66 protein-coding genes (1 of these 66 cut by a window edge) are annotated in these 53,758 nt (G+C 65.0%); 53 read left to right on the top strand and 13 right to left on the bottom strand.

Features of this window, described 5'->3' with window-relative positions; translation table 11 throughout:
• Positions 1-880: 880 nt before the first annotated feature.
• The 32 genes from rpsL (at position 881) to HNR60_RS17035 (ending at position 20,883) form a co-directional block, all read left to right on the top strand.
• A complete protein-coding gene (rpsL, locus tag HNR60_RS16880; RefSeq protein WP_011473880.1) occupies positions 881-1,252 on the top strand; it encodes a 30S ribosomal protein S12 in 372 nt (123 codons plus the stop codon).
• Between the two features lie 15 nt (positions 1,253-1,267).
• Positions 1,268-1,738 (top strand): 30S ribosomal protein S7, encoded by a 471-nt coding sequence (gene rpsG / locus HNR60_RS16885; RefSeq protein WP_184259575.1) that lies wholly within the window; start codon positions 1,268-1,270, stop codon positions 1,736-1,738.
• 30 nt (positions 1,739-1,768) lie between these two features.
• Positions 1,769-3,841, top strand: coding sequence for an elongation factor G (gene fusA, locus HNR60_RS16890; RefSeq protein WP_184259577.1), 2,073 nt, complete (start codon positions 1,769-1,771; stop codon positions 3,839-3,841).
• 40 nt (positions 3,842-3,881) lie between these two features.
• The gene (tuf, locus tag HNR60_RS16895; RefSeq protein WP_184259579.1) at positions 3,882-5,072 is read left to right on the top strand and encodes an elongation factor Tu; all 1,191 of its coding nucleotides are present in this window, start codon (positions 3,882-3,884) and stop codon (positions 5,070-5,072) included.
• A 95-nt stretch (positions 5,073-5,167) separates the two neighbouring features.
• A complete protein-coding gene (gene rpsJ, locus HNR60_RS16900; protein WP_011473876.1) occupies positions 5,168-5,476 on the top strand; it encodes a 30S ribosomal protein S10 in 309 nt (102 codons plus the stop codon).
• Between the two features lie 55 nt (positions 5,477-5,531).
• Positions 5,532-6,260 carry a 50S ribosomal protein L3 gene (gene rplC, locus HNR60_RS16905; protein ID WP_184259581.1) on the top strand — a complete coding sequence of 243 codons (729 nt, stop codon included), beginning with the start codon at positions 5,532-5,534 and terminating at the stop codon, positions 6,258-6,260.
• Between the two features lies 1 nt (position 6,261).
• The gene (gene rplD, locus HNR60_RS16910) at positions 6,262-6,882 is read left to right on the top strand and encodes a 50S ribosomal protein L4 (protein WP_011473874.1); all 621 of its coding nucleotides are present in this window, start codon (positions 6,262-6,264) and stop codon (positions 6,880-6,882) included.
• Positions 6,879-7,178: a 50S ribosomal protein L23 gene (locus HNR60_RS16915; protein WP_184259583.1), complete on the top strand. Its 300-nt coding sequence runs from the start codon at positions 6,879-6,881 to the stop codon at positions 7,176-7,178. Before rplD ends, HNR60_RS16915 begins: the two co-directional genes overlap by 4 nt.
• A gap of 13 nt (positions 7,179-7,191) precedes the next feature.
• Positions 7,192-8,025: a 50S ribosomal protein L2 gene (rplB, locus tag HNR60_RS16920; protein ID WP_011473872.1), complete on the top strand. Its 834-nt coding sequence runs from the start codon at positions 7,192-7,194 to the stop codon at positions 8,023-8,025.
• Between the two features lie 12 nt (positions 8,026-8,037).
• On the top strand, positions 8,038-8,316 hold the full coding sequence (gene rpsS / locus HNR60_RS16925) for a 30S ribosomal protein S19 (protein ID WP_011473871.1): 279 nt from the start codon (positions 8,038-8,040) through the stop codon (positions 8,314-8,316).
• Between the two features lie 10 nt (positions 8,317-8,326).
• Entirely contained in the window at positions 8,327-8,713 is a 387-nt protein-coding gene (gene rplV, locus HNR60_RS16930) for a 50S ribosomal protein L22 (protein WP_011473870.1), read from the top strand.
• Positions 8,714-8,736: 23 nt separating this feature from the next.
• Positions 8,737-9,435 carry a 30S ribosomal protein S3 gene (gene rpsC / locus HNR60_RS16935; protein WP_011473869.1) on the top strand — a complete coding sequence of 233 codons (699 nt, stop codon included), beginning with the start codon at positions 8,737-8,739 and terminating at the stop codon, positions 9,433-9,435.
• Positions 9,436-9,467: 32 nt separating this feature from the next.
• Positions 9,468-9,881 carry a 50S ribosomal protein L16 gene (rplP, locus tag HNR60_RS16940; RefSeq protein ID WP_011473868.1) on the top strand — a complete coding sequence of 138 codons (414 nt, stop codon included), beginning with the start codon at positions 9,468-9,470 and terminating at the stop codon, positions 9,879-9,881.
• A 10-nt stretch (positions 9,882-9,891) separates the two neighbouring features.
• Complete coding sequence (gene rpmC, locus HNR60_RS16945) at positions 9,892-10,098, top strand: 50S ribosomal protein L29 (protein WP_011473867.1); 207 nt, start codon at positions 9,892-9,894, stop codon at positions 10,096-10,098.
• A 9-nt stretch (positions 10,099-10,107) separates the two neighbouring features.
• Positions 10,108-10,356: a 30S ribosomal protein S17 gene (rpsQ, locus tag HNR60_RS16950; protein WP_011473866.1), complete on the top strand. Its 249-nt coding sequence runs from the start codon at positions 10,108-10,110 to the stop codon at positions 10,354-10,356.
• A gap of 39 nt (positions 10,357-10,395) precedes the next feature.
• Positions 10,396-10,764, top strand: a complete 369-nt coding sequence (gene rplN, locus HNR60_RS16955) for a 50S ribosomal protein L14 (protein ID WP_011473865.1) — start codon at positions 10,396-10,398, stop codon at positions 10,762-10,764.
• Positions 10,764-11,078: a 50S ribosomal protein L24 gene (gene rplX / locus HNR60_RS16960; RefSeq protein WP_011473864.1), complete on the top strand. Its 315-nt coding sequence runs from the start codon at positions 10,764-10,766 to the stop codon at positions 11,076-11,078. Before rplN ends, rplX begins: the two co-directional genes overlap by 1 nt.
• On the top strand, positions 11,071-11,628 hold the full coding sequence (gene rplE, locus HNR60_RS16965; protein WP_011473863.1) for a 50S ribosomal protein L5: 558 nt from the start codon (positions 11,071-11,073) through the stop codon (positions 11,626-11,628). Before rplX ends, rplE begins: the two co-directional genes overlap by 8 nt.
• A gap of 42 nt (positions 11,629-11,670) precedes the next feature.
• Entirely contained in the window at positions 11,671-11,976 is a 306-nt protein-coding gene (gene rpsN, locus HNR60_RS16970; RefSeq protein WP_184259585.1) for a 30S ribosomal protein S14, read from the top strand.
• Positions 11,977-11,986: 10 nt separating this feature from the next.
• Positions 11,987-12,385 carry a 30S ribosomal protein S8 gene (gene rpsH, locus HNR60_RS16975; RefSeq protein ID WP_011473861.1) on the top strand — a complete coding sequence of 133 codons (399 nt, stop codon included), beginning with the start codon at positions 11,987-11,989 and terminating at the stop codon, positions 12,383-12,385.
• 13 nt (positions 12,386-12,398) lie between these two features.
• A complete protein-coding gene (gene rplF, locus HNR60_RS16980; RefSeq protein ID WP_184259587.1) occupies positions 12,399-12,932 on the top strand; it encodes a 50S ribosomal protein L6 in 534 nt (177 codons plus the stop codon).
• Between the two features lie 11 nt (positions 12,933-12,943).
• The gene (gene rplR / locus HNR60_RS16985; protein WP_184259589.1) at positions 12,944-13,306 is read left to right on the top strand and encodes a 50S ribosomal protein L18; all 363 of its coding nucleotides are present in this window, start codon (positions 12,944-12,946) and stop codon (positions 13,304-13,306) included.
• Between the two features lie 58 nt (positions 13,307-13,364).
• The gene (gene rpsE, locus HNR60_RS16990) at positions 13,365-13,937 is read left to right on the top strand and encodes a 30S ribosomal protein S5 (protein ID WP_011473858.1); all 573 of its coding nucleotides are present in this window, start codon (positions 13,365-13,367) and stop codon (positions 13,935-13,937) included.
• Between the two features lie 87 nt (positions 13,938-14,024).
• Positions 14,025-14,219 carry a 50S ribosomal protein L30 gene (rpmD, locus tag HNR60_RS16995; RefSeq protein WP_011473857.1) on the top strand — a complete coding sequence of 65 codons (195 nt, stop codon included), beginning with the start codon at positions 14,025-14,027 and terminating at the stop codon, positions 14,217-14,219.
• 12 nt (positions 14,220-14,231) lie between these two features.
• On the top strand, positions 14,232-14,720 hold the full coding sequence (rplO, locus tag HNR60_RS17000; RefSeq protein ID WP_011473856.1) for a 50S ribosomal protein L15: 489 nt from the start codon (positions 14,232-14,234) through the stop codon (positions 14,718-14,720).
• Between the two features lie 144 nt (positions 14,721-14,864).
• Positions 14,865-16,196: a preprotein translocase subunit SecY gene (secY, locus tag HNR60_RS17005; RefSeq protein WP_184259591.1), complete on the top strand. Its 1,332-nt coding sequence runs from the start codon at positions 14,865-14,867 to the stop codon at positions 16,194-16,196.
• Positions 16,193-17,200, top strand: coding sequence for an adenylate kinase (locus HNR60_RS17010; RefSeq protein WP_184259593.1), 1,008 nt, complete (start codon positions 16,193-16,195; stop codon positions 17,198-17,200). The genes secY and HNR60_RS17010 overlap by 4 nt, the downstream gene beginning before the upstream one ends.
• A 176-nt stretch (positions 17,201-17,376) precedes the next feature.
• On the top strand, positions 17,377-17,745 hold the full coding sequence (rpsM, locus tag HNR60_RS17015) for a 30S ribosomal protein S13 (RefSeq protein ID WP_184259595.1): 369 nt from the start codon (positions 17,377-17,379) through the stop codon (positions 17,743-17,745).
• Between the two features lie 130 nt (positions 17,746-17,875).
• Positions 17,876-18,265 carry a 30S ribosomal protein S11 gene (gene rpsK / locus HNR60_RS17020; RefSeq protein ID WP_002715392.1) on the top strand — a complete coding sequence of 130 codons (390 nt, stop codon included), beginning with the start codon at positions 17,876-17,878 and terminating at the stop codon, positions 18,263-18,265.
• Positions 18,266-18,360: 95 nt separating this feature from the next.
• A complete protein-coding gene (locus HNR60_RS17025) occupies positions 18,361-19,392 on the top strand; it encodes a DNA-directed RNA polymerase subunit alpha (protein WP_184259597.1) in 1,032 nt (343 codons plus the stop codon).
• A gap of 148 nt (positions 19,393-19,540) precedes the next feature.
• A complete protein-coding gene (gene rplQ, locus HNR60_RS17030; RefSeq protein WP_184259599.1) occupies positions 19,541-19,948 on the top strand; it encodes a 50S ribosomal protein L17 in 408 nt (135 codons plus the stop codon).
• Between the two features lie 140 nt (positions 19,949-20,088).
• On the top strand, positions 20,089-20,883 hold the full coding sequence (locus HNR60_RS17035; RefSeq protein WP_184259601.1) for an SDR family NAD(P)-dependent oxidoreductase: 795 nt from the start codon (positions 20,089-20,091) through the stop codon (positions 20,881-20,883).
• A gap of 157 nt (positions 20,884-21,040) precedes the next feature.
• On the opposite strand, the gene HNR60_RS17040 is transcribed toward HNR60_RS17035, so the two are convergent.
• Positions 21,041-22,054 (bottom strand): zinc-binding alcohol dehydrogenase family protein, encoded by a 1,014-nt coding sequence (locus HNR60_RS17040; RefSeq protein WP_184259603.1) that lies wholly within the window; start codon positions 22,052-22,054, stop codon positions 21,041-21,043.
• 109 nt (positions 22,055-22,163) lie between these two features.
• Here HNR60_RS17040 and HNR60_RS17045 point away from each other — a divergent pair, with 109 nt between their 5' ends.
• The 4 genes from HNR60_RS17045 to HNR60_RS17060 all read left to right on the top strand — a co-directional run bounded on the left by HNR60_RS17045 (position 22,164) and on the right by HNR60_RS17060 (position 26,360).
• Positions 22,164-22,568 (top strand): winged helix-turn-helix transcriptional regulator, encoded by a 405-nt coding sequence (locus HNR60_RS17045; RefSeq protein ID WP_184259605.1) that lies wholly within the window; start codon positions 22,164-22,166, stop codon positions 22,566-22,568.
• Positions 22,569-22,641: 73 nt separating this feature from the next.
• Positions 22,642-24,045 (top strand): DegQ family serine endoprotease, encoded by a 1,404-nt coding sequence (locus HNR60_RS17050; RefSeq protein ID WP_184259607.1) that lies wholly within the window; start codon positions 22,642-22,644, stop codon positions 24,043-24,045.
• 181 nt (positions 24,046-24,226) lie between these two features.
• A complete protein-coding gene (locus HNR60_RS17055) occupies positions 24,227-25,555 on the top strand; it encodes a replication-associated recombination protein A (RefSeq protein ID WP_184259609.1) in 1,329 nt (442 codons plus the stop codon).
• A gap of 166 nt (positions 25,556-25,721) precedes the next feature.
• Entirely contained in the window at positions 25,722-26,360 is a 639-nt protein-coding gene (locus HNR60_RS17060; protein ID WP_347339353.1) for a hypothetical protein, read from the top strand.
• Positions 26,361-26,557: 197 nt separating this feature from the next.
• Here HNR60_RS17060 and HNR60_RS17065 read toward each other — a convergent pair whose 3' ends face one another.
• Positions 26,558-27,541, bottom strand: coding sequence for a zinc-dependent alcohol dehydrogenase family protein (locus HNR60_RS17065; RefSeq protein WP_184259611.1), 984 nt, complete (start codon positions 27,539-27,541; stop codon positions 26,558-26,560).
• A gap of 279 nt (positions 27,542-27,820) precedes the next feature.
• Here HNR60_RS17065 and HNR60_RS17070 point away from each other — a divergent pair, with 279 nt between their 5' ends.
• From HNR60_RS17070 to HNR60_RS17080, 3 genes are all read left to right on the top strand, one after another.
• A complete protein-coding gene (locus HNR60_RS17070) occupies positions 27,821-27,964 on the top strand; it encodes a hypothetical protein (protein ID WP_184259613.1) in 144 nt (47 codons plus the stop codon).
• Positions 27,965-27,973: 9 nt separating this feature from the next.
• Complete coding sequence (locus HNR60_RS17075) at positions 27,974-28,138, top strand: hypothetical protein (RefSeq protein ID WP_184259615.1); 165 nt, start codon at positions 27,974-27,976, stop codon at positions 28,136-28,138.
• A 167-nt stretch (positions 28,139-28,305) separates the two neighbouring features.
• Positions 28,306-28,725 (top strand): secondary thiamine-phosphate synthase enzyme YjbQ, encoded by a 420-nt coding sequence (locus tag HNR60_RS17080; protein WP_184259617.1) that lies wholly within the window; start codon positions 28,306-28,308, stop codon positions 28,723-28,725.
• Positions 28,726-28,922: 197 nt separating this feature from the next.
• Here HNR60_RS17080 and HNR60_RS17085 read toward each other — a convergent pair whose 3' ends face one another.
• Positions 28,923-30,401 carry a L,D-transpeptidase gene (locus HNR60_RS17085; protein WP_184259619.1) on the bottom strand — a complete coding sequence of 493 codons (1,479 nt, stop codon included), beginning with the start codon at positions 30,399-30,401 and terminating at the stop codon, positions 28,923-28,925.
• Positions 30,402-30,668: 267 nt separating this feature from the next.
• Between HNR60_RS17085 and HNR60_RS17090 the strand changes: the two genes are divergently transcribed.
• From HNR60_RS17090 to blaOXA, 8 genes are all read left to right on the top strand, one after another.
• Positions 30,669-31,319, top strand: coding sequence for a class I SAM-dependent methyltransferase (locus tag HNR60_RS17090; protein WP_184259621.1), 651 nt, complete (start codon positions 30,669-30,671; stop codon positions 31,317-31,319).
• A 172-nt stretch (positions 31,320-31,491) separates the two neighbouring features.
• Entirely contained in the window at positions 31,492-32,100 is a 609-nt protein-coding gene (locus tag HNR60_RS17095; RefSeq protein ID WP_184259623.1) for a BLUF domain-containing protein, read from the top strand.
• 1,976 nt (positions 32,101-34,076) lie between these two features.
• Positions 34,077-35,588 (top strand): RluA family pseudouridine synthase, encoded by a 1,512-nt coding sequence (locus tag HNR60_RS17100; protein ID WP_184259741.1) that lies wholly within the window; start codon positions 34,077-34,079, stop codon positions 35,586-35,588.
• A gap of 31 nt (positions 35,589-35,619) precedes the next feature.
• Positions 35,620-35,931 (top strand): hypothetical protein, encoded by a 312-nt coding sequence (locus HNR60_RS17105; protein ID WP_184259625.1) that lies wholly within the window; start codon positions 35,620-35,622, stop codon positions 35,929-35,931.
• Positions 35,932-35,945: 14 nt separating this feature from the next.
• On the top strand, positions 35,946-36,731 hold the full coding sequence (locus HNR60_RS17110; protein ID WP_184259627.1) for an ATP12 family chaperone protein: 786 nt from the start codon (positions 35,946-35,948) through the stop codon (positions 36,729-36,731).
• A 61-nt stretch (positions 36,732-36,792) separates the two neighbouring features.
• Positions 36,793-38,523 (top strand): flagellar hook-length control protein FliK, encoded by a 1,731-nt coding sequence (gene fliK / locus HNR60_RS17115; RefSeq protein WP_184259629.1) that lies wholly within the window; start codon positions 36,793-36,795, stop codon positions 38,521-38,523.
• A complete protein-coding gene (locus HNR60_RS17120; protein ID WP_184259631.1) occupies positions 38,520-38,786 on the top strand; it encodes an EscU/YscU/HrcU family type III secretion system export apparatus switch protein in 267 nt (88 codons plus the stop codon). The genes fliK and HNR60_RS17120 overlap by 4 nt, the downstream gene beginning before the upstream one ends.
• Before the next feature lie 301 nt (positions 38,787-39,087).
• Positions 39,088-39,903 carry a class D beta-lactamase gene (blaOXA, locus tag HNR60_RS17125; RefSeq protein WP_184259633.1) on the top strand — a complete coding sequence of 272 codons (816 nt, stop codon included), beginning with the start codon at positions 39,088-39,090 and terminating at the stop codon, positions 39,901-39,903.
• 4 nt (positions 39,904-39,907) lie between these two features.
• On the opposite strand, the gene HNR60_RS17130 is transcribed toward blaOXA, so the two are convergent.
• The gene (locus tag HNR60_RS17130; protein ID WP_184259635.1) at positions 39,908-40,366 is read right to left on the bottom strand and encodes a DUF4260 domain-containing protein; all 459 of its coding nucleotides are present in this window, start codon (positions 40,364-40,366) and stop codon (positions 39,908-39,910) included.
• A 248-nt stretch (positions 40,367-40,614) separates the two neighbouring features.
• Between HNR60_RS17130 and HNR60_RS17135 the strand changes: the two genes are divergently transcribed.
• Positions 40,615-42,147 (top strand): acyl-CoA carboxylase subunit beta, encoded by a 1,533-nt coding sequence (locus HNR60_RS17135; protein WP_184259637.1) that lies wholly within the window; start codon positions 40,615-40,617, stop codon positions 42,145-42,147.
• Positions 42,148-42,294: 147 nt separating this feature from the next.
• Here HNR60_RS17135 and HNR60_RS17140 read toward each other — a convergent pair whose 3' ends face one another.
• The 5 genes from HNR60_RS17140 to HNR60_RS17160 form a co-directional block, all read right to left on the bottom strand.
• Positions 42,295-42,597, bottom strand: a complete 303-nt coding sequence (locus HNR60_RS17140; RefSeq protein WP_184259639.1) for a HigA family addiction module antitoxin — start codon at positions 42,595-42,597, stop codon at positions 42,295-42,297.
• Positions 42,598-42,607: 10 nt separating this feature from the next.
• Positions 42,608-42,892 (bottom strand): type II toxin-antitoxin system RelE/ParE family toxin, encoded by a 285-nt coding sequence (locus HNR60_RS17145; protein ID WP_184259641.1) that lies wholly within the window; start codon positions 42,890-42,892, stop codon positions 42,608-42,610.
• Positions 42,893-43,087: 195 nt separating this feature from the next.
• Positions 43,088-43,426, bottom strand: a complete 339-nt coding sequence (locus HNR60_RS17150; protein ID WP_184259643.1) for a hypothetical protein — start codon at positions 43,424-43,426, stop codon at positions 43,088-43,090.
• Positions 43,419-43,649: a colicin E3/pyocin S6 family cytotoxin gene (locus HNR60_RS24410; RefSeq protein WP_184259645.1), complete on the bottom strand. Its 231-nt coding sequence runs from the start codon at positions 43,647-43,649 to the stop codon at positions 43,419-43,421. Before HNR60_RS24410 ends, HNR60_RS17150 begins: the two co-directional genes overlap by 8 nt.
• Before the next feature lie 165 nt (positions 43,650-43,814).
• Positions 43,815-44,480, bottom strand: coding sequence for an O-methyltransferase (locus HNR60_RS17160; protein ID WP_184259661.1), 666 nt, complete (start codon positions 44,478-44,480; stop codon positions 43,815-43,817).
• 97 nt (positions 44,481-44,577) lie between these two features.
• Between HNR60_RS17160 and HNR60_RS17165 the strand changes: the two genes are divergently transcribed.
• Positions 44,578-45,267 carry a TetR/AcrR family transcriptional regulator gene (locus HNR60_RS17165; RefSeq protein ID WP_184259663.1) on the top strand — a complete coding sequence of 230 codons (690 nt, stop codon included), beginning with the start codon at positions 44,578-44,580 and terminating at the stop codon, positions 45,265-45,267.
• Between the two features lie 69 nt (positions 45,268-45,336).
• Here HNR60_RS17165 and HNR60_RS17170 read toward each other — a convergent pair whose 3' ends face one another.
• A complete protein-coding gene (locus HNR60_RS17170) occupies positions 45,337-45,615 on the bottom strand; it encodes a GCG_CRPN prefix-to-repeats domain-containing protein (RefSeq protein WP_184259665.1) in 279 nt (92 codons plus the stop codon).
• Positions 45,616-45,877: 262 nt separating this feature from the next.
• The gene (locus HNR60_RS17175; RefSeq protein ID WP_184259667.1) at positions 45,878-46,900 is read right to left on the bottom strand and encodes an alpha/beta fold hydrolase; all 1,023 of its coding nucleotides are present in this window, start codon (positions 46,898-46,900) and stop codon (positions 45,878-45,880) included.
• An 89-nt stretch (positions 46,901-46,989) separates the two neighbouring features.
• On the opposite strand from HNR60_RS17175, the gene HNR60_RS17180 reads away from it, so the two are divergent.
• A complete protein-coding gene (locus tag HNR60_RS17180) occupies positions 46,990-47,277 on the top strand; it encodes a hypothetical protein (RefSeq protein WP_246432982.1) in 288 nt (95 codons plus the stop codon).
• Positions 47,278-47,397: 120 nt separating this feature from the next.
• Complete coding sequence (locus HNR60_RS17185; protein ID WP_184259669.1) at positions 47,398-48,207, top strand: DUF1295 domain-containing protein; 810 nt, start codon at positions 47,398-47,400, stop codon at positions 48,205-48,207.
• A gap of 65 nt (positions 48,208-48,272) precedes the next feature.
• Here HNR60_RS17185 and HNR60_RS17190 read toward each other — a convergent pair whose 3' ends face one another.
• Both HNR60_RS17190 and HNR60_RS17195 read right to left on the bottom strand, forming a co-directional pair.
• The gene (locus HNR60_RS17190) at positions 48,273-48,545 is read right to left on the bottom strand and encodes a hypothetical protein (protein WP_184259671.1); all 273 of its coding nucleotides are present in this window, start codon (positions 48,543-48,545) and stop codon (positions 48,273-48,275) included.
• A gap of 185 nt (positions 48,546-48,730) precedes the next feature.
• Positions 48,731-49,048 (bottom strand): hypothetical protein, encoded by a 318-nt coding sequence (locus HNR60_RS17195; RefSeq protein WP_184259673.1) that lies wholly within the window; start codon positions 49,046-49,048, stop codon positions 48,731-48,733.
• 343 nt (positions 49,049-49,391) lie between these two features.
• Between HNR60_RS17195 and HNR60_RS17200 the strand changes: the two genes are divergently transcribed.
• Entirely contained in the window at positions 49,392-52,883 is a 3,492-nt protein-coding gene (locus HNR60_RS17200) for an indolepyruvate ferredoxin oxidoreductase family protein (protein ID WP_184259675.1), read from the top strand.
• A 211-nt stretch (positions 52,884-53,094) separates the two neighbouring features.
• A protein-coding gene (locus tag HNR60_RS17205) for a MaoC/PaaZ C-terminal domain-containing protein (RefSeq protein WP_184259677.1) crosses the window boundary here: on the top strand, positions 53,095-53,758 show its 5' portion. 197 nt of this gene lie beyond the right edge of the window; only the first 664 of its 861 coding nucleotides appear in the window; it begins with the start codon at positions 53,095-53,097; its stop codon lies off the right edge, out of view.

A 53,758-nucleotide genomic window follows, 5' to 3' on the forward strand; every position in this document is an offset into this window, starting at 1 on the left:
TTCGCCCTCGCCAACAACATCCTGCAAGGCCATCGCCTCACCCACAGCGCCGCGGCGTAGCCGATCAGCCACCGACCGCACCCCACCAACCGCACCCCACCAACCGCACTCCTGCGCAGCGATCGCGACACATCATATCGCCGAGAGCCGCCAATCGAATAGCTTCACAGGCTCTCGGGATGAGGGCGCGATTCGCCTGACGCGGCCAACCACCCGGGCGATTCGTGAATTTTCAGTGTGCGAGTCGGCTTGGAACCGGCGCCGGATTGGACGATTCTCTCCTCCCGGGGTATTTACTGGACTGCAAGGTGCGGCGCGGCGTGCATTCGCGTGCCGAACCGACCATCGCGGCGCCGAGCGACGTCGCCGCCAGGCCCTATTTTGCCAGGGTTTGCGGCGGTTTTGCCGGATCGGTCAGAAGTGGTTCTGCCACACCGCTTTAGCCTTGACTTGGCTAGGCCACGCCGATAAAACCCGCGCACTCAACGACAGGCGGTGAGCTTCGCCAACGTCGGAACGGATCACCCACTTGCTCCTCTGGACACGTCCTCCGGATCAAGTCGGGCACCAACCTCGACGCATGTTGCTCAAACGCTGTCGCTTATAGCTAGGCAATGCCAGGACGATAGTCCTCCTCCAGAGCGAACCTCTCGAGATTGATTTCGGATGCATGACCTCGGTGGAGGCCAATCGGTGTAAACCGGGCGGTCAGGATCGCGGTCCTCTGTGGCGTCGAAGCGCTTTCCGCTCAGCAATGAGTGGTCGGCGTGATTTTCGCTTTGCGCGGTGAATGCCGTGTAATGCGGCTCATGGGGCGAGTGGCTCCGAACGAATTTGCGAAGCCGATTAGGGTTTCGCGCGAACAAGGGTGAAGGCGAAGATGCCGACGATCAACCAGCTGATCGCAAGTCCGCGCGTCGTACAGAAGTCGCGCAAGAAGGTTCCGGCGCTGCAGCAGTCGCCGCAGAAGCGGGGCGTTTGCACGCGCGTCTACACGACGACCCCGAAGAAGCCGAACTCGGCGCTTCGTAAGGTTGCCAAGGTTCGTCTGACCAATGGCTTCGAAGTCATTGGCTACATTCCTGGCGAAGGCCACAACCTTCAAGAGCACTCCGTGGTCATGATCCGCGGCGGCCGCGTCAAGGATTTGCCCGGCGTGCGCTACCACATTCTCCGCGGCGTCCTCGATACCCAGGGCGTCAAGAACCGTAAGCAGCGTCGTTCGAAGTACGGCGCGAAGCGTCCGAAATAAGCGGGAAATTGAACGATGTCTCGTCGCCATTCTGCTGAAAAGCGCGAAGTCAATCCGGATCCGAAGTTCGGAAACATTATCCTGACCAAGTTCATGAACTCGGTAATGTACGCCGGGAAGAAGTCGGTCGCCGAGGGCATCGTTTACGGTGCGCTCGAGATCATCGAAGCCAAGACCAAGCAGGGTCCGCTGCCGGTGTTCGAGCAGGCGTTGGAAAACGTCATGCCGACCATCGAAGTGCGCTCGCGCCGCGTCGGCGGCGCGACCTACCAGGTGCCGGTGGAAGTGCGCAGCACCCGCCGCCAGGCGCTCGGCATTCGCTGGCTGATCACCGCGGCGCGCGACCGCAACGAAAAGACCATGACCGAGCGGCTCTCTGCCGAGCTGCTCGATGCTTCGAACGGCCGCGGCAACGCGGTCAAGAAGCGCGAAGACGTGCACCGGATGGCGGAAGCCAACCGCGCCTTCTCGCACTATCGCTGGTAACGGCGAAACACCGGATTCAAGGATAACCCTATGCCCCGCGTTCATGCCATTGAGGACTACCGCAACTTCGGTATCATGGCGCATATCGATGCCGGCAAGACGACAACGACCGAGCGCATCCTGTACTACACCGGCAAGAGCCACAAAATCGGCGAAGTGCACGAAGGTGCCGCGACGATGGACTGGATGGAGCAGGAGCAGGAACGCGGCATCACCATCACTTCGGCCGCGACCACCGCGTTCTGGAACGGCAAGCGCCTGAACATCATCGACACCCCCGGCCACGTCGACTTCACCATCGAAGTCGAGCGTTCGCTGCGCGTGCTCGACGGCGCGGTCGTCGTTCTCGACGGCAACCAGGGCGTCGAGCCGCAGACCGAAACCGTCTGGCGTCAGGGCGACAAGTATCGCGTGCCGCGCATCGTGTTCGCCAACAAGATGGATAAGACCGGCGCTGACTTCTACAAGTGCCTGCAGGACATCATCGACCGTCTCGGCGCCAAGCCGATCGCGATCCAGCTGCCGATCGGCGAGGAGAGCAACTTCAAGGGTCTGGTCGATCTGGTCCGCATGAAGGGCGTGATCTGGGAAGACGAAGCCCTCGGTGCGAACTTCAAGGACATCGACATCCCGGCCGACCTGGTCGAGAAGGCCAAGGAATATCGCGAGAAGATGGTGGAAGCCGCCGTCGAACTCGACGACGATGCGATGGCCGCCTATCTCGACGGCGTTGAGCCGGACGAAGCCACCCTCAAGCGCCTGATCCGCAAGGCCGTGCTGACCAGCGCGTTCTATCCGGTGCTGTGCGGTTCGGCCTTCAAGAACAAGGGCGTGCAGCCGCTGCTCGACGCGGTCGTGGACTATCTGCCGTCGCCGGTCGACGTTCCCGCCATCAAGGGCGTGGACGACGACGGCAACGAGATCATCCGGCTGCCGAACGATAGCGAGCCGCTGGCGCTGCTCGCCTTCAAGATCATGGACGATCCGTTCGTCGGCACCATCACGTTCTGCCGCATCTATTCCGGCACGCTGATTTCCGGCACCGGCGTCGTCAACTCGACGCGCGACCGTAAGGAGCGTATCGGCCGCATGTTGCTGATGCATGCCAACAACCGCGAAGACATCAAGGAAGCCTATGCCGGCGACATCGTCGCTTTGGCCGGTCTGAAGGAAGCCCGCACCGGTGACACCCTGTGCGACGCCAACAAGCCGGTGATCCTCGAGAAGATGGAATTCCCCGAGCCGGTGATCGAGATCGCGATCGAGCCGAAGACCAAGGCCGACCAGGAAAAGCTGGGCGTCGCTTTGGCCAAGCTCGCGGCGGAAGATCCGTCGTTCCGCGTTTCCACCGACCTGGAGTCCGGCCAGACCATTCTCAAGGGCATGGGCGAACTGCATCTCGACATCAAGGTCGACATCCTGCGCCGTACCTACAAGGTCGACGCCAACATCGGCGCGCCGCAGGTGGCGTTCCGTGAACGCGTCACCAAGCGCGCGGAAGTCGACTACACCCACAAGAAGCAGACCGGCGGTACCGGCCAGTTCGCGCGGGTCAAGTTCATCGTCGAGCCGAACGAGCCGGGCAAGGGTTTCGAGTTCGAATCCAAGGTTGTCGGCGGTGCGGTGCCGAAGGAATACATCCCCGGCGTCGAAAAGGGCCTCAACAGCGTGCTCTCCTCGGGCGTGGTCGCCGGCTTCCCGGTGGTCGACGTCAAGGTGACGCTGATCGACGGTGCCTACCACGACGTCGACTCTTCGGCGCTGGCCTTCGAAATCGCCTCGCGGGCTGCTTTCCGCGACGCGCTGCAGAAGGGCAAGTCGGTTCTGCTCGAGCCGATCATGAAGGTCGAATGCGTGACCCCGGAAGACTACACCGGCTCGGTCATCGGCGACTTGAATTCTCGGCGCGGCCAGATCCAGGGCCAGGACATGCGCGGCAATGCCAACGTCATCAACGCGATGGTGCCGCTCATGAATATGTTTGGGTACGTGAACAACCTGCGCTCGATGAGCCAGGGCCGCGCGACCTTTACGATGCAATTCGATCACTACGCGGAAGCGCCGGCCAATGTGTCGGCAGAAGTCCAAAAGAAGTTTGCCTGATTGTCGTTGATGACAGTCAACGACTGAACGGAGAAGTCTCATGGCCAAAGCTAAGTTTGAACGAAACAAGCCGCATTGCAACATCGGTACCATCGGTCACGTCGACCATGGCAAGACGTCGCTGACCGCGGCGATTACCAAGGTGTTGGCGGAAACGGGCGGTGCGACGTTCACGGCCTATGACCAGATCGACAAGGCCCCTGAAGAGAAGGCCCGCGGCATCACCATCTCGACCGCGCACGTCGAATACGAGACCGCGAACCGGCACTACGCCCACGTCGACTGCCCGGGCCACGCCGACTACGTCAAGAACATGATCACCGGCGCGGCGCAGATGGACGGCGGCATTCTCGTCGTCTCCGCGGCCGACGGCCCGATGCCGCAGACCCGCGAGCACATCCTGCTCGCCCGTCAGGTCGGCGTGCCGGCGCTGGTGGTGTTCCTGAACAAGTGCGACATGGTCGACGATCCGGAACTGCTCGAACTGGTCGAGATGGAAGTTCGCGAACTTCTCTCCAAGTACGACTTCCCGGGCGACGACATTCCGATCATCAAGGGTTCGGCGCTGGCCGCCCTCGAGAACAAGGATCCGAAGCTCGGTCATGACGCGATCCTGGAGCTGATGAAGGCGGTCGACGCCTACATCCCGCAGCCGGAACGCCCGATCGACCAGCCGTTCCTGATGCCGGTGGAAGACGTGTTCTCGATCTCCGGTCGCGGCACCGTGGTGACCGGCCGCGTCGAGCGCGGCATCATCAAGGTCGGCGAGGAAATCGAAATCGTCGGTCTGAAGGCGACCCAGAAGACCATCGTCACCGGCGTGGAAATGTTCCGCAAGCTGCTCGATCAGGGCCAGGCTGGCGACAACATCGGCGCGCTGCTGCGCGGCACCAAGCGCGAGGAAGTCGAGCGCGGTCAGGTGCTGTGCAAGCCGGGTTCGGTCAAGCCGCACACCAAGTTCAAGGCCGAGGCCTACATCTTGACGAAGGAAGAGGGCGGTCGTCACACCCCGTTCTTCACCAACTATCGTCCGCAGTTCTACTTCCGCACCACCGACGTCACCGGCGTCGTGCATCTGCCGGAAGGCACCGAGATGGTGATGCCGGGCGACAACATCGCCATGGAAGTTCACCTGATCGTGCCGATCGCGATGGAAGAAAAGCTGCGCTTCGCGATCCGCGAAGGCGGCCGCACCGTCGGCGCCGGCGTGGTGGCCTCGATCATCGAGTAAGGGCGAATAGCGAATAGGGAGTAGCGAATGGGTTCGTCTCATTCGCTACTCACCACTCGCTACTCACCATTCGCTCTGCAAAGAAAGACACGGCAATGAACGGCCAGAATATTCGCATCCGCCTCAAGGCGTTCGATCATCGGATCCTCGATTCGTCGACGCGTGAGATCGTGAACACCGCGAAGCGAACCGGCGCGCAGGTCCGTGGACCGATCCCGCTGCCGACGCGCATCGAGAAGTTCACCGTCAACCGTTCGCCGCACGTCGACAAGAAGAGCCGCGAGCAGTTCGAGATGCGCACCCACAAGCGCCTTCTCGATATCGTCGATCCGACCCCGCAGACCGTCGATGCTTTGATGAAGCTCGACCTGGCCGCCGGTGTCGACGTCGAGATCAAGCTTTAAGATTTTTTGGATTCCCGTCCGGATTTAGCGGACAGAAAGAACAGGAAGCACGCCGATGCGCTCCGGAGTGATCGCACAAAAGGTCGGGATGACGCGGGTCTTTACAGAGACCGGCGAACACATCCCAGTGACCGTGCTCAAGCTGGGCAATTGCCAGGTATTGGGTCATCGCACCACCGAGAAGAACGGCTACGTCGCTATGCAGCTCGGTTCGGGCACGCGGAAGACCGTTTATCTGCCGAAGGCGGAACGCGGCCAGTTCGCGGTCGCCAAGGTCGAGCCGAAGCGTAAGGTCGCGGAATTCCGCGTGTCGGAAGACGCGCTGATCCCGGTCGGCGCCGAGATCCAGGCCGACCATTTCGTGGTCGGTCAGTTCGTCGACGTCACCGGCACCTCGGTCGGTAAGGGCTTCGCGGGCGGCATCAAGCGCTGGAATTTCGGCGGCTTGCGCGCCACCCACGGCGTCTCGGTCTCGCATCGTTCGATCGGTTCGACCGGCGGCCGGCAAGATCCCGGCAAGACCTTCAAGAACAAGAAGATGCCCGGTCACATGGGTGTCGATCGTATCACCACGCTGAATTTGCGCGTGGTCCAGACCGACGTCGAGCGCGGCCTGATCCTCGTCGAAGGTGCCGTTCCCGGCTCCAAGGGCGGCTGGATCGCGGTGCGCGACGCGGTGAAAAAGGTGTTGCCGGCGGAAGCGCCGAAGCCGGGCAAGTTCCGCCTGGCCGATGGCGGCGACCAGGCCGCCGCAGCGCCTGCCGCCGAGCAGGAGGGCGTGTGAGATGGAATTGAAAGTCACCACGCTTGAGGGCAAGGAAGCTGGATCCGTTCAGCTCTCCGACGAGATCTTCGGTCTCGATCCGCGCGTCGACATCATTCAGCGTTGCGTCAACTGGCAGCTCGCAAAGCGCCAGGCCGGCACCCACAAGGCCAAGGGCCGTGCGGAAGTCTGGCGCACCGGCAAGAAGATGTACAAGCAGAAGGGCACCGGCGGTGCGCGTCACGGTTCGCAGCGGGTGCCGCAGTTCCGCGGCGGCGGCCGGGCCTTCGGTCCGGTGGTTCGTTCGCACGCCTTCGATCTGCCGAAGAAGGTTCGCGCGCTCGCTTTGAAGCACGCGCTGTCGGCCAAGGCCAAGGACGGCGGGCTGATCGTGATCGAATCCGCGACGCTGGAAGCCGCCAAGACCAAGGCTTTGGTCGGGCACTTCTCGGGTCTCGGGCTGACCAGCGCGCTGATCATCGACGGGGCCGAGCTCAACAACGGTTTCGCGGTTGCGGCTCGCAACATTCCGAACATCGACGTGCTGCCGATCCAGGGCATCAACGTCTATGACATTCTTCGTCGTCAGAAGCTGGTTTTGACCAAGGCGGCGGTCGATGCGTTGGAGGCGCGCTTCAAATGAAGACTATTGATCCGCGCCACTACGACGTCATCGTCGCTCCAGTGGTGACCGAAAAGGCCACCGTCGCGTCCGAACACAACAAGGTGGTGTTCAAGGTCGCGAGCAAGGCCACCAAGCCGCAGATCAAGGAAGCGGTTGAGAAGTTGTTCGACGTCAAGGTGAAGAGCGTGAACACGCTGGTTCGCAAAGGCAAGACCAAGGTCTTCCGCGGCCAGTTCGGTTCGCAGTCCGACGTCAAGCGTGCGATCGTGACCCTCGAAGAGGGCCACCGCATCGACGTCACCACCGGGCTATGAGGCGGATACGACGATGGCACTGAAAAAATTCAATCCGACGACGCCGGGCCAGCGCCAGCTGGTGATGGTCGATCGTTCGGCGCTCTACAAGGGCAAGCCGGTCAAGTCGCTGACCGAGGGCAAGCATTCGGCGGGCGGTCGCAACAACACCGGTCGCATCGTGGTGCGGTTCCGCGGCGGCGGTCACAAGCAGACCTACCGGATCGTCGACTTCAAGCGCACCAAGGTCGACATGCCGGCCGTGGTCGAGCGGCTGGAATACGATCCGAACCGCACCGCGTTCATCGCGCTGATCAAGTACACCGACGGCACCCAGGCCTATATCCTGGCGCCGCAGCGCTTGGCGGTCGGCGATACCGTGCTGGCCGGCGCCTATGTCGACGTCAAGCCGGGCAACGTGATGCCGCTCGGCAACATGCCGATCGGCACCATCGTCCACAACGTCGAATTGAAGATCGGCAAGGGCGGTCAGATCGCGCGCTCGGCGGGCACCTACGCCCAGCTGGTCGGCCGCGACCACGACTACGTCATCGTCCGGTTGAACTCGGGCGAACAGCGCCTGGTTCACGGCCGCTGCACCGCGACGATCGGTGCGGTGTCGAACCCGGACCACATGAACATCTCGATCGGCAAGGCCGGTCGGTCGCGCTGGCTCGGCCGCAAGCCGCATAACCGCGGCGTCACCATGAACCCGGTCGACCATCCGCACGGCGGCGGCGAAGGCCGCACCTCGGGCGGTCGCCATCCGGTGACCCCGTGGGGCAAGCCGACCAAGGGCAAGAAGACGCGGTCGAACAAGTCGACCAACAAGTTCATTCTCATCAGCCGCCACAAGCGGAAGAAGTAAGGATAGCCGGACATGGTTCGCTCAGTCTGGAAAGGCCCGTTCGTCGAGGGCTCGCTTTTGAAGAAGGCGGATGTCGCTCGTTCCTCGGGCCGGCACGACGTCATCAAGATCTGGAGCCGTCGGTCGACGATCCTTCCGCAATTCGTCGGCCTGGTGTTCGGGGTCTATAACGGCCAGAAGCACGTTCCGGTGTCGGTCAACGAGGAAATGGTCGGACACAAGTTCGGCGAGTTCTCGCCGACCCGGACCTTCCACGGCCATTCGGGCGACAAGAAAGCCAAGAAGGCTTGAGGATCTAGTTATGAGCAAACCAAAGCGCGAACGGAGCCTCCCCGATAACGAGGCCAAGGCGATTGCCCGGATGCTTCGGGTGAGCCCGCAGAAGTTGAACCTCGTCGCGCAGCTGATTCGCGGCCGAAAGGCTTCGGCTGCGCTCGCCGACCTGCAATTTTCGCGCAAGCGGATCGCGGTCGATGTTAAGAAGTGCCTCGAATCGGCGATCGCGAATGCCGAGAACAATCACGACCTCGACGTCGACGCGCTGATCGTGTCCGAAGCGCATGTCGGCAAGGGCATCGTGATGAAGCGTTTCGCACCGCGCGGCCGTGGCCGTTCGGGCCGTATTTTTAAACCGTTCGCGCAGCTGACGATTGTCGTTCGTCAGGTCGAAGCCGAAGCAAGCGCTTAAAGCCAGGGCGCGGGAGACTTTCGATGGGTCAGAAGATCAATCCAATCGGGCTGCGCCTCGGCATCAACCGGACGTGGGATTCCCGTTGGTACGCCGGCAAGAACGAATACGGCAAGCTGTTGCACGAGGACGTCAAGATCCGCGAGATCCTGCACAAGGAGCTGAAGCAGGCTGCCGTGGCGCGGATCGTGATCGAGCGCCCGCACAAGAAGTGCCGCGTCACCATCCACTCGGCGCGTCCGGGCGTGGTGATCGGCAAGAAGGGCGCCGACATCGACAAGCTTCGCAAGAAGGTTGCCGACATCACCGCCTCCGACGTCGTGATCAACATCGTCGAAATCCGCAAGCCGGAGCTCGACGCCACGCTGGTCGCCGAATCGATCGCGCAGCAGCTGGAGCGCCGCGTCGCGTTCCGTCGCGCCATGAAGCGCGCGGTGCAGTCGGCGATGCGTCTCGGCGCCGAGGGCATTCGTATCAATTGTTCGGGCCGTCTCGGCGGCGCGGAAATCGCCCGCATGGAGTGGTACCGTGAAGGTCGCGTGCCGCTGCACACGCTGCGCGCCGACATCGACTACGGTGTCGCCACCGCGTTCACCACGTTCGGCACCTGCGGCGTCAAGGTCTGGATCTTCAAGGGCGAGATCCTCGAGCACGACCCGATGGCGCAGGACAAGCGGATGGCCGAAGGCGACAATTCCCGGCCGCGCCGCGACGCCGCTTGATCGGTCTGACAGAAGGTTTGAGGGCGTAAGCCATGATGCAACCAAAGAAGACGAAGTTCCGCAAGGCGCATAAGGGCCGCATTCACGGCGTGGCGACCTCGGGTGCGACGTTGTCGTTCGGCCAGTTCGGCCTGAAGGCGATGGCGCCCGAGCGGATCACCGCCCGGCAGATCGAAGCCGCGCGTCGTGCGCTGACCCGTCACATGAAGCGCGCCGGCCGCGTCTGGATCCGCATCTTCCCGGATCTGCCGGTGTCGAAGAAGCCCGCCGAAGTGCGAATGGGCTCCGGCAAGGGCACCCCGGAATTGTGGGTGGCCCGCGTCAAGCCCGGCCGCGTGATCTTCGAAATCGACGGCGTCAACGTTCAGGTCGCCAAGGAGGCGCTGACGCTCGCCGCCGCCAAGTTGCCGATCAAGACGCGCTTCGTTGCGCGCATCGCGGAGTAAGGATTAGGTGATGGCCGAGATGAAAACCGCCGATATCCGTGCGATGAGTCCTGATCAGAAAGACGACGCCGTCGCCGAGCTGAAGAAGGAACGTTTCAATCTGCGCTTCCAGCGCGCCACCGGGCAGCTCGAGAACACCTCGCGGCTGCGCGAGGCCCGCCGCGACATCGCACGCATCAAGACCATCGCCGCGCAGCAGCGCGACGCGAAGAAGTAAGGGGCCGACATGCCAAAACGTACGCTGCAGGGCGTGGTCGTCAGCGACAAGCAAGCCAAGACGGTTGTGGTGCGCGTCGACCGCCGCTTCACCCACCCGATCTACAAGAAGACCATCCGCCGCTCCAAGAACTATCACGCCCATGACGAGAACAACGAGTTCAAGCCGGGCGATGTGGTGTGGATCGAGGAAAGCAAGCCGATCTCGAAGCTGAAGCGCTGGACCGTGGTCCGGGGCGAACAGAAAAAAACCGCCTAAGCGCGACTTTGCGCATCAGAAAGAGGACGAGGTGCATCAATGATTCAGATGCAGACCAACCTCGACGTGGCCGATAATTCCGGCGCACGCCGTGTCATGTGCATCAAGGTGCTTGGGGGTTCCAAGCGCCGTTATGCCACCGTTGGCGATGTCATTGTCGTGTCGATCAAGGAAGCCATCCCGCGTGGGAAGGTGAAGAAGGGCGACGTGATGAAGGCCGTGGTGGTGCGGGTCCGCAAGGACATCCGCCGCGCCGATGGTTCAGTCATCCGGTTCGACCGTAACGCTGCCGTGCTGATCAACAATCAGTCGGAGCCGGTCGGCACCCGTATTTTCGGGCCGGTGCCGCGCGAACTGCGCGCCAAAAACCACATGAAGATCATTTCGCTCGCGCCGGAGGTGCTGTGATGGCTGCCAAGATCCGGAAGGGTGACAAGGTTATCGTGCTGAACGGTCGCGACAAGGGTCGCACCGGCGAAGTGTTCGAGGTGCGTCCCACCGAGAACAAGGCGCTGGTTCGTGGCGTCAATCTGGTGAAGCGTCACCAGAAGCAGACCCAGGCCCAGGAAGGTGGCATCATCTCGAAAGAGGCGGCGATCCACCTGTCCAACATCGCAATCGTCGGCAAGGACGGCAAGCCGACCCGCGTTGGCTTCAAGATTCAGGCGGATGGCAAGAAGGTACGCATCGCCAAACGCTCGGGAGCAGAGATCGATGGCTGAGACCGCATACGTTCCGCGTTTACGCGAGCAGTTCGACCGGGAAATCCGCGGCAAGCTGACCGAGCAGTTCGGTTATGCCAATGTGATGCAGGTTCCGCGGCTCGACAAGGTGGTGCTCAACATGGGCATCGGCGAGGCCGTCAACGACCGCAAGAAGGCCGAGACGGCGGCTGCCGACCTCGCGCTGATCGCCGGCCAGAAGCCGATCGTGACCTATTCGCGCGTCGCCATCGCGACCTTCAAGCTGCGTGAAAACCAGCCGATCGGCGCCAAGGTGACGCTGCGCAAGGCCAAGATGTACGAGTTCATCGACCGGCTGATCAACGTCGCGCTGCCGCGCGTCCGAGATTTCCGCGGCCTGAATCCGAAGAGCTTCGACGGCCGCGGCAACTACTCGCTCGGCATCAAAGAGCACATCATTTTCCCCGAAATCGACTTCGACAAGATGGGGGAGACGTGGGGTATGGACGTCACGGTGTGCACTACCGCGCGCACCGACGACGAAGCCCGCGCGTTGTTGACAGCTTTCAATTTCCCGTTCCGGCAGTGAGACGCTGAAAAGCTCTCAAACGCGGTAACTCAGGAGCCAAGCATGGCGAAGAAAAGTTCGATCGAGAAGAATAACCGGCGCAAGCGGTTGACCAAGAATGCGGCGCCGAAGCGGGCGAAGCTGAAGGCGATCATCGCCGACAAGTCGAAGCCGATGGAAGAGCGGTTCGCCGCGACGCTGAAATTGTCCGAGATGCCCCGCAACTCGTCGGCGACCAGGATCCGCAACCGTTGCGAGATCACCGGCCGCGCGCGTTCGGTGTACCGCAAGAGCAAGCTCAGCCGTATCGCGATCCGCGATCTCGGGTCCCGGGGCCTGATCCCGGGTCTCGTGAAGTCCAGTTGGTAAGGGGGCGGGCATGTCAACGCACGATCCAATCAGCGATCTGATCACCCGTATCCGCAACGCGCAGATGCGCGCCAAGTCCAAGGTCTCGACCCCGGGCTCGAAGATGCGCGCCAACGTTCTCGAAGTGCTCAAGAACGAAGGCTACATCCGCGGCTACGCCAGCGTCGATCACGCCTCCGGCCGCAGCGAGCTTGAGATCGAACTCAAGTATTTCGACGGCGAGCCGGTGATCCGCGAGATCGAACGGGTGTCGAAGCCGGGCCGTCGGGTCTACGCGTCGGTGAAGAACCTGCCGCGCGTGAACAACGGCCTCGGAATTTCGGTTTTGTCGACGCCCAAGGGAATCATGGCCGACCACGAAGCGCGTGACGCGAACGTGGGCGGCGAAGTTCTCTTCACGGTGTTCTGAGGAAGGATTATCCATGTCACGTGTTGGCAAAAAGCCCGTCGTGGTCCCCTCGGGAGTCACCGCGAGCGTTCAGGGACAGACCGTCACGATGAAGGGACCGAAGGGTCAGCTTCAGTTCATCGTGCACGACGACGTCGAAGTGAAGTTCGAGGACGGCGCGGTCACGGTGAAGCCGCGGGTCGAGACCAATCGCGCGCGGGCGCTGTACGGCACCGCGCGGGCCCAGGTCGCGAACCTGCTCGAAGGCGTCACCAAGGGCTTCGACAAGAAGCTCGACATCACCGGCGTCGGCTATCGCGCCGCATTGCAGGGTAAGAAGCTGCAGCTCGCGCTCGGCTACAGCCACGATGTGGTTTACGACATTCCGGACGGCATCACCATCACGGTGCCGAAGCCGACCGAGATCTTCATCTCGGGCAACGATTCGCAGCGCGTCGGTCAGGTGGCGGCAGAGATCCGCAGCTATCGCCCGCCGGAGCCCTATAAGGGCAAGGGCGTGCGTTATTCCGACGAGTTTATCTTCCGCAAGGAAGGCAAGAAGAAGTAACGGAGCCGGTCATGTCGAAACTCAAGATTACGAATGCCCGGCGCAAGCAACGCGTGAGGCTGTCGTTGCGCCGGACCGCCAACGGCCGGCCGCGGCTCTCGGTGTTCCGCTCGTCGAAGCACATCTACGCGCAGGTGATCGACGACCTCAAGGGCGAGACCCTGGCGTCGGCGTCGTCGCTGGAGAAGGCGATGCGCGACACCGGCAACACCGGCGCCAATATCGACGCCGCCAAGGCCGTCGGCAAGCTGCTGGCGGAACGCGCGGTGAAGAACGGCGTCACCGAAGTGGTGTTCGATCGCGGCGGCTATCTGTATCACGGGCGCATCAAGGCGCTCGCCGATGCGGCGCGCGAGAGCGGACTGAGCTTCTAAGTTTTGGATAACGGACACAAGGTCGGGGGCGCAAGCCTCTCAAGGATTGGAAAACACCATGGCAGGTGAACGCGAACGCGGTGGAGGCCACCGGGGCCCCCGGGAAGAGCGCGACAGCGAATTCGTCGACAAGCTCGTCCACATCAACCGGGTTGCGAAGGTCGTCAAGGGCGGCAAGCGCTTCGGCTTCGCCGCGCTGGTCGTGATCGGCGATCAGAAGGGCAGGGTCGGTTTCGGTCACGGCAAGGCGCGCGAAGTGCCGGAAGCGATCCGCAAGGCGACCGAGTCCGCGAAGCGCAATCTGACCCGCGTGCCGTTGCGCGAAGGTCGGACGCTGCATCACGATATCGCCGGCCGCCACGGTGCGGGCCGGGTCTATCTGCGTGCGGCCCCGGCCGGTACCGGCATCATCGCCGGCGGCCCGATGCGTGCGGTGTTCGAAACCCTCGGCATCCAGGACGTGGTGGCGAAGTCGATCGGCTCTTCGAACCCTTACAACATGGTTCGCGCCACCTTCGACGCGCTGAAGCATCAGGATTCGCCGCGCTCGGTTGCGGCGCGCCGTAACCTCAAGGTTTCCACCCTGCAGTCGCGCCGTGTCGGTGGCGACGCCGAAGTGGTCGCCGAATAACAACCTGGCACGATCCGGAGAAACCGCTACGGTTGCTCCGGGCCGCTCGTGCCGAGCTCGACAAGATGCGATCTGGAGTTGATGACGATGGCCAACGCCGCAAAGACAATCACGGTCGAACAGATCGGCAGCGCTATTCGCCGCCATCATTCGCAGCGCGCGACGCTGATCGGCCTCAATCTCAATAAGATCGGTCGTACCGCCGAACTGCAGGACACCCCTGAGGTTCGCGGCATGATCACCAAGGTTCAGCACCTCGTTCGCATCGTCGACGAGAAATAAGGAGACAGGGCGATGAAGCTCAGCGATATCGCCGACAACGCCGGCTCGCGCAAGAAGCGTATGCGCGTCGGCCGTGGCATCGGTTCCGGCAAGGGCAAGACCGCCGGCCGTGGCGGCAAGGGCCAGACCGCGCGCTCCGGCGTGCGCATCAAGGGCTTCGAAGGCGGCCAGATGCCGCTGCATCGGCGTCTGCCGAAGCGCGGCTTCAACAACATCTTCCGGCTCGACTTCGCCGAGATCAACCTCGACCGGCTGCAGGAAGCCGTCGACGCCAAAACCATCGACGGGTCGGGCGTGATCAACGCCGAGACGCTGGTGGCCTCCGGCGTGCTGCGTCGCGCCAAGGACGGCGTGCGGCTGCTCGGTCGCGGTGAACTCAAGGCCAAGCTGACCATCGAAGTGCACGGCGCCACCAAGACGGCGATCGAAGCAGTCGAGAAGGCCGGCGGGACCGTGAAGATCCTGGCGCCGGCGAAGAAGGACGAAGGCGAGGCTGCGTAACATCCGCGTCATCCGCTTGGTATAGCGGCGGCGGTAACGCCGGGACGGTGGATTTTTCGCAACTCGAGCCCCAATTTGATGTCCGGCGTCAACCTCATGTCCGGACGGGCATGACGGTGCGAGCGGCGCAGGAGAAAGCCGAACATGGTCTCTGCAGCGGAACAACTTGCGGCCAATCTCAACTTCTCGGCGCTCGGTAAAGCCGAGGAGTTGAAGAAGCGCATCTGGTTTACCCTGGGTGCGCTCCTGGTCTATCGGCTGGGGACCTACATTCCGCTGCCGGGCATCGACCCGCACATCTGGGACCAGGTGTTCAAGTCGCAGGCCGGCGGCATCCTCGGCATGTTCAACATGTTCGCGGGCGGCGGCATCAATCGCATGGCGATTTTTGCCCTCAACATCATGCCCTACATCTCCGCCTCGATCATCATTCAGCTCTTGACCACGGTGTCGCCGCAGCTCGAAGCGCTGAAGAAAGAGGGCGAGTCGGGCCGCAAGACCATCAACCAGTACACCCGCTATCTCACCGTGGTGCTCGCCGCGTTCCAGTCCTACGGCATCGCCGTCGGCCTGCAGGGCGCCGGCAACGTGGTCAGCGAGCCGGGCATGTTCTTTCTGGTGTCGACCGCGGTGACGCTGACCGGCGGCACCATGTTCTTGATGTGGCTCGGCGAGCAGATCACCGCGCGCGGCATCGGCAACGGCATTTCGCTGATCATTCTCGCCGGCATCGTCGCCGAATTGCCTTCGGCGCTGGCCGGGATGCTGGAATTGGGCCGCCAGGGCGCGCTGTCCACCGGCATCATCCTGGTCGTGCTGGTGATGGCCGTCGTCGTCATCGCCTTCATCGTGTTCATGGAGCGGGCGCAGCGCCGGCTGTTGATCCAGTATCCGAAGCGCCAGGTCGGCAACAAGATGTTCGAGGGCCAGTCCTCGCATCTGCCCTTGAAGCTCAACACCGCGGGCGTGATCCCGCCGATCTTCGCCTCGTCGCTGCTGCTGCTGCCCGCCACCGTGGCGAACTTCAACGCCGGCAGCGGGCCGGAATGGTTCCAGTGGATCGTCACCCAGTTCGGCCACGGCCGGCCGCTGTTCCTGGTGTTCTATATCGGAATGATCGTGTTCTTCGCGTTCTTCTACACCGCGATCGTGTTCAACCCGACCGAGACCGCCGACAATCTGAAGAAGCACGGCGGCTTCATCCCCGGCATTCGCCCCGGCGAACGGACCGCGGAATACATCGATTTCGTGCTGTCGCGCATCACCGTGCTCGGCGCGGCCTACCTCGCGGTGGTCTGCCTCATTCCTGAGGTCCTGATCTCCTACGCCGCGGTGCCGTTCTACTTCGGCGGCACCTCGCTGCTGATCGTGGTCAGCGTCACCATGGATACGGTCGCCCAGGTGCAGGGCTATCTGCTGGCGCATCAGTACGAAGGGTTGATCCGGAAGTCGAAACTAAGGGGCCGCCGCAAATGAGACTGATCCTTCTCGGGCCGCCGGGGGCGGGCAAGGGAACGCAGGCACTTCGGCTGGTTCAGCGTCACGGCATCGTTCAACTCTCCACCGGCGACATGCTGCGCGCCGCGGTTAAGGCCGAGACCCCGATCGGGTTGAAGGCCAAGGACCTCATGGCGAGCGGGGCCCTGGTGCCCGACGAGGTCGTGGTCGGCATCATCTCGGATCGGCTCGACGAGCCGGACGCCGCCAACGGCTTCATCCTCGACGGCTTTCCGCGCACCGTGCCGCAGGCCGAGGCGCTCGACGCGCTGCTCAAGGCCAAGCAGTTGAAACTCGACGCCGTGGTGGAATTGCGCGTCAACGAAGGCGCGCTGCTGGCGCGGGTCGAGACCCGCGTCGCCGAAATGCGGGCGAGGGGCGAGGAGCCGCGCGCCGACGACAACGCCGAGGCATTGGCGAAGCGTCTGGCCGCGTACCGCGCCCAGACCGAGCCGCTGGTCCACTACTACTCGGACAAGCGCAAGCTGTTGACCGTCGACGGCATGATGACCATCGAAGAGGTCACCAAGGAAATCGACCGGGTGCTGGAGGCGATTCGCAGCGCCGACGCCAAGAAGACGGTCGCCAAGGCGGCCGCGGCGAAGTCCGCGCGGCGGACCTCGAAGCCCGTCGGCAAGGCCTCGCGCAAGTCGGGCGAATCGGCGAAGAGCGCAAAGACCGCCAAGGCCGGCAAGACCGTTGCCAAGGCCGCGAAGTCCAAGACGACGTCGGCCAAGGCTGCCGCGACGTCCAAGGCGCCGAAGCCGGCCGCCAAGAACACCACGAAGTCCGCCAAGACCGCTGCAAAGAGCAAGGCTGCGACGGCCAAGAAGCCGGCCGGCAAGGCGAAAAAGCCCGCCGCGAAGGCGAAAACGCCGGTTTCCAAGTCCAAGAAGCCGGCTGCTAAGGCGGCCAAGGTAGCGTCGCGCAAGACCGCCGGTAAAACGGCCAAAAAGGTCACGAAACGGCGAGCTAAGGGCTAGACGAGGTTGACGAAACCGAGTCGAGTCCGTTAATAAGGCCCTATTCCGTCGGATTTTCGGACGATGCCGGGCCCCAAGAGAGCGAAGGGGAGGGTGTCGTGTTCGCCGTTGGCGAGCAACCGCCCGAGTTAGCGAAGAACAGCCGGTCCACATGGCCGGCGACAGGAGAGAAGTCTGTGGCCCGTATAGCCGGCGTGAACATTCCGACCAACAAGCGCGTCCTGATCGCGCTGCAGTACATCCATGGCATCGGCCAGAAGAACGCGGCCGACATCCTGGACAAGGTCAAGATCGCGGTTGACAAGCGCGTCAACCAGCTGAGCGACCAGGAAGTTTTGCAGATCCGCGAAGTCATCGACCGCGACTACATGGTCGAGGGCGATCTTCGTCGCGAGACCGGCATGAACATCAAGCGGCTGATGGACCTCGGCTGCTATCGCGGCCTGCGGCATCGTCGCGGTCTGCCGGTGCGCGGTCAGCGCACCCATACCAACGCGCGCACCCGCAAGGGTCCGGCGAAGTCGATCGCCGGCAAGAAGAAGTAATTTGCGCGATTAGCGAATGGCGAATGGCGAATAGGGGCTTGCCTCTATTCGCTATTCGCTACTCGCCATTCGCTTTTTCGGTGTAGCCGCTGGCACTACGGCGGCGTTGAGATCTGTAGAAAGGTAGAGAATGGCCAAGGAAGCCACCCGCGTTCGCCGTCGTGAACGCAAGAACATCGCGTCCGGCATCGCGCACGTGAATTCGTCGTTCAACAACACCACCATCACCATCACCGACGCGCAGGGCAACACCATTGCCTGGTCGTCGGCCGGCACGATGGGCTTCAAGGGTTCGCGCAAGTCGACCCCCTATGCCGCGCAGGTTGCGGCTGAAGACGTCTCCAAGAAGGCGCAGGAACACGGCATGCGCACGCTGGAAGTCGAAGTCGCGGGTCCGGGTTCGGGTCGTGAATCGGCGCTGCGCGCGTTGCAGGCCGCGGGCTTCACCGTCACCTCGATCCGCGACGTGACCACGATCCCGCACAATGGTTGCCGCCCGCGCAAGCGTCGGCGGGTCTGATATTTCAACCGCTGGCGGCCCGGCCGCCGGCGTTTCGTTTTGATGATATCGCGCGGACTGCTCCGCGATCTCCAACGCCAGAGATTTTCATTGGCATGGGTGAAACAGTGACGATCCAGAAAAATTGGCAAGAACTGATTCGGCCGAACAAGCTCGTGGTCACGCCGGGCTCCGACCCGACGCGGTTTGCGACGCTGGTGGCCGAACCGCTCGAGCGCGGCTTCGGTCAGACGCTCGGCAACGCGCTGCGGCGCGTGCTGCTGTCATCGCTGCAGGGTGCCGCGGTGCAGTCGGTTCACATCGACGGCGTGCTGCACGAGTTTTCCTCGATCGCCGGCGTGCGTGAAGACGTCACCGACATCGTGCTGAACATCAAGGACATCTCGATCAAGATGCAGGGCGAAGGCCCGAAGCGCATGGTCGTGAAGAAGCAGGGTCCCGGCACCGTCACCGCCGGCGACATCCAGACCGTCGGCGACGTCGTGGTGCTGAACCCCGACCTGCAGATCTGCACGCTGGACGAGGGCGCCGAGATCCGCATGGAATTCACCGTGTCGGGCGGCAAGGGTTACGTCGCCGCCGAGCGCAACCGTCCCGAGGACGCGCCGATCGGCCTGATCCCGGTCGACAGCCTGTTCTCCCCGGTGCGCAAGGTCTCCTACAAGGTCGAGAACACCCGCGAGGGCCAGATCCTCGACTACGACAAGCTGACCATGACGATCGAGACCAACGGCGCGATCTCGCCGGACGACGCGGTGGCCTATGCCGCCCGCATCCTGCAGGATCAGCTCAACGTGTTCGTCAACTTCGAAGAGCCGCGCAAGGAAGTCACCCAGGAGATCATCCCGGATCTGGCGTTCAACCCGGCGTTCCTCAAGAAGGTCGACGAGTTGGAGTTGTCGGTGCGTTCGGCGAACTGCCTGAAGAACGACAACATCGTCTATATCGGCGACCTGGTGCAGAAGTCGGAAGCGGAAATGCTGCGCACCCCGAACTTCGGCCGCAAGTCGCTCAACGAGATCAAGGAAGTGCTGGCCCAGATGGGGCTGCATCTCGGCATGGAAGTGCCGGGCTGGCCGCCGGAAAACATCGACGAACTGGCCAAGCGCTTCGAGGATCACTACTAAGCGAATAGGGAGTAGCGAATAGCGAATAGATTCGTACTACTCGCCATTCGCTATTCGCCATTCGCTGACTTGGGCGAACGCAGGCAGCCCACCTGAGCAAAAAGTCCGACGAACCGTCGCGACAGTTTGAAATTTTGAGGAATAGACAATGCGTCACGGCAAGGTTCATCGGAAGCTCAACCGCACCGCCGAGCATCGCAAGGCGATGTTCGCCAACATGTGCGCGTCGCTGATCAAGCACGAGCAGATCGTCACCACGCTGCCGAAGGCCAAGGAGCTCCGCCCGATCGTGGAGAAGCTGGTCACGCTCGGCAAGAAGGGCGGTCTCGCGCTGCGCCGCCAGGCGATCAGCGAGATGAAGGATCAGGATCAGGTCCGCAAGTTGTTCGACGTGCTGGCCAAGCGCTACGCCGACCGCCAGGGCGGCTACACCCGCATCATCAAGGCCGGCTTCCGCTACGGCGACAACGCGCCGATGGCGGTGATCGAATTCGTCGACCGCGACGAGAACGCCAAGGGCCTCGACTCCGGCCAGGCCGACGACAAGGCCGCGTAAGCGATCCTTCGTTCGATTTTGAAAGAGCGGCGCCCGGTGCGCCGCTTTTTTATTGGGCGCAGGCCGCGCTATTGTTTTCCTGCGATTGCAGGTGCACGCCGCACACCCGATATCTCCGGCATCAACCACGGAGATAGCAGATGAAGATCGATCTTTCCGGCAAGACCGCGCTGGTCACGGGCTCCACCGCCGGCATCGGCCACGCCATCGCCAAGGGCCTCGCCGCGGCCGGCGCCAATGTGGTGGTCAACGGCCGCAGCCAGGCCAAGGTCGACGCCGCGGTCGCGGCGATCGGCAAGCTCGCCGCCGGCGGCAAGATCATCGGGGTGGCCGCCGACGTCTCCACCGCGGACGGCTGCGACGCGCTGGTCACCGCCTATCCGGACGTCGACATCCTGATCAACAATGCCGGCATCTTCGAGCCGAAGGGTTTCTTCGACATTCCCGACGAAGACTGGGTGCGGTTCTTCGACGTCAACGTGATGAGCGGGATCCGGCTGTCGCGCGCCTATATGCCGGCGATGCTGAGCCGCAACTGGGGCCGCATCGTCTTCATCGCTTCGGAATCCGCGATCATGATTCCGAAGGAGATGATCCACTACGGCATGACCAAGACCGCGCAGCTGTCGGTGTCGCGCGGGCTCGCCGAGATGACCCGCGGCACCGCGGTCACCGTCAACGCGGTAATGCCGGGGCCGACGATGTCGGAGGGCGTGCAGACCTTCGTCGCCGATCTCGCCAAGCAGAACGGCCAATCCGAGGCGGACGCCGCGGCAAACTTCGTCAAACAGCACCGCCCAGGCTCGCTGATCCAGCGCTTCGCCAGCGTCGAGGAGGTCGCCAACATGGTGGTCTATGTCAGCTCGAAAGAAGCCTCCGCCACCAACGGCGCGGCGCTGCGCGTCGAGGGCGGGCTGATCCAGACGATTGCGTAGCAAGGGCCGTCATTCCGGGGCGCGAGGCCGCAGGCCGAGCGAACCCGGAATCTTGCAGCGCGACGCAGCGCTGCTGCTGACCGCGAGTTTCCGGGTTCGCTCGCAGCTGTCGCTGCTCGCGCCCCGGAATGACGGCGGTGTTCGTGTCGACTCCGAACTACCACCCCTCGAGCACGATCTTGCCGACCGAGCTGCCGGATTCGATCTGCGCGTGCGCCTTTTTCAGATTGGCGGCGTTGATCGGGCCGAAAGAGCGGTCCAGCGTGGTGCGCAGCACGCCCTTGTCGATCAGGTCGGCGACGTCGTTCAACAGATCATGCTGCGCGATCATGTCGGCGGTCTGATAGGTCGAGCGGGCGAACATCGCCTCCCAATTTAGCGACGCCGATTTGGCCTTCAGCGGCATGGCGTCGAGCGTCGCCGGATCGTCGATCAGCGCGATCTTGCCCTGCGGCGCCAGGATCTCGATCAGCGCGGCGAAGTGCTGCTCGGTGCCGGTGAGGCTGGCGATCAGCGAAACCGGCGGCAGCTTCAACGCGGCGATCTGCGCCGGCAGCGGCTTGGAATGATCGACCACATGATGCGCGCCGAGCTCCAGGCACCATTTGGTGGTCTGCGGCCGCGACGCGGTCGCCACCACGGTGAGGCCGGTCAGCCGTCGCGCCAGCTGGATCAGGATCGAGCCGACGCCGCCGGCGCCGCCGACGATCAGCAGCGTGCGCGGATCGAAGCTTTTGCCGGGCGCCACGCCGAGCCGCTCGAACAGCAGCTCCCAGGCGGTGATCGAAGTCAGCGGCAAGGCCGCGGCCTGCGCGAACGACAGCGACTTCGGCTTGTGGCCCACGATGCGCTCGTCGACCAGATGGAATTCCGAATTGGTGCCGGGCCGCACGATCGAGCCGGCGTACCACACCTCGTCGCCGGGCTTGAACAGAGTGACCTCCGGGCCGACCGCGTCGACCACGCCGGCGGCGTCATAGCCGAGGATCTTGTGCTCGCCGGCCGGGGGTGCTGCGCGCTTGCGCACCTTGGTGTCGACCGGATTGACCGACACCGCGCGCACCGCGACCCGCAGGTCGCGTCCGGTCGGGGCGGGGTTCGGGATCTCGACGTCGAGCAGGGCGTCGCTGTGGTCGATGGGGAGGGATTGTGTGTAGCCGACGGCTTTCATCGAACGCTCCATATGCTGCGGCCGGCAACTTGTCCGTAAGCTCCCCTGTTTGCAAGTACTGTCCGATCGGGGATATAGTCACCGATCGGATACTATTGGACCAAACGGCATGAAACGGCGCGATTTCAATTGCGGCCCCGGCTGCCCGGTCGAGGTCACGCTCGACCTGATCGACGGCAAATGGAAGGGCGTGATCCTGTATCATCTGCAAGAGGGCCGGCTGCGGTTCGGCGAATTGCGCAAGAAGATGCCGGGCATCACCCAGCGGATGCTGACCAAGCAGTTGCGGGCGCTGGAGGACGATGGCCTGATCACCCGCCAAGTGTTCGCCGAGGTGCCGCCGCGGGTGGAATATGCGCTATCGGAGACCGGGCTGCGGCTGCGGCCGGTGATCGACGCGTTGAAACGCTGGGGCGAGGACCACCAGGCCCGGCAACTTGCCGCGGCGCCCCGCGTTGGGGACGACGCCGAAAGCGCGCCGGCCGCGCCGGCCGCGCCGGACCGCGGGCTGTGAGCGGCGCGCAGCGCTCGCTTCTCTTGCGCCACCGGGGCGCCTATATCTCAGCGCTCAACAGCGGGATTCTCTCATGATGTCGACACGTGCGCTCACCGCCCTGGTGCTGGCCTTCGTTCTTTCCGTTCCGGCGCAGGCGCAGCCGCAGGAGCGCCGGGTGCCGTCCTCGCCCGCCGAGTTGAAGCTCAGCTACGCGCCGATCGTGCAGCGGGTGCAGCCGGCCGTGGTCAACGTCTACGCCGCAAAGATCGTCCAGAACCGCAATCCGCTGCTGGAAGACCCGATCTTCCGCCGTTTCTTCGGCGTGCCGGGCCAGCAGCCGGAGCAGATGCAGCGCTCGCTCGGTTCGGGCGTGATGGTCGATCCGTCCGGCCTCGTCGTCACCAACAACCACGTCATCGAGGGCGCCGACCAGGTCAAGATCTCGCTGTCCGACAAGCGCGAATTCGAGGCCGAGATCGTGCTGAAGGACAGCCGCACCGATCTGGCGGTGCTGCGATTGAAAGACGTCGCCGGCGAGAAATTCCCGACGCTGGATTTCTCCAATTCCGACGAGCTCTTGGTCGGCGACGTGGTGCTGGCGATCGGCAATCCGTTCGGCGTCGGCCAGACCGTCACCCACGGCATCATCTCGGCGCTGGCACGCACCCAGGTCGGCATCACCGACTACCAATTCTTCATCCAGACTGACGCGGCGATCAACCCCGGCAATTCCGGCGGCGCGCTGGTCGACGTCAACGGCCGGCTGGTCGGCATCAACACCGCGATCTTCTCGCGCTCCGGCGGCTCGCAGGGCATCGGCTTTGCGATTCCTGCCAACATGGTGCGGGTGGTGGTCGGCTCGGCAAAGAGCGGCGGCAAGGAGGTCAAGCGGCCGTGGCTCGGCGCGCGGCTGCAGGCGGTGACGCCGGAGATCGCCGAGACGCTCGGCTTGAAACTGCCGAGCGGCGCGCTGGTGGCGAGCGTCACCGCGGGCAGCCCCTCGGCCCGCGCCGGCTTGAAACTCTCCGACCTGATCGTCGCGATCGACGGCTTCACCGTCGATGATCCCAACGCCTTCGATTATCGCTTCGCCACGCGCCCGTTGGGCAGCACCGCGCAGGTCGACGTGCAGCGCGGCGGCAAGCTGGTGAAGCTCGCGATCCCGCTGGAGACCGCGCCGGACACCGGCCGCGACGAGATCGTGGTGCGGTCGCGCTCGCCGTTCCAGGGCGCCAAGGTCGCCAACATCTCGCCGGCCTTGGCCGACGAATTGCGGCTCGATCCCAGCATCGAGGGCGTGGTGGTGATCGATCTCGCCGACGACGCGCCGGCCGCCGGCGTCGGCTTCCAGAAGGGCGACATCATCATCGCGGTCAACAACAAGAAGATCTCGCGCACCAGCGAGCTGGAGCGGATCGCCAGCGAACCGTCGCGGCTGTGGCGCATCACCGTGGTGCGCGGCGGCCAGCAGATCAACGTCACGCTCGGCGGATGAGGCGCGCAACACAGCTCTGCTTCACCTCTCCCCGCTTGCGGGGAGAGGTCGACCGGCGAAGCGTCAGCGCAGCCGGTCGGGTGAGGGGGCGTCTCGTCCTATCGCAGGCTTATTCCCCGTCTCCGGCGCCCCCTCACCCCGACCCTCTCCCCGCAAGCGGGGAGAGGGAGAAGGTCCGCCGATGAGTCCGAAGCGCCCGCAGCAATCGGAGAACCTGTTCGCCGCGGCGGGCATGGAGGCGAATGCGCCGCATCCGTTGCCGGACCGGCTGCGGCCGCGCGCGCTGGCCGACGTGGTCGGCCAGGATCACATCCTCGGCCCCGACGGCGCGCTGACAAGGATGCTGGAAACCCGCACGCTGGGTTCGCTGGTGTTCTGGGGCCCGCCCGGCACCGGCAAGACCACGGTGGCGCGGCTGCTCGCCGACGCCACCGAGCTGCATTTCGAGCAGATCTCCGCGGTGTTCTCCGGCGTCGCCGACTTGAAGAAAGTGTTCGACGCCGCGCGTGCCCGCCGCCAGACCGGCCGCGGCACGCTGTTGTTCGTCGACGAGGTGCATCGCTTCAACAAGGCGCAGCAGGATTCGTTTTTGCCGGTGATGGAAGACGGCACCGTGGTGTTGGTCGGCGCCACCACCGAGAATCCGTCGTTCGAACTCAACGCCGCGCTGTTGTCGCGCGCGCGCGTGCTGGTGTTTCATTCGCTCGACGCCGCCGCGATCGAACAGCTCTACGCCCATGCGGAGGCGGTCGAAGGCAAAAAACTGCCGCTCGATGCCGAGGCGAGGGCGGTGCTGGTGCGGATGGCGGACGGCGATGGCCGCGCCGCCTTGACGCTCGCCGAAGAGGTCTGGCGCGCCGCGCGCGCCGACGAGGTGTTCAACGCCGAGCAGCTGCAAGAGATCTTGCAGCGCCGCGCGCCGATCTACGACAAATCCGCCGACGGCCATTACAATTTGATTTCGGCGCTGCATAAATCGGTGCGCGGCTCCGATCCGGATGCGGCGCTGTACTACCTGTGCCGGATGTTCGACGCCGGCGAGGACCCGTTGTTCCTGGCGCGCCGCGTCGTCCGCATGGCAGTCGAGGACATCGGTCTGGCCGACCCGCAGGCGCTGGTGATCTGCAACGCCGCCAAGGACGCCTATGATTTCTTGGGCTCGCCAGAGGGCGAATTGGCGATCGCGCAGGCGGTGATCTATCTGGCCACCGCGCCGAAATCCAACGCCGCCTACAAAGCCTACAAGGCCGCAATGCGGACGGCGAAGGAGGGCGGCTCGCTGCTGCCGCCGAAGCACATTCTCAACGCCCCGACCAAACTGATGAAATCCGAGGACTACGGCGCGGGCTATCAATACGACCACGACACCCCGGAAGGCTTTTCCGGCCAGGAGTACTTCCCCGACGCGCTCGGTCACCAGACCTTCTACGATCCGCCGGACCGCGGCTTCGAGCGCGAGATCCGGAAGCGGCTGGACTACTGGGCGAAGCTGCGCGCGGCGAAATCCTAAGAGTCTCACTCAAAAAGCAGCGAGCAAGATCAGCGGTTGTGTCATTGCGAGCCGAGGGCGGCGCGAAGCGCCGACCGAACGGCGAAGCAATCCAGGGGCTCCTTGCGCGGCCCTGCGACACGCGCGCGCCTTGGCAGGCGTCCGCGGCGCAGGGTATAATCCCGGCATGTTGACGCTGGCCCCGATGTCGATCCTGGCAAAGACTTGCGCGCGCGCGATCGCGCTCGCCGCGCTTTGCCTGAGCGCAAGCGCGGCCGACGCCCAGGTGGCGCCGGTGCGCTATTGGCTCCCCGGCGGGATGTTCGGCTTCGGCGGCGGCGCGGCCGACACGGGCGGCGCCGAGACCTACAGCAATTTCCCGAGCTTCGACGCCGTGGCTGCGGCCGACGCCACCGACTGGCGCGACAAGGTGCCGACCGGCCCGTTCGTCCGCGGCCAGAGCGGCAGCCTCAACCTGAGTGGCCTCGGCCAGACCAGCGCGTTCGGCAATTTCGGCACGCTGAATTATGACAGCGCGCAGTTCGGCTACGCCTTCAAGGGCGTCGGCGGCCTGCCGGTGAAGGTGTTCGCCGGCGTCGACAGCCTGAAATACGATTCCGACGTGCTGCGGCCGCTGACGCCGTTGACCAGCGATCCCGGCGCTCCGGCGGCCTACAGCGCCAATGTCGGGTTCGAAATTCAGCCGGCGCCGAATCTCAGCCTGTCGCTGGGCGCGGGCTACACCCAGCAGCAGACCGGCCGGCTCGACAGCGACATCAATTCGCGGCTGCTGCCCGGCGAGTCGCCGATCTTCTTCCGGCGTTAGAACGTTTTTCGCTTGCGGTTGAAGCACCCAAGCCAAATCCAGTCGTCATTCCGGATTGCGAGTTCGAAGTACGAGCAAGTCCGGAATCCATATCCCCTGCAGGGGTTATGGGTCCCGGGCTCGCTCACAGCCATCGCTGCTCGCCCCGGGATGACGGCCGGGGAATCGTCCAACGCCTCAAACAAACTGAAAAGTCTCTACGGCACTAGCACCGCGGCGCCGAGCACGTCGCCGGCGCGTAAGCGGCTCAGCACCGCATTGGCGTCGCGCAGCGGATAGGCGTGGGTTTCGGTCTTGATGCCGGCCTTGTGCGCGACCTTGAGAAAGTCGACGCCGTCCTGCCGAGTGAGGTTGGCGACCGAGACCAGCTGCCGCTCTTCCCACAACAGGCTGTAGGGAAAGCTCGGGATGTCGCTCATGTGGATGCCCGCGCAGACCACGCGGCCGCCCTTGCGCACCGCGCGCAGCGCCGCCGGCACCAACTCGCCCGCGGGGGCAAAGATGATCGCCGCATCGAGCGGCTCCGCCGGTCGCTCGTCCGACGCGCCGGCCCAATCGACGCCGAGGCGGCGGGCAAAGTCCTGCGCGGCGGCGTCGCCGCGGCGGGTGAAGGCATAGACGAGGCGACCCTGCCAGCGCGCCAGCTGCGCGACGATATGCGCCGCCGCGCCGAAGCCGTAAAGCCCGAGCCGTTCGGCTGGGCCTGCGATCACCAGCGAGCGCCAGCCGATCAGCCCGGCGCAGAGCAGCGGCGCGATCGCGACGTCGTTGCCGAGCTCGCCGAGCGCGAAGGCGTAGCGCGCATCGGCGATGCTATGCGTGGCGAAGCCGCCGTCGCGGGTGTAGCCGGTGAACAGCGGCGCGTCGCAGAGGTTTTCCCGGCCGGCGCGGCAATAGCGGCAGACGCCGCAGCTGTAACCAAGCCAGGGAATGCCGACGCGGTCGCCGACCTCGTGGGTCTCGACGCCGTCGCCGACCGCCTCAATGCGGCCGACGATCTCGTGGCCTGGAATAATCGGATACCGGATGTTGGGCAATTCGCCGTCGACGACGTGCAGGTCGGTGCGGCAGACGCCGCAGGCGCTGACCTTGACCAGCACTTCGCCGTCGCCGGGCTTCGGCGTCTCGCGCTGCTGCTTCACAAGCGGCGCGCCCGGCGCCGTCAGCACCATCGCGTCCATTTGTCACTCCCCCAAACGTCGGTCGCTCCAGACGATACATCCGGCCGGGACGCTCGATCAATCTGCTGCAGGGGCTCTGCTAGCAACTGCGCCGGCCGGTAGCACCCTGCGTTGACGCGCCGGTAGTCGCGAGTTTCATAACTTGAGCTCCAGTGTCGGGAACCCGACGGACGGGATTGATATTTACGATTAAGATTTGGTATCTGATCGCCAGCGCGTAACAGAGCGGGCCGCTGCCTGGACTCTGACGACAGCGAGGCGGCTGATGGGAGGCGGTCGATGGATAGTTTGAACCGCAAACACGAACTCGAATTGTATGAGACTGAAAAGACGGACGCGGCTCCGGAGGAGCAGCGGCAGGTGCTGCTGTTGCTGATCAGATGCTTGCTCGAGGCGGAGCTTGGCGAATTGACGAAGCATTGAGGAGGGATGATGGAGCGCTTCATCCATAACGAAAACCTCAAGCTGTGGCGCCGGCAACTCCAGGAAACCACCGATCCGGACAAGCGCGCGATCCTCGAAAATCTGATCGAGGAGGAAGAGGCGCGCGAAGCCGAACTTGAGGCTACCGCGCGACCCAAGCGGCGCGGTCCGTAGTCCGCAAGCCCAAGGATCATGCTCTCGGCGCAACAGCGCGATGGTCCCGGGGCGGCACAGTGGCTTCGCCGCGCGACTTTCCACGACCCGAGCGAGGCGGGGTTCATTTTTCGGGATTATGCTGGCCGCGGCCGCGACGCATCTCGGCCGCAGCAAGAGGATCCTCGATGAAATCGTTCCGCAAGGAGCTGTGGTTTCAAACCCCGGGCAGACGCGCCTTCGTCAACATCACCCGCGAGGTCGAAGCCGCGCTGCACGACAGCGGCGTGCGCGAAGGGCTGGTGTTGGTCAACGCCATGCACATCACCGCGTCGGTGTTCATCAACGACGACGAGAGCGGCCTGCACGCCGACTACGAGACCTGGCTCGAGCAGCTCGCGCCGCACGAGCCGGTGTCCGGCTATCGGCATAACCGCACCGGCGAGGACAACGCCGACGCGCATATGAAGCGCCAGGTGATGGGCCGCGAGGTGGTGGTCGCGATCACCGCCGGCAAGCTCGACTTCGGCCCGTGGGAGCAGATTTTCTACGGCGAGTTCGACGGCGGCCGACGCAAACGCGTGCTGATCAAGATCATCGGCGAGTAGGGCGCCTGGCCGCGTCGCATGCGGCCGAGAGGCGATCGATATCAAGCCTCTCGGTTGTCATTGCGGGGAGCTCTTGCGACGAAGCAATCCAGCAGCTCCGGGCTCGGCGCTTCTGGATTGCTTCGCCTCTCGCCCGGCGCTGCGCGCCGGCTCGGCTCGCAATGACCAAACAACCCAAATCGAGCGGCAGCCGCCGCTTACCACCAGCCGCGCGGGCCGGGGGCGAAGCTCGGGCCGCGGCGCTGCTGCGGCGTCGCCGGGTTGCGCGGGAAGAAGCCGAAGAAATCCTCGCCGTCGTCGCGCTCGGCGACCGCCGCTGCGGGCGGCGGCACCGTCGGCTTGCGGGTGATGAAGCCGCCCTGCGGATGGTTGCTCAGCACCGCGACGAATTCGGTGCGATAGTTGGTCTCCTTGCTGAGCGGCTCGTCGGAGACCACGATCGAGGACCGCGGCATCGCGGTCGGCGCGATCCGCGCCAGCAGCTCCGGCGGAATTTCAATGCGGTCGAGTGCGGCTTTGGCGTCGTCGCCGCTGTCGATCGTCACCGCGCTCCAGCGCAGCCCGGCCTCGTCGCGCGCCAGCGCGGTGAAGATGTGGGTGCCGATCGGCCGATCCGGATCGCGGATCGAGATCGGCACCTCGATGGTGGCGTCGAACACCTCGCCGCCGTCCGGCCACGGCTTGTGGGTGTTGCGGCGGACGTACAGCGTCTGCGTCGCGCGGCTGATGTAGATCGACACCGGCTCCAGCGCCAGCTTGGCGTCGTGCGCCGCCTTCACGGCGGCGACCTTGGCGGCGTCGGCGGCCTTCGTGGCATCCTTGGCGGCGGCGGCTGCGGCGCGCTTGGTCTCCGCATCGGCGCGGGCGGCGTCGAGCGCGGTCGCGGCATCGGCGGCAAGTTGCGCGGCGGTCTGCTGCCGCTCTTCCGCTTTCGCCCTGGTCTGCTCGGAGGCTGCGGCGAGCGCCTTGTCGGCGGCCTTCAGCGCGGCATCGGCGCGCGCCTTGGCCTTCTCCAGCTTGCGCAGCGCCGCGGTGAGCGAGGCTGTGTCGCGGCCAGCCGCGGCGTTGGCCTTCTTGGCTTCCTCGGCGGCCCGCGAAGCCTCCGCGGCCTCGCGCGACAGCGTGTCGGCGCGCGCGGGTGCTGCCGCCAGCGCCTCGGGCTTCGGCGCGAACAACGCCGGGTGGGCGAACGACACCGGGGCCGCGTCGTTCGGCGCGATGATCACCCGCAGGCCGATATTGGTCTTGTCGAACAGCTTCTCGGCAAAATCATACGGCATCCGCACGCAGCCGTGCGAGGCGGCGTAGCCGGGCAGCGGGCCGCCGTGCAGCGCGACGCCGTTCCAGGTGATGCGCTGCATGTTCGGCATCCAGGCGTCGTCGTACATCGTCGAATGGTGGTCCTTGTCCTTCTCGACCACGGCGAACACGCCGGCCGGGGTCTCGCGGCCGGTGGTGCCGGTGGAGACCGGCGCGCGCAGGATCCAGCCGTCGGCGTCGTAGATCGTGACCTTCTGCGCCGAGATCGACACGATCGCCATGACCGGATCGCCGGCCGGGCGCGGCGCCACGGTCTCCATCGGCACCGGCCGCGCCCGCTTGGCGGCGGCGGCGGTCCCGCCGAGCGCGCCGAGCGCCAGCATCGCCACGAGCGCCAACGTGGTGGAGCGCCGCATCCGGCCGGCTCGGTGCTTGGTTCCTCGATCGCCCACGTCATGCCCCGCTCGACGCGCCGGTTCCGGAACCGGCCGTCCTGGTGATGTCCAACTGCGACCGCCCGCCACGCGGCCGCCCGCGATCGCGCTACCGAATCCTCATATAGCAGCGCCCGCGCAGGAGGAAGGGGCGGTTGCGGCCGAAATGCGGCGCAGGCGTTGCGCCGCGGCGTTGCGTCGCTCGCCGCGACGACTTACGCTTGGCGCGGCGGTGGCGAGAGGACGCCGATGCTGTGGTCCTGGGCGCGGAACTGGCGGACGCGGCGCGAGGCCGGCGAAGCCGCGCGCGCCAATTGGGATCGCCGCTACGGCACCGATACCGCCGGGCGGGTGCCGCTCGATCGTCTCACGATTCCACACGACAGCCGCCGCCACGGCGAGCGCTATCAGCCCAGCGACCCGGCGGCGTTGCGCGACGCCATCGGCTTCATCGGGCTTTCGCCAAGCGCCTACCAATTCGTCGATCTCGGCTGCGGCAAGGGCCGGATGCTGATCGTCGCCGCCGAACTCGGATTTCAATCCTGCGTCGGCGTCGAATTCGCCGACGAGCTGGCGCGGGCGGCCGCGCGCAACGTCGCCGCCGCGGGTTTCGGTAATGTCAGCATCGTGCATGGCGACGCGGGTACTTACGCGTTCGGCGAGGCGCCGTTCGTGCTGTACATGTTCAACCCGTTCGCCGAGCCGGTGATGGCCAGGGTACGCGACAATCTGCTGCGCCAGCGGCGCGCCAACTACGTCGTCATCTACAAGAACGCGCGCTTTCGGCACCTGTTCGACGCGATGCCGCGGCTACGCTACCTCGGCTCGCCGCCGACCCAGCGGGCCGGCGTGCTCGGCGTGCATGTCTGGGTGGCGTGCGAGGGCGCCGAGTCCGTTTGAAATCGCGAATGAAGCCGCCGGCGAGCGTTCGATGTTCCTTTTGAGACATCTTCCGCCGCGAATGAGTGTCCTAGTGAGGGATGTCTCTCGAGAGAAACCGGCCGTCGGATGCCGAAAGCCGCGGATCGCGCCGCCGCGATAATTACCTCACGATCGAACCAACGGGGCCACGATGATCCAGATCGCCTATATCAGCACCGCGACCGAGCCGCTGAGCACCGAACAGCTGATCGCGCTGCTGCAGCAATCGTTCAAGAACAACACCGCCGCCGGCATCACCGGCATGATGCTGTACGGCAACGCGACCTTCCTGCAAGCGCTGGAGGGCGAGGAGAGCGTGGTCGACGCGCTCTACGACAAGATCAGCAAGGACCCGCGGCACGGCAGCATCGTGTTCCTGCACCGCAAGACCATCGCGCGCCGGCAATATGCCGATTGGACGATGGCGTTCAAACGCGTCTCGGGCCAGGCGTTGCAAGGCATCGAGGGCTTGCGGGAATTCGCCGAAGCGGATTTCAATGCCGACTATCTGCGGCGCAACACCGCGGTGGCGGAAAATCTGATGAGCCACTTCGGCTCCTGGGACCCGTTGCTGCGCGAGCTGGACGACAAGGACCGCCAAATCAAAGACCTGAAACAGGCGCTCGCCGATGCGCGGAGCCGCATCGAAGTCGCCAGCCTGGTGCTCGACGGCATCGCCGACGCCAGCCGCAGCAACAGCCTGAGCGAGCGGCATTTGAAGCTGTGCGAGTTTGCCCGGGAGACGCTGGGGAAGGCGTGAGGCGTCAACCGGATTTGTAGGGTGGGCAAAGCTCTCGCCGTCGCTCGCAGAGCGACGGCGGAGCGTGCCCACCGCGGCGCCGCAATGTCGGAAGGCGCGTTGATTCATAACGTGGGCACGGCGCAAGCGCGCCTTTGCCCACCCTACGACTGAAAAGCTCATCGGGTAAAATGCAACTACGGCCTTAAGAATATCGATGCCAGCATAGATCGATAGAAGGTCAACAATGACGCTTTCGACTCGGGTCATGTAAACGACCATTTCACCTATTGCGTCGGTGTAGTCTTTCGAAAGGCCTGATGAAGTCATCGCAAAGACCCGACCAAGACACAGATGGATGATTTCAAGAAGCGAGACTCGGATATCACCACGTTTACGAGGAGCGAGTCATTATTGCGAATCATCTTCCGCCACGACCCGTAAGCCTAAAAGACTGCGACGCCCGTCGTTGGCGCGGGCCAAAAAGTAGCCAAAGGAATCGGCAGGTAAAGCGCGTCCTCGGCGTTCGCTCTCGTTCTTTAGCCTTGTCCGTATGTGCCGTGTCTTCCTGACAATGTCAGCGGCGTCGGTCTCGTGAGCGATGACGTGCGCCCATCGATTTTGGGGCAACTCAAACCGACCTAAGTGTACAATGTCAGGGTCGAAAGGTACACCTTGCCCCGCAATGCAAAGGCTGACTATGTTGACGCGCCCTGTGCACGCCGGGGGAATGTACCTGACCTCTTTCCAAGATCTCGCTGTTCGTTGCTCGGGAGTAACGAGGAATTCTGATTGAGGAAAGTAAAGTCCAAATGCGACGACTACATTCGGCAATTGCGGATCCGGTTTATCCCATACGTCCCAAGCTCGGTTTCGACCTTTCGCTATGAGCGTTGGATCAGCCTCGATTGCTTCTTTGGTAAAACCCATCCTCCAACGCCCGGACGAATGCAGGCTTACCTTGATATCCTGGAATGCGTCCCTGCACGCTAAGTATATCTCGCTCCGCCTCTCGCTCCACACGCGCCAAGAATGCGAGGTTAAGCCGTCGCGTCTTCCCACGCAGAACCTCACCGGGAGATTGGCGGGCAATCTAAGAGTCGAAGACATTTTCTTGTCGTTCCCCAAGCTTGTTGTCGCAGGAGCATGTGCCATAAGGGAAGCGACCTGCGAGGGAAGCGGACATTGGCGATGAGGGTTGATAGCATGTAGCTAGCCCAAGCGCAGCGAAATGCGAGGATTCCCCACCGAACAACACCCGCGTATCACTGCGCTCACCCGGGTACGCGCCGTGATGCTTGACAAAACCCCCATAGGAACATATACCTCACCCATCCCGTTCGCGAGGGGCGCTTCATGAGGCGTCTTGCGGTGGAGCGGGAGGCGGCGCCTGCGGGCGAGGGGAGGACGTATCCCTTCGCACTCGGGACGCTCCGGGTCACCGTCCGGCCCCATTAGGAGGGTCTGCCACTTGCTGGCTGGCTGGCTGGACGCGGCACAGGCGAACGGCGGGAAACCGCCCGGATCAGTGGTGCGGAGTGCATCGCGCCGGTGCCCGGAAGCACGGTCCTGGAGCGCAAAATCGCCGCGGTGGAGCGCCGGAAGGCGTTTCCGCATGCCTCTGGTCTCCGGCGCTCCGGGGATCACGCTGCGGTCCATCGACAAGGCGCGCCTTTCGGCGCTCCGCCGCCCCTCATTGGCTGCGAGGAGCGGAACATGCGCAAAACTCGGGCGCGCCGCGCCGCGAGGTTTTACGCGCTTGCCCGCGATCCTTCCCGGCATCGTGCCCCTGCGGGCGATTTCACCGTGACCCGGGGCGGCATTTGCGCTACGCAAGCCGCTTCCTCCGGAGCACCCTCATGAGCCGTCGCGTCAAGAAACCCCTCGCTAAACGCGGCTCCGGCGGCGAACGCGGCAAAGCCGAGCGCCCCGCGCGCGGCAAGGCGCCGTCACAGGGCGAGCGCGCCAAGGCCGGCCGCACCAACAGCGATCGGCCGATGAGCAAGCGGCCGCCGCGCGAGCGCGCCGCCGAACGCTCCGAACGCCCGCAACGCGCCGAGCGGGCCTTCGGCGAGCGGCCGCCGCGCGGCGAGCGCGCCGAGCGATCATTTGCCGAACGTTCCGATCGCCCGCAACGCACTGAGCGTTCCGATCGCCCGCAACGCACTGAGCGTTCCGAACGGCCGCAACGCGCTGAACGTTCAGAGCGAGCTTTCGGCGACCGCCCGCAACGCGCCGAGCGCGCCGAGCGATCGTTCGGCGAGCGCCCCGCCAAATCCGATCGTTCACGGTCGGAGCGGCCGCAACGCGCCGATCGACCCACCTCGGATCGTCCGCAGCGCGCCGAGCGGTCCGAGCGGCCGCGATCCGATCGCCCCGAGCGGTCCGAGCGCCCGGCAGGCTTCCGCCCGGGCAGCAAGCCGGTGCGCGTGCCGCCGCGCACGCGCCCCGAGCCGCGCCAAACGCCGCGCGTCGAAGAAGCCGAAAAGCCCATCGTCCCGGACGTGCCGTTGCCGACCAAGGTCGAGACCGTGGTGGTGTCGGCCGACGAGAACGGCATGCGGGTCGATCGCTTTCTCGAGGCGCGCTATCCCGGGCTGTCGTTCTCCCACATCCAGCGCATCGTCCGCAAAGGCGAGCTGCGCGTCAACGGCAAGCGCGCCGACAGCAAGGACCGGCTCGAAGAAGGCCAGACCGTGCGGATTCCGCCGCTCAAGCTCGACGCGCCGAAAGTCGGCACCGGCAATCTCTCCGAAGCCGAGCAGAAGACGCTCGCCGCCTTGAAGGCGATGACGCTCTACGAGGACGCCGACGTGCTGGTGCTGAACAAGCCGGCCGGGCTCGCGGTGCAGGGCGGATCGGGCACCACGCGCCACGTCGACCTGATGCTGGAGGTGATGCGCGACGCCAAGGGCCAGAAGCCGCGCCTGGTGCATCGGCTCGACAAGGAGACCGCGGGCTGCCTGCTGGTCGCCAAGACCCGCTTTGCCGCCACCGCGCTCACCGGCGCGTTCCGCGAACGCTCGGCGCGCAAGGTGTATTGGGCGCTGGTCGCCGGCGTGCCGAAGCCCAAGCAGGGCCGCATCTCGACCTATCTCGCCAAGGAAGAGAGCGAAGACGACACCATCATGCGGATCGCCGAGCACGGCGACGAGGGCGCCAGCCACGCGGTGACCTACTACGCGGTGGTGGAGACCTCGGCGACCAAGCTCGCCTGGGTGTCGCTGAAGCCGGTGACCGGGCGCACCCATCAGCTGCGCGCGCATATGGCGCATATCGGCCACGCCATCGTCGGCGATCCGAAATACTTCAACATCGAGAACTGGCAATTGCCCGGCGGGCTGCAGAACCGGCTGCATCTCCTCGCGCGCCGCATCATGATCCCGCATCCGCGCGGTGGGGTGATCGACGTCACCGCGCCGCTGCCGCCGCACATGCTGCAATCCTGGAACCTGCTCGGGCTGGAACACGACCGCTTCGACCCGATCGAGAACGCGCCGGAGGAGTAAGCGGCTTGCGAAGCAGGGCGCGGATCACGACATGAGGACGATGAACAGATCGATCGCAGTGCTGATTATTTGCGCCCTGGCGGCGGCCGCGCCCGGCCTCGCGCAGGCGCAGATTCCGCCCGGCGCCTCGCCGCTCAGTCCGCCGCCGCTCCCCGCGCCGCCGCCGCCGAAAATCGAAGTGCCGGTGGTGCCGCAGATGGACGCCGCGCCGCAGCGCCCCTCCGCGCAGGTGGGACGCAAATCGTTTCACGATCGCGTGGTGGACTGTCTCGACGACGGCGCCGCGGCGGGGCTCGGCCCCAACCAGCGCGCCACCTATTCGCGCGCCTGCGCCAACCGCTGACGGAATTTTTTGCGATGCGTGAGTTGTTCGACGAGGTCGCCGGCAAATCTGGACTCGATCCGCAGGAGGCGGTGCGCCGCTCGACCCGCGGTCCGCGGCCGAAGCGGTTCTATCAGGATGCCGGATTAGTCGAGGCCGAAGGCGGCTTTGCCATCACGCTCGACGGCAAGCCGGTGCGCACGCCGTCGCGCGGCCATCTGGTGGCGCCGAACCGCGTGCTTGCGGATGCGATCGCCGGCGAATGGCAGGCGCAGCAGGAGTTCATCGAGCCGTTGTCGATGCCGCTGACCCGGCTTGCTAATAGCGTGATCGACGCGGTGACCGAGCGCGTCGATGCGGTCACCGACGACGTCGCCAAGTACTTCGAAACCGATCTGCTGTGCTATCGCGCCAGTTTCCCCGAGGGCCTGGTGGCGCGGGAGAGCGAGCATTGGGACCCGGTGCTGTTCTGGGTTGCCGAAACCTTTGGCGCACATTTCATTCTCGCCGAGGGCATCGTGCATGTCCGGCAGCCCGACGCCGCGGTGGCCGCGGTGCGCGCGGCGTTGCCGCAAGATCCGTGGGCGATCGCCGCGCTGCATCTGGTGACCAGCATCACCGGCTCGGCGCTGCTGGCGCTGGCGCTTTATGCCCGGTTCCGCGACGCCGACCGGGTTTGGACGGCGGCGCATGTCGACGAGGACTGGAACATCGCGCAATGGGGCATCGACGAGGAGGTCGCCGCCCGCCGCGCCGCGCGCCAGGTCGATTTCAAGGCCGCCGCCCTGGTGATCGCCGCACTGGCCCCGCCCAGCGGTTAACGGCGGGTTTACGACCCTTCGCTACGCTCAAGGATTACTTGCGCCCGGCGAAGTGAGCACCATGTCGATTGCGGTCAATTCGACGCTTCCGATCCTCGCCGTGCAAGGCGTGACCGAGGCTGTCGCCTTTCAGCCGGGCACGGTGATCGCCGCCCGCGTCGTCAAGGTCGACGGCGATCAGGCGCAGATCGCGATCGGCGGCCAATCGATCGCGGTGCGCTCCGAGGTGCCGCTGCAGCCCGGGCAAGCCTTGCAGCTCTCGGTTTCGCAGACCGAGGGCGGCGTCAAGCTCGCGGTGCTGCCGCAACCAACCGCGCAAACCAGTTCCGCAGCCGCGCAGCTGTCCGGTAACGCCGCGACGCCGGCGCCGGAGGCTTCGCTGAGCCTCGCCACTTCCCTGCCGAGCGTGGCGTTGCAGAGCGAACTCAGCCCGGCGGAGGCCGTCGCGGTGTCGACCGCGGCGCAGCTCGCCGCCGCCAAGCAGGGCAGCCTCGCGCCGCTGTTCGCCAATCTCGCCGCCGCCGATCTCAGCGCGATGCCGCCGAAGCTGCAGGCCGCGGTGCTGCAGGTGCTGGCGCAGCGCACCGCGCTCGACCCGGGCTTGAGCGCCGCCGACATCAAACAGGCGTTCCAGGCGTCCGGCCTGTTCATGGAGGCTTCGCTGGCGGCCGGCGCGAATGCTTCGGCGCCGATCTTCGATCTGAAGGCGGCAATGATCGTGCTGCGCCAGGTGCTGGCGACCGCGCTGGGCGAGGCGGCATTGCCAGGCGCGGTGCCGACGCCGGCGTCGATGGAAGGCCGTCTGCGCGCCGAGGCGCTGGTCGCCGACCGGGTGCTGTCGACGCCGTCGCTCGTCGCCGCGCAAATCGCGACGACAACCGGCGCCGCGACGTCGACGGCGACGCCGCTCACCGATCTGCGGGCTCAGCAACTGGCGTCGCAGCAGGCCGCAGCCGTGCTGGAAAACACCATCGCGGAATTCCAGACCCACGCGCCGGTGGCGGTGCCGACGGCGACGCCGGCCCAGGCCGAGGCTCGTACGGCTGCGAGCAATGCCGCGCTCAGCGTGCTGCAGGAGGCCTTGCAGGCCAATCCGCTGGCGGCGGGGCAGGTCGCGAAGTTACTGTCGGGCAACGCCGCGATGCTGTCCTTGCTGCCGCTGGTGACCGGCACCCGGCTGTCGCCGGCGACCGAGGACGAGATCGCGCTGCGCGGCAATGCGCTGCCGCCGCCGATCCGCGGCGCCTTGCCGACGGTGCAGCCGGTCGAGCCGGCCTCCTTGGTGTCGCACGAGCCGTTCGACGCCACCGCGCGCCGGCTGTTGTCCGAGACCGACGCCGCGCTCGCCCGGCAGACGCTGCTGCAAATTGCCTCCTTGCCGGACCACGTCGATCCTTCGGGGGCGCGCAGCGATCAGCCCATCGCGCGGTGGAATTTCGAGATTCCCTTCCTGACCCCGCAGGGCACCGCGATGGCGCAGTTCGAGATTTCGCGGGAGTCGGAGGCGAGGGAGGTCGACGCCGCGAAACGGGTATGGCGGGCGCGGTTTTCGCTCGACGTCGAACCGGCAGGGCCGGTGCACGCGTTGATTTCGCTCACCGGCGACACCACCTCGGTGCGGATGTGGGCGGAGCGGCCGGCGACCGCGGCGCAACTGCGCGCCGGCAGCGCCGAGCTCAGTCGCGCGCTCAGCCGGGCCGAATTGCAGCCCGGCGAGATCGTGATCCGCGACGGCGCGCCGACCCCGCCGCCGGCCGCCGCCGCCGGCTATTTCCTGGATCGCGCGCTATGACGACGCCCGTCATGAACCAGATCGCCGTCGCGCTGCACTACGACAAGACCGGCGCGCCGACGGTGATCGCCAAGGGCAAGGGCCCGATCGGCGCCAAGATCATCGAGGTGGCGCGGGCCCACGACATTCCGATCGAAGAGAACGAGGTGCTGGCCGGCGCGCTGTCCAAGGTGGAGATCGGCGACGAGATTCCGCAGGAGCTCTACAAGGCGGTCGCCGAAGTGCTGGTGTTCGTGCTGCGGCTGTCGGGCCGGGTGCGTTAGCTTTGTAGTTGATAGGTTGAAGCGGCATCGTGTCCCGGACGCGGGGCAGCGCCTTGGCGCTGCGCCGCGAGCCGGGACCGTTCCAGGCGTCGCGTTATGGTACGGCCCCGGCTCTTCAGCGCACCACGCCGCAAGTGCGGCGCGTTGCGCTTCGTCCGGGGCACGCAGTGGTGAGTCTGCCTCGAAGTCTGAAATGACGCCGTCGTCGGTTCGCATCGATTGCAAAGGCTCAGCGTCCGCCATCGTTTCACCACGATACGCCGCGCATCTTGCGCCAATCGCAACTCAGCTTGGTGCGCCTTTGCTCAATCGTCGCCATCTGCTCGGACTGTTCGCCGCCGCTGTCGCTCCGTTGTCCGCGCGGGCCGAAGTGGCGCCGCCGCGCAGCGAGATCCGCCCCGACCTCGCCAAGCATTTCACCGACGCCGGCACCGCGGGCACCTTCGTGGGCTACAAGACCAAGGACTACCTGATCATCGCCAGCGATCCCGATCGCTCCGGGCAGGCCTTCCGCCCGGCCTCCACCTTCAAGATCGCCAATTCGCTGATCGCGCTTGAGACCGGCGTGGTCGCCGACCCCGACAAGGACGTGTTCAAATGGGACGGCGTGACCCGCGACATCGAGGCGTGGAATCACGATCACACGCTGCGCTCGGCGATCGCGGCCTCGGTCGTGCCGGTGTATCAGGAGATCGCGCGCCGCATCGGGTCGGAGCGGATGCAGAAATATCTCGATCTGGTCGACTATGGTAACCACAACACCGGCGGCGGCATCGATCAGTTCTGGCTCACCGGCGATCTGCGGATCGATCCGATCCAGCAGATCGATTTCGTCGACCGGCTGCGTCGCGGCGCCTTGCCGATTTCGGCGCGCAGCCAGGAGCTGGTGCGCGACATCCTGCCGGTGACCAAGATCGGCGACGCGGTGATTCGCGCCAAGACCGGGCTGCTCGGCGCCGAGACCGGCAAACCGACGCTGGGCTGGCTGGTCGGCTGGGCCGAGAAGGAAGGCGCGCAGACCGTGTTCGCGCTCAATCTCGATATTCGCGAACCGCGGCACGCCGCCCAGCGCATGGCGCTGGCTCAGCAATGCCTCGGTGATATCGGCGCGATCTGATCGATCAGGCGGCGGTCTCGGTCGGCAGCGGATCGAGTGTCTCAGTGGCGACCGGCTTGGCGTGCTTCCTCCGGCCGATTCGGCCGAGATGGGTGAAGCCGAAACCTTCGGCGTATTTCAGGCCGAAGCCGAGCATCCGGTCGAAGCCGATATGGGCGAGCCAGATCAGCGAGATGGCGCCGGCGAGCGGCTCCACGGTCAACACCCCGGCGAGCGCGAGCAGCAACGGGCCGATGGTGGCATGCAGCGCATTGTAGATGATCGCGCCAAGCCGTGGGCCGAGCAGATAGCCGAGCAAGCCGAGATCCGGCACGAAGAACAACAGCACGTAGAGCCCCCATGGCGCGTCGGCCAGCGCGTAAAACAGCGTCGGGCCGAGAAACAGCGCGGCGCCTTCCGCCCGCAACAGGAGGCGAACGCCGCCGGTTACCGCACCCGTCTTGGTCGCTGTGAACTCGGTCATGGATCGTGCTCCTACAAGATCCGAGATATAGTCGGCGCCATCGGGACGCGCCATGGTGCCTGCGCCGCAAGCGGCGGGACGTCGCCGCACCGCCGACCGATACCGTCAGAGCCGGCCAGCGTAGCCGGATAGGTAATTCCCCACTCGAATACCCCGTGTTAGAAGGCCTTGAATTTTGCGGCAAACCGGCGGCAAAACCGGCGTCACGCACCCACCTCACGACATCCCACGAAAGCGGTCTGGAGCTCATGAAAGACATCCTGGAATCTCTCGACGAACGCCGTACGGCAGCGAAACTCGGCGGCGGCAAGAAGCGCATCGACGCGCAACACACCCGCGGCCGGCTGACCGCGCGCGAGCGCATCGACCTGTTGCTCGACAAGGGCTCGTTCGAGGAGACCGACATGTTCGTCGAGCATCGCTCGGTGGAATTCGGCATGGAGAAATCCAAGATCCCCGGCGACGGCGTGGTCACCGGCTGGGGCACCGTCAACGGCCGTAAGACCTTCGTGTTCGCCAAAGACTTCACCGTGTTCGGCGGCTCGTTGTCGGAAACCCACGCGCAGAAGATCTGCAAGATCCAGGACATGGCGATGAAGGCGCGGGCGCCGATCATCGGCCTGTACGACGCCGGCGGCGCGCGCATCCAGGAAGGCGTCGCGGCTCTGGCCGGTTACTCCTACGTGTTCCGACGCGTGGTGCAGGCCTCCGGCGTGATCCCGCAGATCAGCGTGATCATGGGCCCCTGCGCCGGGGGCGACGTCTACGCCCCGGCGATGACCGACTTCATCTTCATGGTGAAGAACACCAGCTACATGTTCGTCACCGGCCCCGACGTGGTGAAGACGGTCACCAACGAAGTGGTGACGCCGGAAGAACTCGGCGGCGCCTCGGTTCATGCGACGCGCTCCTCGATCGCCGACGGCGCGTTCGAGAACGACGTCGAAACGCTCTTGCAGATGCGCCGGCTGTTGGACTTCCTGCCGTCGAACAGCGCCGACGGCGTGCCGGAATGGCCGAGCTATGACGACATCGAGCGCGTCGACATGTCGCTTGATACCTTGATCCCGGACAATCCGAACAAGCCCTACGACATCAAGGAACTGATCCTCAAAGTGGTCGACGAGGGCGACTTCTTCGAACTCTCCGACGCCTTCGCCAAGAACATCGTCACCGGCTTCGGCCGCTTGGCCGGCCGCACCGTCGGCTTCGTCGCCAACCAGCCGATCGTGCTGGCCGGCGTGCTCGACAGCGACGCCTCGCGCAAGGCGGCGCGCTTCGTGCGGTTCTGCGACGCCTTCAACATTCCGATCGTCACTTTCGTCGACGTGCCGGGCTTTTTGCCGGGCACCGCGCAGGAATATGGCGGCTTGATCAAGCACGGCGCCAAGCTGTTGTTCGCCTATTCGCAATGCACGGTGCCGCTGGTCACGGTGATCACCCGCAAGGCCTACGGAGGCGCGTTCGACGTGATGGCCTCGAAGGAAATCGGCGCCGACATGAACTACGCCTGGCCGACCGCGCAAATCGCGGTGATGGGCGCCAAGGGCGCGGTGGAGATCATCTTCCGCAAGGACATCGGCGACGACGAGAAGATCGCGGCGCGCACCAAGGAATACGAGGACCGCTTCCTGTCGCCGTTCGTCGCCGCCGAGCGCGGCTACATCGACGACGTCATCATGCCGCATTCGACCCGCCGCCGCCTGGTCCGCGCGCTCGCCATGCTGCGCGAGAAGAAGGTCGAGTCCCCGGTGAAGAAGCACGACAATATTCCGATGTGATGTGTTTGTTCTGATGTAACGAAAGGGCCCCTTGCCGGCGTGGCAGGGGGCCTTTTGCGTTCTTCGGGCGGTTAGACGATCTAATGCAATGTCTTCGTATCGCCGGGTATCGCTGTTCCTGTTTCGCCGAACGTCCGGCGCTCATCCTCACGCCGCGTTGCGCTTCACCGGCTTGATGTGTTTCAACTCTGCGGCTGTAGCGTCTTCGGCGACTTCCAAATCATGTTGGATCTGCAGATTCATCCAGAAATTCGCCGTCGTGCCGAAGTACTTCGCTAATCGCAGCGCGGTGTCGGCGGTCACCGGGGTTTCTTCACGGGCGAGGCGCTCGATCCGGGTGCGCGGCACGCCGCAGGCGCGCGCCACCGCGTAAGGCGTCAGATCCATCGGCATCAGGAACTCCTCGCGGAGAATCTCGCCGGGATGAACGGGCGGCAGCTTTTTGGCCATGGTCCCAACCTCAATGATAGTCGACGATTTCAACCTCGTCGGGGCCGCTGGGGCGCCAGCGAAATACGATGCGCCATTGGTCGTTGATCCGGATCGAATGCCGATCCTTCAGGTTGCCTTTCAGAGCCTCCAGGCGATTGCCGGGCGGCACAGCCAGATCGGCGAGCGTGGCGGCGCTGTTCAACTGCACCAGCTTGCGACGAGCGACGGCGAGCAGGTCGGCCGGAAAGCCTCTCGGTGCCCGCCGTTCAATGAGGATCGCTTGTGCAAACTTGCCCTTGAATCCTCGGATCATCGCAAGAATTTCACTGGACGTATCATGTCACGATACTGCCGACGGTCGACGGATGCAAGGAGCAAGCGTAGCCCGGATGAGCGAAGCGACATCCGGGAGAACGTCGCGCGACGCGGCCCCGCATGTCGCTGCGCTCATGCGGGCTACAGAGCACTGACCGCGATCAGATGCGCTGGCGATCAACTATAGGACTATTCACCGAGTGAGATGTCCCTGCCTCTCCAGCCAATCCTTCAGGACTCGGATTTTCTGTCCCTGGTCGGGCCGGGCTGCCAAGCGCAGACTGCTGTAGTAATTGTCGTTCACGATCTGTGTGAAGGGCCGACCCTCCTTCCGGGAAAGGATCACGTAGGGCAAAACGTCCGGCTCGTTGACCCAGAGCGAATACTCCGCTTCCGACATGCCGAGATAGTCCCACAAGCTGGTCTCCGACGGCGTGCTGTGCCAGCGGTCAACGAAATCATCGATTTCGTCGAGGAGAGCGTTCCCTGCCAGGCAAAGCTCGATGAAGCTTCCGGTTTGGATGTCAGACATTGATTGTTCTCCCGCGCACGGCGTCCTTGATGAGTTCTCCCGTCAACGGATCGAGCGCTCCCAGATGTTTCCCTCGAGCGTTGAAGACCTCGATTTCGCCGTGCAATCCGTCCCAGGTGTAGAGCCGCTTGCCATCCTGGCTTCGCCAGCGTCGTTCCCCGTGAATGGCCCCGAGCGGCTCAAGACCATCGAGAAAGCAAGGCTTGGGGATCGGCTTGGCCACGAGCCACTCATTTCACGAAGATCCTGAGCCATTATGCCACGAATCGGCGGTTTCGTGGGCCAGAAGAGGACATTAATTTTCTGCCGCAATCTCTCGGGCGGCGGGGTGCGGTTCGCGTTTTAACGGTGGTCGCTGGGCAGCGACCGCAGCCCGTCGCCGCCCGCCTCAGCCGAGCCGCATCGACAGTTCGACATCTTCGGCGAACGGCGTCGACAGATAGCCGCGCGCGGGCGAGCGGACGCGGGCAAGATAGTCCGGGCTCCAGTCGGCGTTGTCGGCGAGGATCAGCGCGCCGGGCCGCAGGTGGGGCTCGAGAAGGTCGAGCACCGCCGGGTAGAGGCCCTTGGCGCCGTCGAGCAGCACGAGGTCGATCTGATCCGGCAGATCCCGCGCCAGCGTCTCGAGCGCATCGCCTTCGCGGATCTCGATCAGGTCGGAGAGGCCGCCGGCGGCGAAGTTGGCGCGGGCGTGCGCGACTTTGGAGGGTTCGAACTCGCTGGTGATCAGCCGTCCGCCGCCATTGTCGCGCAGCGCCGCGGCGAGATGCAGCGTCGAGATGCCGAACGAGGTGCCGAACTCGACGATGCTGCGCGCGGCGCTCGAGCGCGCCAGCATGTAGAGCAGCAACGCGGTCTCGCGCGATACCGCGAGGTGGGCATCCTTCATGCTGGCGTAGAGCGCGCGGTAATCGGTCTTGCTTGCCATCATCGCCGTGCGCTCGTGCTGCGGCATCTGCGCGACGCTCGAGCGCAGTGCGGCGGTGCTCGTCTCGGCGTCGGCGAACAGCCGGTCGAGCAGAAGGGCGAGCGGCGGGTTGAGCAGAGTCGTCATCAGGTGGTCTCCGGAATGAATGGGCGCAGCAGCTTGCGCGTTGCGGCAAAATACGATGAAATAGTCGCGTTCTCAATTCGCGTTCCCAAGGTCGATCATGAGCAGCGCCGCAACGCCCCGGATTTCCACGCGAAAACAGCCCAAACAGGAGCGCTCGCGGCAGCTGGTGGCGGCCATTCTGCAGGCGGCAGGTCGCGTTCTGGCGGGCGAGGGCGCGCGGCGATTCACCGCCGCGCGCGTCGCCGAGGCGGCGGGCGTCAGCGTGGGGTCGCTCTATCAATATTTCCCGAACAAAGAGGCGATCCTGTTCCAGCTGCAGGCCGACGAATGGCAACAGACCGGCGGTCTGCTGGCCGGCATCCTCGCGGATCGCTCGCGCCCGCCGGCAGAGCGGCTGCGCATCGCGGTTCGCGAGTTCGTCCGGACCGAATGCGAAGAGGCGCAGCTTCGCGGCGCACTGGACGATGCGGCGCCGCTGTATCGCGACGCCCCCGAAGCGCGCCGGCTGCGTCTCGCCGGAACCAAGACGGTGCGCGCCTTCATGCGCGAGGCGCTGCCGGAGTGCGCGGAGCCGCAGCGTCTCATCGCATCCGACGTGGTAATGATGGCGATGGCCGGGGTGGGAAAGCAGCTGTCGGAGACCGAAGGCCCGCCAGCCGCGGTCGATGCGCGGGCGCGCGCGCTCGGCGAAATGTTGTGCGCCTATCTCGACATGCTGCAAGCCAAGTCGGTCAAGTCGGCGAAGCCGCCGTCGTCGGGTCGTGGCGGGCGGAGCAAGGCGTCGTAGGCAAAACTGCCACCGGGTCCCATAAAAAACCCCGCTCGCGCGGGGTTTTTCGTGGTGCGTTGTGGTCGATCAGTAGCGGCAGCGGCCGTAACGGCACGGCGGCGGGCCGCGGCGCACGATCACCGGCGGGCGGACATAGGCCCGCGGCGCGACCACCACCGGGCCGCGGCGATACATCGGGCGGCAGCGGCCATAGGGTCCGCGTGCGAAGCCGGGTCCGCAGCCCTGCGCCACCTGGATCACGCCGGCGGTGTCAGCGCCGGCAAGCGGCGCCAGCGGCATCGCGTTGGCGCTGCCCATTCCGGCCAGGCCCACGGCAAACAGGGCGGCTGCAAAAATCGTCTTCATCGTTTCTCCCTTTCTTCGGCCCGCGTCGCGGGCGCCACAACTGGCCGACTCCGTCGGCATCGTAAAGACTTCTCAAAGCGCAGGCGACGCGCCAATGCAACAAAGCAGTTGCTCTGTGAATGCCGAATGAATGTCGTGGCAGAACGCTGTCCGGTTTATGGCGCCGGCCGCGACGCGTTGTCGCTGGGATGCAGGGAGCATGGATCGCGGCGGCAGGCGCGAGTCGAATCGCATCGCGCAATGCGCGCGAGCGTTGCCACCGTCAGCGCGGGCCGGCCTCCGGCGTCGCCAGAAATTCCAGCATCAGCGGGTCGAATTTCGCCGGCTGATCGAGGAACACCAGATGCCCGGCGTCGGCCAGCACCTCGGCGCGGGCGTTCGGCATCTGCGCCGCGAGCGCCTTGGCCAGTTCGGCGTTCTGGCCCATCTTCGGCCGCAGCGCTTCCGGCGCGTTCGGCCGGCCCGGCGCGTTATGGTCGTCGGCGCCCATCACGAACAGCGTCGGCACGGTGATCAGCGGGATCTCGTGCACCACCGGCTCGCGGTAGATCATCTGAGCCGAGGCGGCGAAGGCGCGCAGCCAGCGCGGATAATCCGCCGCACCCTTGATGTTGAAACGGGCGTCGATCAGCGGCGTCACCTGCTCGGGCGGCAGCTTCATCGCATAATTGGTCTCGAGCTGTTTGCGATAGCCGTCCGCGGTCAATTTGTCCTCGGTGTCGATGATCTTCTCGGTCGCGGCCGGCGGCACATAGAGCCGATAATCCTCCAGCCCGATCGGCGCGGCGAGCACGAGATGCGCGATCCGCGCCGGGTAGGCGCGGGCGATCCGCACCGCGAGCATGCCGCCCAGCGAATGCGCCACGATGTCGACCTTGCCGAGCTTGAGGCGGTCGAGCAGCGCGACGGTGTTGCGGGCCAATGTGTCGAAATGCAACTCGCCGTCAGGCTTGGAAGATTTGCCGAAGCCGATCTGGTCCGGCACCACCACGCGGTAGCCTTGCTCGCTCAGCGTTTTGATCACCGGCGCCCAATAGCTCGAGGGGAAGTTGCGACCGTGCAGCAGCAGCACGGTCCGGTCGTTGGGCTTTTCGGGGGCGACGTCCATATAGGCCATGCGCAGTTGCTCGCCGTCGTTGGTGAGCGGCAGCAGTTGCACCGGGTAGGGATAGGCGAAGCCTTCCAGGCCGATGCCGTAAGGCTCGCGCGGCGCGTCCTCGGCGGCGAGCGCTGGCGCGAGCAGCATCAGTGTCGCAATCAGGGCGGGCAGCAGCCGGCGGGACATCGCATTCTCCGTGTCGGGGCGGGACGCGCAGCGTGGGAGCGTTCGGCGCACGGCAAGGAGACGCCCACCGCGCGCCATCGTTCCTTTTGATGCAGGTCATTCCCCGAATCGGCTGCGCCGTGCCCGAGTCGGCCGACCCGAGGGACGGAGACGATATGGCCGCGTTGTTGTTTATCATCGCTTTGGCGCTCGGCGGCGCGGCGATGCTGTTTCGTTATGCCCATGCCGAATTGTATTACGGCACGTCGTGGGCAGTGGATGTCTGTTCGGCCTCGAAGCTGTTTTGCGGTCACCCGGATTATCTGGCGTATGGCGCCGTGGGCGCGCTGGTGCTGGCGATCGGCGCCGGCATCGGCCGGGCGCTCGGCGGCGACTGAGCGCGCTCAGTTGCGGCGCAACGCATCGGCATTGGCACAAAGGCGGGTGTCGGGCTGATGGCGCGGCCGGACGAACAGCGATATAAGCGCCGATCCTGGGTTTGAGCGGACGACCGCCTGATGACCATCCCTTGGCTTTACTTCGTGCTCGCGCTCGGCATCAGCCTGTTGGTGTCGGCGTTCGGCTTCGCCCGCGTCTACTACTTCGTCAGCGTGTGTTACGCCGGATCGGTCGCCGCGCAGGCGGTGGTGATGGCGTTGGTGTTTCAGGACAGCATCGGCGGCTGGGCGCTGCTGCAAGTGCTGCTGCTCTTGGTCTATGGCTTGCGGCTCGCCGGATTCCTGCTGCTGCGCGAGCGCAGCCCCGCCTATCAGAAAGAGCTGGCCGCCATCGAGGTGCGCACCGCCAAGGTCACGGAAAACCAGAAACGCTGGATCTGGTTCGGCGTCAGCCTGCTGTTCACGCTGCTGTTCCTGCCGGCCCTGCTGACACTGTCGGCGCAGCAACAGGGTTTGGCGGTCGGCTCGCTGCCGTTCGGCGTCGTGGTGATGATCGCCGGCCTCGGCCTGGAGAGCGTCGCGGACTGGCAGAAATATCGCTTCAAGGCCGCCAACCCGACGCGGTTCTGCGACGTCGAGCTGTATGGCTTGGTGCGCTGCCCGAACTATCTCGGCGAAATGCTGTTCTGGTTCGGCGTCTGGCTGTCGGCGGTGTCGGCCTATGATTCGGCGCTGATCTGGATCCTGACCACCATCGCGCTGATCTACATGCAGCTGTTGATGGTGGGGGCGGCGCGCAACGTCGAATTGAAACAGGACGAGCGCTACGGCGAGAACCCGGATTACCAGAGCTATGTGCGGCGGGTGCCGATCATCTTTCCGTGGGTGCCGCTGTATTCGCTGCGCAAGCTGAAATTCCTGGTGCATTGACCAGGCGGCCCAGGCGGCCGCGCCGTCATCGGACGACGCGGCCAGGGTGGTCGCGACGCGGCCGGTTACATCGTTCCGGATTTCATCATGCTCATCTTCTGCGCCTTCATGTAGTGCGAGCAGGCGCCGCGCATATTGCCTTTGCTGATCTCGGCATTGGCCATGGCGATTTCCTTCTGCATGCCCATCTTGCCGGGGCTGTCCGGCATCGCCATCACCGCGGCCTGGGACTTCGCCATGTTTTCGCCGGTGCAGGCCATCATCGCGGCGGACGCGGGTGTCAGGGTCGAGAGTGCCAGGGTTGAAAGCAAGGCGGCGGCGAGCAATTGCTTCTTCATTGGAAATCTCCCTTGGAACAAAACCAGCGTGACGGCTGGCCCCAAGGATACGTTTTGACCGCCTGAGCGTTTCCCTTGCTCTATTAATTTGCGTGCTGCAGCGCACACTCCGCCGCCAGCCTCGCAAACAGGCTAAAGCGGGCGCCTTGCAGCGCCCGCCTGATTGGCCGCCGGTCGATAATGGTTTAGCGCGCCGGGCTGGTCGTGCTGTTGCTCGGCGAGGCGGCCGGCGCTGGCGGCGTCGCCGGCGCGGTGGAGCTGCCCGTGGTGGTGCCGGCGCCGCTATTCGACGCGGTCGACGGATTGGTCGAGGACACGTTCATCCCGTAATACAACGCGCCGACCAGCAGCACGACGGCGGCCGCGAAGGCCGCGATCTTGCCGGTGCTCATTCCGGACCTCATGGGTTCGCCCGTTCCCCGCAGTTCCTGGTCGAGGCGCGTCGCGCGCTCGGTTTCGATGGGATCGCGGCGATACGGATCGTTCGGTGTATTCTCGGCCATGGAATTTCTCCTCGTTGCGGTTACGGGATAACCCCGAGGTCGGCGGATACGTTCCGGAACATTGCGCGGTTCCGCTGCACGAATCGTCGCAGGCTGAAACATCCGGCGAGCCGTCCGACCTGGCGTCGAGAAAGTTTGTTGCTGCGCGGGAGGTCGCGGCGCAGTCGCAGGCGGTTTGTTGCGGGCTGCCGCGCCACGAAATTGCGATTGTCGGCGCGCAGCAGGCTTGCCGATTATTGTGATGCGCGGCGGTGAAATTCCGACCTAGACTGCTTAGAATAAATCAAAGACCGCTGAAACAAGTCCGGGTCGCAAGAGGCTGCAAAGGCCGCATGAGGGTGGAATGGGTTTGAACCAAGGTGCGATCAGTCTCGATCAGAAATACACCCAGGGCTCGGGACATATCTTCCTCACCGGCATCCAGGCGCTGGTGCGGCTGCCGATGGCGCAGATCCGCCGCGACCGCGCCATGGGCCTCAACACCGCCGGCTTCGTCACCGGCTATCGCGGCTCGCCGCTCGGCGGCTACGACCAGCAGCTGATCGCGGCGCGAAAACATCTCGAGCAGGTCAACGTCAAATTTCAGCCCGGCGTCAACGAAGACCTCGCCGCCACCGCGATCTGGGGCACCCAGCAGCTTAATCTGTCGCCCGGCGCGCGCCACGACGGCGTGGTCGGGATCTGGTACGGCAAGGGGCCGGGCGTCGACCGCTGCGGCGACGTGTTCCGCCACGCCAACGCGGCAGGCTCCGCCAAGCATGGCGGCGTGCTGTGCCTCGCCGGCGACGACCACGGCGCCAAATCCTCGACTGTGCCGCATCAATCCGACCACGCCTTCATGGCCGCCTTGATGCCGTATCTCTACCCGTCGTCGATCCATGAGATCATCGAGATGGGCCTGCTCGGCATCGCGATGTCGCGCTATTCCGGTTGCTGGGTCGGCATGAAGGTGATCACCGAAACGGTAGAGACCACCGCGGAGATCAACCTCAACGACGAGATGACGCCGTTCATCATCCCCGCCGATTTCGAAATGCCGCCGGGCGGATTGAATCTGCGCTGGCCCGACGACCGTTACGACCAGGATCGCCGGCTGCAGGACTACAAGGGTTTTGCGGCGATCGCCTTCGCCCGCGCCAACCGGATCAACCGCGTCACCATGGATAGTCCGAACGCGCGGTTCGGCATCATGGCGTCGGGCAAGAGCTACGAGGACACCCGCCAGGCGCTGCGCGAACTCGGCATCACCGAACAGGTCGCGGCGCGGATCGGGCTGCGGCTCTACAAGATCGGCATGCCGTGGCCGCTGGAGCCGCAGGGCGTGCGCGACTTCGCCCATGGGCTGGAAGAGATCTTCGTCGTCGAGGAACGCCGCGAGATCGTCGAGAACCAGGTCAAGCAGGCGCTGTTCAACGCGCCGGACGGCGCGCGGCCGCGCATCGTCGGCAAGATGGACGATCGCGACCATCGCTTCCTGCCGTTCGCCGACGAACTCAGCGTCGCCAAGGTGGCGACTTCGCTGGTCGACCGGCTGCTGGCGATGCAGATCGATCCTGACATTGCGGCATTGCTGCGCGGAAAAGCGGACTGGTTTCACGGCCGCGAGGCCTCGCAGGTGCAGGCGGTGGTGCCGATCACCCGCACGCCGTATTTCTGCTCGGGCTGTCCGCACAATACCTCGACCAAGGTGCCGGAGGGCAGCCGCGCGCTGGCCGGCATCGGCTGCCATTTCATGACGCTGTGGATGGACCGCTCGACCTCGACCTTCACCCATATGGGCGGCGAGGGCGTGCCATGGACCGGCATCGCGCCATTCACCGATGAGCAGCACATCTTCGCCAATCTCGGCGACGGCACTTACTTCCATTCAGGCAGTCTGGCGATCCGGCAGTCGATCGCATCGAAGGCCAACATCACCTACAAGATCCTTTACAACGACGCCGTGGCGATGACCGGCGGGCAGCGCCACGACGGCGACCTGTCGCCGCAGCAGATCACCTTCCAGCTGCACAGCGAGGGGATCCGCGAGATCGTTCTGGTGTCGGAAAATCCCGACGCCTATCCGGCGGCCGACATCGCGCCGGGCACCAAGCTGGCGCATCGCGACGAACTCGACAGCGTGATGAAGACGCTGCGCGAGGTGAAGGGGGCGTCGGCGATCGTGTTCGTGCAGACCTGCGCGGCGGAGAAGCGTCGCCGCCGTAAACGAGGGACGCTGGAGGATCCGCAGCGCCGCGTGGTGATCAACGCCGCGGTCTGCGAAGGCTGCGGCGATTGCTCGGTGCAGTCGAATTGCATTTCGGTGGAGCCGTTGGAAACTCCGCTCGGCCGCAAGCGCACCATCAATCAATCGAGCTGCAACAAGGATTACTCCTGCCTGAAGGGCTTCTGTCCGTCCTTCGTCACCATCGAGGGCGGCCAATTGCGACGCCGCGCCCCGGTCGATCTCGCCGATCTCGGCGAACTGCCGGAGCCGGCCACGCTGCCCACGCTGGAGCAGCCCTACAATATCGCGGTCGGCGGCGTCGGCGGCACCGGCGTCTTGACGATCGGCGCACTGTTAGGGATGGCCGCGCATATCGAGGGCAAGGCGTCGATGATTCTCGACATGTCGGGGCTGGCGCAAAAAGGCGGCGCGGTGCTGAGCCACGTGCGGCTGTCCGGCAGCCCGGATGACGTCACCTGTTCGCGCATCGTCACCGGCACCGCGGATCTGTTGATCGTCGCCGACGAGGTGATGGCGATTTCCAAGGACACGCTGTCACTGTGCGAGCCCGGCCGCACCCACGGCGTGGTCAACACCCATCTGATCCCGATCGCGGATTTCATCCGCAACCGCGATTTCGATTTCCAGACCGGCAAGGTCAACGGCGTGCTGGCGGCGGCGCTGCGCAAGGATTCCGCCTTCATCGATTTCACCAAGGCGGCGGAAGCGCTGCTCGGCGATTCCATCGCCACCAACATGATGATGATGGGCTTTGCCTATCAACGCGGGTTGTTGCCGCTGCAAGCCTCTTCGATCGAGCAGGCGATCGAGCTGAACGGCGTGTCGATCAAGATGAACAGCCAGGCGTTCAAGCTCGGGCGGCTGGCGGCAGCCGATCCGGCGCGGCTCGCCGCGATGCTGCACGGCGCCGACGACACCGTGGCGGAAAAGACGCAGGACGAGATGTCGCTCGACGAGATCATCGCGCATCGCAGCGCGATGCTGACCGGCTACCAGAACGCCAAGCTCGCCGCGCGCTATCGCGCGCTGGTCGACCGGGTGCGTGCCGCGGCCGAGGGCGGCGGCTATGGCGACGCGTTGCCGCGCGCGGTGGCGATCAACTACGCCAAGCTGCTGGCCTACAAGGACGAGTACGAGGTGGCGCGGCTGTTGACCGACAAAGCCTTCGAACACAGCATCCGCGAGCGCTTCGAGGGCGAGTTCAAGGTCAACTTCCATCTGGCGCCGCCGATCCTGCCCGGGCTCGACGTCAGCGGTCGGCCGAAGAAGCGGCAATTCGGCGAGGCGATGCGGCCGCTGTTCAAGACGCTGGCGAAGCTGCGCTTCCTGCGCGGCACGCCGTTCGATGTGTTCGGCTATCACCCCGAGCGCAAGCTGGAACGCGACCTGATCGCCGGCTATGAGCGGGACATAGCCACCGTGCTGGAGCGGCTGTCGCCGCGCACCGCGTCGTTCGCGGTGGAGCTGTTGTCACTGCCGGATCGGATCCGCGGCTATGGCCCGATCAAGGAGAAGGCGGTGCAGGACGCCAAGGCGCGCTACGCCGAACTCGCCCGCGAGATCGCCGATCCGCCGCCGCTGCCTTTGCCACAACTCGCCGCGGAGTAGGGCGGGGCGACGGTTACTTCGTCATTGCGAGCCGAGGTCGGCGCGTAGCGCCGAGCGCGAAGCGAAGCAATCCAGAGGCCACCTGCGCGGCCCTGGATTGCTTCGTCGCAAGAGCTCCTCGCAATGACGCATTCGCGGTGGTCGTCCCTTGCCAAGTCTCCTCACGTGGGCGACAAAACCGCCAACTAAAAAAGCGCCCGAAGGAAACCTGATGCCGCTCGACTACGATGCCGTGATGGGGCTGAAGCTGTTCGGCCAGAAATACGCCTGGACCGACCGCGAGGTGATGCTCTACGCCGTCGGCATCGGCATGGGCGCCGATCCGCTCGACGAGCGCGAACTGGCCTTCGTCAATGAGGCCACTTACACCGCGCGGCCGCTGCAAGTGGTGCCAAGCTTCGCCTCGGTGGCGGCCTGGGGCGCCTCGCCGGGGCCGATCGAGGTCAACCGGCTGCTGGTGGTCGACGGCGAGCGCGACATCACGTTCCACAAGCCGCTGCCGGCGGCGGCCGAGATCACCGCGGACGTCAGCGTGGTCGGCGTTTACGACAAGGGCAAGGACAAGGGCGCGGTGATCATCCGCCAGACCGTGCTGCGCGACGCGCAGGGCGAAGCGCTGGCGACGCTGAAGGCCTCGCAATTCGCCCGCGGCGACGGCGGCTTCGGCGGTCCCTCCGAAGGCCAGCCCGAACCGCACCAGGTGCCTGAGCGCGCGCCGGATCGCATCATCGATATCGCGACGCGGCCGGATCAGGCGCTGCTGTATCGGCTGTGCGGCGACCGCAATCCGCTGCATTCCGACCCGGAATTCGCGCGCCGCGCCGGCTTTGCGCGGCCGATCCTGCACGGCATGTGCACCTACGGCATCAGCTGCC

This window comes from Rhodopseudomonas rhenobacensis, from assembly GCF_014203125.1.
Taxonomy (GTDB): Bacteria; Pseudomonadota; Alphaproteobacteria; order Rhizobiales; family Xanthobacteraceae; genus Rhodopseudomonas_A; species Rhodopseudomonas_A rhenobacensis.

Coding starts and splice junctions, on each gene's coding strand:
- rpsL (WP_011473880.1), top strand. CDS start 881: ATGCCGACGATCAACCAGCTGATCGCAAGTCCGCGCGTCGTACAGAAG.
- rpsG (WP_184259575.1), top strand. CDS start 1,268: ATGTCTCGTCGCCATTCTGCTGAAAAGCGCGAAGTCAATCCGGATCCG.
- fusA (WP_184259577.1), top strand. CDS start 1,769: ATGCCCCGCGTTCATGCCATTGAGGACTACCGCAACTTCGGTATCATG.
- tuf (WP_184259579.1), top strand. CDS start 3,882: ATGGCCAAAGCTAAGTTTGAACGAAACAAGCCGCATTGCAACATCGGT.
- rpsJ (WP_011473876.1), top strand. CDS start 5,168: ATGAACGGCCAGAATATTCGCATCCGCCTCAAGGCGTTCGATCATCGG.
- rplC (WP_184259581.1), top strand. CDS start 5,532: ATGCGCTCCGGAGTGATCGCACAAAAGGTCGGGATGACGCGGGTCTTT.
- rplD (WP_011473874.1), top strand. CDS start 6,262: ATGGAATTGAAAGTCACCACGCTTGAGGGCAAGGAAGCTGGATCCGTT.
- HNR60_RS16915 (WP_184259583.1), top strand. CDS start 6,879: ATGAAGACTATTGATCCGCGCCACTACGACGTCATCGTCGCTCCAGTG.
- rplB (WP_011473872.1), top strand. CDS start 7,192: ATGGCACTGAAAAAATTCAATCCGACGACGCCGGGCCAGCGCCAGCTG.
- rpsS (WP_011473871.1), top strand. CDS start 8,038: ATGGTTCGCTCAGTCTGGAAAGGCCCGTTCGTCGAGGGCTCGCTTTTG.
- rplV (WP_011473870.1), top strand. CDS start 8,327: ATGAGCAAACCAAAGCGCGAACGGAGCCTCCCCGATAACGAGGCCAAG.
- rpsC (WP_011473869.1), top strand. CDS start 8,737: ATGGGTCAGAAGATCAATCCAATCGGGCTGCGCCTCGGCATCAACCGG.
- rplP (WP_011473868.1), top strand. CDS start 9,468: ATGATGCAACCAAAGAAGACGAAGTTCCGCAAGGCGCATAAGGGCCGC.
- rpmC (WP_011473867.1), top strand. CDS start 9,892: ATGGCCGAGATGAAAACCGCCGATATCCGTGCGATGAGTCCTGATCAG.
- rpsQ (WP_011473866.1), top strand. CDS start 10,108: ATGCCAAAACGTACGCTGCAGGGCGTGGTCGTCAGCGACAAGCAAGCC.
- rplN (WP_011473865.1), top strand. CDS start 10,396: ATGATTCAGATGCAGACCAACCTCGACGTGGCCGATAATTCCGGCGCA.
- rplX (WP_011473864.1), top strand. CDS start 10,764: ATGGCTGCCAAGATCCGGAAGGGTGACAAGGTTATCGTGCTGAACGGT.
- rplE (WP_011473863.1), top strand. CDS start 11,071: ATGGCTGAGACCGCATACGTTCCGCGTTTACGCGAGCAGTTCGACCGG.
- rpsN (WP_184259585.1), top strand. CDS start 11,671: ATGGCGAAGAAAAGTTCGATCGAGAAGAATAACCGGCGCAAGCGGTTG.
- rpsH (WP_011473861.1), top strand. CDS start 11,987: ATGTCAACGCACGATCCAATCAGCGATCTGATCACCCGTATCCGCAAC.
- rplF (WP_184259587.1), top strand. CDS start 12,399: ATGTCACGTGTTGGCAAAAAGCCCGTCGTGGTCCCCTCGGGAGTCACC.
- rplR (WP_184259589.1), top strand. CDS start 12,944: ATGTCGAAACTCAAGATTACGAATGCCCGGCGCAAGCAACGCGTGAGG.
- rpsE (WP_011473858.1), top strand. CDS start 13,365: ATGGCAGGTGAACGCGAACGCGGTGGAGGCCACCGGGGCCCCCGGGAA.
- rpmD (WP_011473857.1), top strand. CDS start 14,025: ATGGCCAACGCCGCAAAGACAATCACGGTCGAACAGATCGGCAGCGCT.
- rplO (WP_011473856.1), top strand. CDS start 14,232: ATGAAGCTCAGCGATATCGCCGACAACGCCGGCTCGCGCAAGAAGCGT.
- secY (WP_184259591.1), top strand. CDS start 14,865: ATGGTCTCTGCAGCGGAACAACTTGCGGCCAATCTCAACTTCTCGGCG.
- HNR60_RS17010 (WP_184259593.1), top strand. CDS start 16,193: ATGAGACTGATCCTTCTCGGGCCGCCGGGGGCGGGCAAGGGAACGCAG.
- rpsK (WP_002715392.1), top strand. CDS start 17,876: ATGGCCAAGGAAGCCACCCGCGTTCGCCGTCGTGAACGCAAGAACATC.
- HNR60_RS17025 (WP_184259597.1), top strand. CDS start 18,361: ATGGGTGAAACAGTGACGATCCAGAAAAATTGGCAAGAACTGATTCGG.
- rplQ (WP_184259599.1), top strand. CDS start 19,541: ATGCGTCACGGCAAGGTTCATCGGAAGCTCAACCGCACCGCCGAGCAT.
- HNR60_RS17035 (WP_184259601.1), top strand. CDS start 20,089: ATGAAGATCGATCTTTCCGGCAAGACCGCGCTGGTCACGGGCTCCACC.
- HNR60_RS17040 (WP_184259603.1), bottom strand. CDS start 22,054: ATGAAAGCCGTCGGCTACACACAATCCCTCCCCATCGACCACAGCGAC.
- HNR60_RS17045 (WP_184259605.1), top strand. CDS start 22,164: ATGAAACGGCGCGATTTCAATTGCGGCCCCGGCTGCCCGGTCGAGGTC.
- HNR60_RS17050 (WP_184259607.1), top strand. CDS start 22,642: ATGATGTCGACACGTGCGCTCACCGCCCTGGTGCTGGCCTTCGTTCTT.
- HNR60_RS17055 (WP_184259609.1), top strand. CDS start 24,227: ATGAGTCCGAAGCGCCCGCAGCAATCGGAGAACCTGTTCGCCGCGGCG.
- HNR60_RS17060 (WP_347339353.1), top strand. CDS start 25,722: ATGTTGACGCTGGCCCCGATGTCGATCCTGGCAAAGACTTGCGCGCGC.
- HNR60_RS17065 (WP_184259611.1), bottom strand. CDS start 27,541: ATGGACGCGATGGTGCTGACGGCGCCGGGCGCGCCGCTTGTGAAGCAG.
- HNR60_RS17070 (WP_184259613.1), top strand. CDS start 27,821: ATGGATAGTTTGAACCGCAAACACGAACTCGAATTGTATGAGACTGAA.
- HNR60_RS17075 (WP_184259615.1), top strand. CDS start 27,974: ATGGAGCGCTTCATCCATAACGAAAACCTCAAGCTGTGGCGCCGGCAA.
- HNR60_RS17080 (WP_184259617.1), top strand. CDS start 28,306: ATGAAATCGTTCCGCAAGGAGCTGTGGTTTCAAACCCCGGGCAGACGC.
- HNR60_RS17085 (WP_184259619.1), bottom strand. CDS start 30,401: ATGCGGCGCTCCACCACGTTGGCGCTCGTGGCGATGCTGGCGCTCGGC.
- HNR60_RS17090 (WP_184259621.1), top strand. CDS start 30,669: ATGCTGTGGTCCTGGGCGCGGAACTGGCGGACGCGGCGCGAGGCCGGC.
- HNR60_RS17095 (WP_184259623.1), top strand. CDS start 31,492: ATGATCCAGATCGCCTATATCAGCACCGCGACCGAGCCGCTGAGCACC.
- HNR60_RS17100 (WP_184259741.1), top strand. CDS start 34,077: ATGAGCAAGCGGCCGCCGCGCGAGCGCGCCGCCGAACGCTCCGAACGC.
- HNR60_RS17105 (WP_184259625.1), top strand. CDS start 35,620: ATGAGGACGATGAACAGATCGATCGCAGTGCTGATTATTTGCGCCCTG.
- HNR60_RS17110 (WP_184259627.1), top strand. CDS start 35,946: ATGCGTGAGTTGTTCGACGAGGTCGCCGGCAAATCTGGACTCGATCCG.
- fliK (WP_184259629.1), top strand. CDS start 36,793: ATGTCGATTGCGGTCAATTCGACGCTTCCGATCCTCGCCGTGCAAGGC.
- HNR60_RS17120 (WP_184259631.1), top strand. CDS start 38,520: ATGACGACGCCCGTCATGAACCAGATCGCCGTCGCGCTGCACTACGAC.
- HNR60_RS17130 (WP_184259635.1), bottom strand. CDS start 40,366: ATGACCGAGTTCACAGCGACCAAGACGGGTGCGGTAACCGGCGGCGTT.
- HNR60_RS17135 (WP_184259637.1), top strand. CDS start 40,615: ATGAAAGACATCCTGGAATCTCTCGACGAACGCCGTACGGCAGCGAAA.
- HNR60_RS17140 (WP_184259639.1), bottom strand. CDS start 42,597: ATGGCCAAAAAGCTGCCGCCCGTTCATCCCGGCGAGATTCTCCGCGAG.
- HNR60_RS17145 (WP_184259641.1), bottom strand. CDS start 42,892: ATGATCCGAGGATTCAAGGGCAAGTTTGCACAAGCGATCCTCATTGAA.
- HNR60_RS17150 (WP_184259643.1), bottom strand. CDS start 43,426: ATGTCTGACATCCAAACCGGAAGCTTCATCGAGCTTTGCCTGGCAGGG.
- HNR60_RS17160 (WP_184259661.1), bottom strand. CDS start 44,480: ATGACGACTCTGCTCAACCCGCCGCTCGCCCTTCTGCTCGACCGGCTG.
- HNR60_RS17165 (WP_184259663.1), top strand. CDS start 44,578: ATGAGCAGCGCCGCAACGCCCCGGATTTCCACGCGAAAACAGCCCAAA.
- HNR60_RS17170 (WP_184259665.1), bottom strand. CDS start 45,615: ATGAAGACGATTTTTGCAGCCGCCCTGTTTGCCGTGGGCCTGGCCGGA.
- HNR60_RS17175 (WP_184259667.1), bottom strand. CDS start 46,900: ATGTCCCGCCGGCTGCTGCCCGCCCTGATTGCGACACTGATGCTGCTC.
- HNR60_RS17180 (WP_246432982.1), top strand. CDS start 46,990: ATGCAGGTCATTCCCCGAATCGGCTGCGCCGTGCCCGAGTCGGCCGAC.
- HNR60_RS17185 (WP_184259669.1), top strand. CDS start 47,398: ATGACCATCCCTTGGCTTTACTTCGTGCTCGCGCTCGGCATCAGCCTG.
- HNR60_RS17190 (WP_184259671.1), bottom strand. CDS start 48,545: ATGAAGAAGCAATTGCTCGCCGCCGCCTTGCTTTCAACCCTGGCACTC.
- HNR60_RS17195 (WP_184259673.1), bottom strand. CDS start 49,048: ATGGCCGAGAATACACCGAACGATCCGTATCGCCGCGATCCCATCGAA.
- HNR60_RS17200 (WP_184259675.1), top strand. CDS start 49,392: ATGGGTTTGAACCAAGGTGCGATCAGTCTCGATCAGAAATACACCCAG.